This window comes from Streptomyces sp. NPDC101225 (assembly GCF_044767585.1).
Lineage (GTDB): Bacteria > Actinomycetota > Actinomycetes > Streptomycetales > Streptomycetaceae > Streptomyces.
In genome coordinates this window covers 350660-396809 of record NZ_JBIWOE010000005.1, presented here as the reverse complement: position 1 = coordinate 396809, position 46150 = coordinate 350660, and the positions used below count along the sequence as shown (strand labels likewise).

Here is a 46150-nt window from a genome sequence, read left to right as displayed (position 1 = left end):
GGACGGCGCCTGCTCACCCATACCCAGCCGCTCACCCGCTACGAACCGCGCGGCGACACCACCCACTGGCGCACGGCACAGAACCGGCTCACCCGCAGGTGAGCAGGGACTCCCCCACACCCCCGTGCCCGGACTACCCTGCACTCATCCGATGATCGACAACGAGGAGCCGCGATGCGTGTCGCCCTGTTCCTGACCTGCGTCAACGACACGCTCTATCCGGACACCGGGCGCGCCGTGGTGAAACTGCTGACCAGACTAGGTGTCGAGGTCGACTTCCCGATGGCCCAGACATGCTGCGGGCAGGCGCACTACAACACCGGCTACCGCCATGAGGCCGAGCCGCTTGCCCGGCATTTCTCCGACGTCTTCGGGGAGTACGAGGCGATCGTCACGCCGTCCGGGTCGTGCGGGGCGATGGTGCGGGAGCTGTATCCGCGGATGGGTGCGCGAGCCCGGGCCGAGGGGCGCGGGGACACGCTCGCGGCCACACTGGAGCGGGTGGTGCCGAAGACCTACGAGCTCACGGAGTTCCTGGTGGACGCCCTGGGGGTGACCGACGTCGGTGCCTGCTACCCGCACCGGGTGACCTATCACCCGACCTGCCACGGGCTGCGGAGCCTGGGCCTCGGCGACCGGCCCCGCCGCCTCCTGGAGGCCGTGAAGGGACTGGAGCTGGTCGAGTTGCCGGGCGCGGAGGAGTGCTGCGGCTTCGGCGGCACCTTCGCCGTGAAGAACGCCGACGTCTCGGCGGCGATGGGCGCGGACAAGGTGCGCAACGCCGAGTCGACCGGCGCGCAGGTGCTGTGCGCGGCCGACAACTCCTGTCTGATGCACATCGGCGGCACGATGACACGGCTGGACAGCGGTATGCGCCCGGTGCACATCGCGGAGATCCTGGCGAGCACGGAGGAGGAGCCGGCGCTATGAGCGGGACGTTCGTGGGAATGCCAACCTTTCCGGTGGCCGCGCACGAGGCGGTGCGCGACGAGACGCTGCGCGGCAATCTGCGGCATGCGACGCACACGATCCGCGCCAAGCGGGCCAGGGCCGTGGCGGAGGTGTCCGACTGGGCGGCCCTGCGGGAGGCCGGCAAGCGGATCAAGGACCATACGCTGCGCCATCTCGACCGGTATCTGGAGCAGTTGGAGGATTCGGTCACGGCGGCCGGCGGCACGGTGCACTGGGCCACCGACGCCGACGAGGCCAACCGCATCGTCACCGGGCTCGTCCGCGCGACGGGCGAGTCGGAGGTCGTCAAGGTCAAGTCGATGGCCACGCAGGAGATCGGCCTCAACGAGGCGCTGGAGGCCGCGGGCATCCACGCCTACGAGACCGATCTCGCCGAGCTGATCGTGCAGTTGGGCAGGGACCGGCCCTCGCACATCCTGGTGCCCGCCATCCACCGCAACCGGGGCGAGATCCGCGACATCTTCCGCACCGAGATGAGCGAGTGGGGGCGCCCGGCCCCCGAGGGCCTGACCGACACCCCGGCGGAGCTCGCTGAGGCCGCGCGCCTGCACCTGCGGGAGAAGTTCCTGCGCGCCAAGGTCGGCGTCTCCGGCGCCAACTTCATGGTCGCCGACACCGGCACCCTGGTGGTCGTGGAGTCCGAGGGCAACGGCCGCATGTGCCTGACCCTGCCCGAGACGCTGATCTCCGTGGTCGGCATCGAGAAGATCGTGCCCACCTGGCAGGACCTGGAAGTCTTCCTGCAGACCCTCCCGCGCTCGTCCACGGCCGAGCGCATGAACCCCTACACCTCGACCTGGACCGGCACCACGGACGAGGACGGTCCGCGGAACTTCCATCTGGTGCTGCTGGACAACGGCCGCACCGACACCCTCGCCGACGAGGTCGGCCGCCAGGCCCTGCGCTGCATCCGCTGCTCCGCCTGCCTGAACGTCTGCCCGGTCTACGAGCGGGCCGGCGGCCACGCCTACGGCTCGGTCTACCCGGGCCCGATCGGAGCCATCCTCAGCCCCCAGCTCCGCGGCACGCAGAGCGAGATCGACGCCTCGCTGCCGTACGCCTCCTCGCTGTGCGGGGCCTGCTACGAGGTCTGCCCGGTCGCCATCGACATCCCCGAGGTCCTCGTCCATCTGCGCGAGCGGGTCGTCGAGGGCGGGCCGGTGATCCGCGAGGGCAACAAGGTGATCCTGCGGCCGGCGAAGGGGCATGCCGCCGAACGGGCCGCGATGCGGGCGGCCCGCTGGGCCTTCAGCCACCCCGGCGCGCTGCGCACCGGCCAGCGCCTGGCCTCCCGCACCCGCCGCCTGCACCCCCGCACCCTGCCCGGCCCCGGCAGGGCATGGAGCGCCGACCGGGACCTGCCACAGGTTCCCAGGGAGCCCTTCCGTGACTGGTGGCAGCGCACGCACGGTGGAAGGGACGAGACCAAGTGAGCAGCAGGGAACGGATCCTGGGCCGGGTGCGGCGCGCGCTCGCCGACGTGCCGAAGGACGACCGGCCGTACGAGCAGGCGGTGGTGCGTGACTATCTGCGCGAACACGGCGACCGCGATGTCGCGCAGAGCGTCGATCTGCTCGCCGAGAACCTGGCCGACTACCGGGCCGTGGTGCACCGCTGCGAGGCGCCCGAACTGCCGTCGGTGATCGGCCGGTTGCTGGCCGAGCGCGGTGCGAGGACCGTCGTGGTGCCGCCGGGCCTGGACGAGGCATGGCTCGGCGCGACGGACGCCGAACGCATCCCGGACCGTGCCGGGAGCACGCCGTACGAGCTGGACCGCGTCGACAGTGTGGTCACCGGCTGCGCGGTGGCGATCGCCGAGACCGGCACGATCGTCCTGGACGGCGGCCCCGACCAGGGCCGCCGCCGCATCACCCTTGTCCCGGACCACCACATCTGCGTCGTCCGGGTCCCGGAGCAGGTCGTCTCCGCCGTGCCCCAGGCGCTCGAACGCCTCGACGCGGCCCGCCCGTTGACGTGGATCTCGGGCCCCTCGGCGACCAGCGACATCGAGCTGGACCGGGTCGAGGGGGTGCACGGTCCGCGCACCCTGGAGGTGGTGCTGGTGTCCTGGACGGGGAGCCAGTCCCCGAAGACGGCGCCCTGGCCCGCGTAGCCGTCGCCGGTGCGCCGGTGGATCCAGTCCATGTACGCCGTCATCGGGACAGTGAGCCGTCGCAGCCACAGCACTCATCGAAACCGTTCAAAGCCGGAATGGACCTCTCACCCACCGGTGGGACGCCGTCGGCGCGCCGGGCGGCGGGCGCGCGGCTAGCGTGAGGGCATGATCCGGTTCGAGCAGGTCACCAAGCGGTACCCGGACGGTACGACGGCCGTGGACGACCTGAGCTTCGAGGTGTCCGAGGGCGAGCTCGTCACGCTCGTCGGGCCCTCCGGCTGCGGCAAGACGACCACGATGATGATGGTCAACCGGCTCATCGAGCCGACCTCCGGGCGGATCCTCGTGGGCGGCGAGGACATCGCCGGCGCCGACCCCGTGCGGCTGCGGCGGCGGATCGGATACGTCATCCAGCAGGTCGGGCTCTTCCCGCACCGCACGATCCTCGACAACACGGCGACGGTGCCGGCCCTGATCGGCTGGAAGCGGGCGAAGGCCCGGGCCCGCGCCGCCGAACTGCTCGATCTGGTGGGCCTGGACCCCGAGCGGTACGGGCCGCGCTATCCCGACCAGCTCTCCGGCGGCCAGCGGCAGCGCGTCGGGGTGGCGCGGGCGCTGGCCGCCGATCCGCCGGTGCTGCTGATGGACGAGCCCTTCGGGGCCGTCGACCCCGTCGTCCGCGAGCAGTTGCAGGACGAGTTCCTGCGCATGCAGGCCGCCGTGCGCAAGACGGTGCTGCTGGTCACGCACGACATCGAGGAGGCGGTACGGCTGGGCGACCGGATCGCCGTCTACGGGCAGGGGCGCATCGAGCAGTTCGACACGCCCGGAGCGGTGCTCGGCACCCCGGCGACGCCGTACGTCGCCGAGTTCGTGGGCGCCGACCGCGGGCTGAAGCGGCTGTCGGTCACCGAGACCGAGGCGGACGACCTGGAACAGCCTCCCATCGCCCGGCTCGACGAGCCGGCCGCGGGCGCGGCGGAACGGCTGCGGGCGGAGGGCGCTCGCTGGGCGGTCGTCCTCGACACGCGGGGCGACCTGCACGGCTGGGTCGGCATCGACGACCTCGACACGTCCGGTGCGGTCGGCGACCGGGCCCGCCGGATGCAGGCGTGGGTGCCGGTGGGCGCGCCCCTGAAGCAGGCGTTCGGCGTGATGCTCCAGCACGACGCCGGGTGGGTCGCCGTGCTGGACGGTTCACGCTTCCTGGGGGTGCTGACGCCGGCGAGACTGCACGAGGCGCTGCGTCGGTCGGTGGACGCGGACGCGCGGGGCGTGGCACGCGGGCAGGTGGAGTTCGACTCGGTGGCGGACGCGTGACGTCTCGCGCGCGGCCGAGTGCTGTGGCCGGGGACGTCTGCCGGGACGCTCGCGGCGTCCGGTGCGGTGCATCGCACGGTGGAGCAGCTGGTCAGTTCGAGTTCTGCTCCGCCGTCGCTGCCTGGCGCCGCCGTGAACCGGCCTTGCCGCCCTGGCGGTTGAGCATCCCGAACGCCCAGCGTTCGTTGAAGCCCGCCAGGAAGCCGACCGCGCACCAGAAGCCCCAGAAGGCGGTGCCCTTCGCCGCCGCGTCCACGCCGGCCGTGCAGAGCTCACCGGTGGTGGACGGCATGCTGATCGCGGTGACCCAGCCGGTGCTGAGCAGGAAGTACACCGCGAGGGCGAGGATCCAGCCGACGAAGACGCGGTAGACACCCTCGTGCCGCAGGCTGCGCGAGACCTGGGCGGGCGCGATGGCCACCTTGCGCGAGCAGCCCTTGCGGCGCAGCGGCTCCTCGCTGCCGCGCACCCGGAGCAGGACGCTGAGCACCGCCCCGAACGCGCCGACCCCGCCGCACACGAACGCGCCGAGCAGGCTCCAGCGGTCGCTGCAGTTGAGCGTGGTGCCGGTCATGCCGAGCAGTTGGACGCCGGCCAGCAGAGGCACACCGAGCAGCAGCACGCTCAGGAACGCGCCCAGGGTGAGGCCGAAGTTGAGGCCGCGCACCACGGCCACCGCCTCGTCCTGGCACAGCCGCGCCCAGACGCCGTCGATCTCCTGCGCCAGGTAGTCGGCGAGGTCCGCGTCGCCCGGGCTGTCGTAGAGCCGTGGATCGCGCAGCACGGTCCGCAGCAGACAGTCCAGCGTGATCTGCAGGGACTCCCTGGTCCTGGCCTCGAAGGCGCGCTGTGCCGCCCCGTAGAGGTACTGCAGCTCCAGCTGCTGCTTCGGATAGACCTTGCGGAACTGCGCCAGATCCTGGGCCAGTTCAGGATCGATGCCGTCCGCCGGCGAGCGGGGACGCAGCTCCGTGGGCGCCCCTTCGACCGCTTCGCGCACTCTCTCCCACCGTGTCCGGTGTTCTCCCCCGTTGTCCGTCATGAAAGACGTGTACCGGTACCGCGCCTTCCCGGGAAGCCGTCCCACCGCACCAGTACGGTCACCACTGTCACGGAGCCGTGACGTCCTGTCAGCGGCGGGCCGTGCGGCAGACGTCACTCAGCAGTACGTCATGGGGCAGCCGCGGCGCAGCGCGTGCTCGGCGGCGCGCAGGTACACGGCGACGTAGAACGCGGTGTCCAGGTCCTCGCTCCACGGTCCGGGCCGGTCGGCCGCCAGTGCCTCCGCCTCCCCTTCGAGGAACCACAGGGTCAGGCCGAGGTTCCCGGGCTCCTCCGGCACCTCGGCGGGCAGCTCGATCGCGGCGGCCAGCCGCCGGGCGAGGGCGAGCACCTGCGGCGCACCGGCGATCACCGTCTCGTCCGTGTAGGCCGAGCCGATCGGCAGGCGTATCCCCTCGTCGAGCGAGACCGGCACCAGCACCGACCACTCGCCCAGCGTCTCCTGCTCCCCCGGCGTCAGATGCGCCCGGCACAGCGCGGCGAACCCGTCCATCGAAGGGACCAGCTTCTCCTCGAACCAGGTGGCCGGCTCCTCCTTCGCCGAGGACGCGTACGGCGGCAGCCCGCGGCGCCGCAGCTCGGCGTCGAGCCCCGCGGCGATCGCCCCCTTGCCGCCCTCCTCCTCGTCCTCGTCCGACCATTCCCGCGCACCCACACTCACCAGATAGACACCCATGCCCGCAAGGTACAAGCCGCCACCGACAACGCACGGCGCCTCCGTGGGAGGACCCGCGTCTACCGGAGAAGCCCCTTGTCCCGGAGGTAGCCGCGCGCCACGTCCTTCGCCAACCGCCGCCAGCTGTCGACCTGTTCGTTCATGGCGGCGAGGTCGGCGGTGGTCAGGACGGTGTTGAGCCTGCCGAGTGCGTCGGTGACGCCCTGGCCGCCCGCGCGGGAGCGGTTGACGACCGGGACGATGTGGTCGGCGTTCTGCAGGTGCCGGTCGTCGGCGAGGAGGACGAGACCGAAGCCGGAGAGGGTGGCGTCGGTCGTGGTGGTGAGGACCATCTGGTCCTGGCCGTTCTGCACGGCCCGCTTGGCCTGCGTGGTGCCGACGCCCTTGGGGTCGACGGCGGCGATGTCGATGCCGTAGGTCTTCTTCAGCCCGGGTGCGCAGTAGGGCCGCTGCACGCACTCGTCGCCCGCCGCGAGCCGCACCCTCAGCCCCGAGGCACCGAGGTCGCCGAGGGTCTTCAGACCGTGTTCCCGGGCGTAGGACCTGCTGACCGCGAAGGCGTTCTGGTCGACGGCCCTGCCGGCGTCGAGGACGGTGAGGCCGCGTGGCGCGGCGAGCTTGCGCAGGGCCGCCGTGGTGGCGTTCAGGTCCGGCGAGCCGACCGGTGCCGCGTCGGCACCGTTGGTCTTGGCGTTGAGCCAGTCGGCGAAGGTGGCCGCGTACTCGGGGACGACGTCGATCTGGCCCGACTCCAGCGCCGGTTCGTACAGTTCCCGGTTGGCGACGGTGAGCAGCGACGTCTTGTAGCCGGCCCGGTCCAGGAGCAGGGCGTACATCTGGGCGAGCAGATCGCTCTCGGTGAAGCCGGCCGAGCCGATGGTCAGGTGGTGGCTGTCGCCCGGTGGGGCGGTCACGTCCGACCGGGTCTCCAGGGAAGGGCCGGTGGTGCAGCCCGTGAGCAACAGCACCGTGGTCAGGGCCAGGGCGTGTTTCGGCAGGAGCGTCGTCCGCCCGCAGGGCGGGCCCGGCAGCACCTTCGCCACGCGCCCTGGCCGCCGTCTCATCGCGTGCCCCTGGCCCAGTGGGGCCCCAGCCGCTGAGCCGTCTCGAAGATCCCCTCCACCACCAGCGCGAAGGCGGCGACGAGGATCGCTCCGGCCACCACCTGCGGGGTGCTGGCCAGATTGAAGCCCGCCGTGATGATCCGGCCGAGCCCTCCTCCGCCCGCCAGCGCGGCGATGGTCGCGGTCGCCACGAGCTGTACGGCGGCGATCCGCACCCCGTTGAGGATCATCGGGGCCGCGAGCGGCAGTTCGACCTGGAACAGCGTCTGCCGGCCCGTCATCCCCATGCCGCGCGCGGCCCGGACGACGCTGCGGTCGACCTCGCGCATGCCGACGTAGGCGTTGGTGAGCAGGGGCGGTACGGCGAACAGGACCAGGGCGACCACGGTGGGGCCCTCGCCCCATCCGCCGACGGGGGTCAGCAGGAGCAGCACGAGGACGGCGAAGGTGGGGATCGCGCGGCCGACATTGGAGATGTTGACCGCGAGGGCCCCGCCCTTGCCGAGGTGACCGAGGACGAGCGCGACCGGAAGGGCGACCAGGCAGCTGACGACGAGGCAGACGACGGTCAGCACGAGGTGCTGCACGAGCCGGTGGCCGATGCCGTCGGCGCCCGGCCAGTGCGCGGGGTCGGTGAGCCAGTGCCAGGCGCCCGTCAGGGTCGTCATGAGCGGGCCGCCCTGGTCCACGGGGTGATCAGGCGCTGGACGGCGAGGAGCAGCAGGTCGGCCACGACGGCGATGGCCACGCACAGCACGGACGCGGTGAGCACCTGTGCCTTGAAGTAGGTGTTCATACCGGAGTAGATGAGGTTGCCCAGTCCGCCGAAGCCCACGATCGCGCCGACCGTCACCAGGGAGACCGCGGAGACGGTGGCGACGCGCAGACCGGCCATCGCGGCGGGCACGGCGAGCGGCAGTTCGACGGTCAGCAGCAGGCGGATGGGGCCGTAGCCCATGCCGCGTGCGGCCTGGCGGGTCTCCTCGGGCACCGCCCGCAGCCCGGCCAGGATGTTCCGTACGAGCAGGGTCAGCGAGTAGAGCACGAGCCCGGCGACGACCAGGCTCGCCGAGAGGCCGTAGAGCGGCAGGAGCAGGGAGAACATCGCCAGGGACGGAATCGTGTAGAGGATCGTCGTGACGGCGAGGACGGGGCCCGACGACCAGCGCCAGCGGCGTGCGAGCACGGCCAGCGGGACGGCCAGGACGAGGCCGAGGAGCACCGAGATCGCGGTGAGCTGGAGATGCTGCAGGACCGCGTCGAGCAGGATCTGGCGGCGGGTGGTCAGATACGCACCGCAGATCCACTCGTTGCGCGCGAGGCAGTCGTCCGGGGGCCCGGTCACGGCTCCATTGCACCGGTGCGCGGCGGGATCGGCCCGTTGTGATGACCCGTACGGGCGCTGCGGCCGCTCGGGGGCGCCGCCCTCTTCGTCAGGCCATGCCCGCCGCGTCCAGCAGTGTCGCCACCGTCGCCGTCGTCAGCCCGTCCAGCGTCTCGATACGGGCGCCGGCGCGGGCGCTCGCGCCGTCGAAGACGAGCATCAGCTGGCGGGCCAGGAGCTCGGGGTCCCGGGCGCCGCCCTCCTGCGCCCGGCCCCGGAACGCCTCCTGCAGCCGCTCCTTCGCCGTGCGGGCCACGACGCTCGCCGGGTGGGCGGGGTCCTTCAGCTCGACCAGCGCGGCCAGGAAGGGGCAGCCCCGGTAGTCGGGTTCGGCCGAGAGCTTCTCCGCCTGCTCGAAGACGTAGAGGATGCGTTCGCGTGGCGTGAGGGCGTCCTCGCCCTCGCCGGGCGCGAGCTGCGCCGCGTATCCGGGGGCGCGGCGTTCCAGACTCGCCGCGAGGACCTCGTCCTTGCTCGCGAAGAGCTGGTACATCGACCGCTTGGAGACACCGGCCGTCCTGCACAGCGCCTCGACGCCGATGGAGACACCGTCGTGGTAGAAGAGCTCGGCCGCCGCGTCCAGCAGCCGTTCCCTCGTGGACACCTTGTCTGTCGTGGTCATACGGCGAGGTTACCTCCGCCGCGCACACCGGGGAAACCGATCGGTCTCCTGCCGGCCGGGGAGCCGGGATCGCGTGACAGATCGAGTGAACAAGCGCTTAGATAGTGGCTTCCGACCCGAGCCGAGCTGGAGGCCCCGTTGCTGTTCACATCCGTCGACGACGTCTCCGCGCGCCTGGCCGCCACCGGATACCTCGCCTCGCCCGCGGTCGCCACGACCGTCTTCCTCGCCGACCGTCTGGGCAAGCCGCTGCTGGTCGAGGGTCCCGCCGGGGTCGGCAAGACCGAGCTCGCCAAGGCCGTGGCCGCCGTAGCCCAGGCGCGGCTGGTCCGGCTGCAGTGCTACGAGGGCGTCGACGAGTCCCGGGCGCTGTACGAGTGGAACCACGCCAAGCAGCTCCTGCGCATCAGCGCGGGCCGCGACGAGACGTGGGACGAGACCCGCACGGACATCTTCAGCGAGGAGTTCCTGCTCACCCGCCCCCTGCTCACCGCGATCCGCGGCGACGACGCCAAGGTGCTGCTGATCGACGAGACCGACAAGGCGGACGTCGAGGTGGAGGGCCTGCTCCTGGAGGTGCTGAGCGACTTCCAGGTCACCGTCCCGGAACTGGGCACGATCACCGCGACCCGCCGCCCCTTCGTCGTCCTCACCTCGAACGCCAGCCGTGAGCTGTCCGAGGCGCTGCGCCGCCGCTGCCTGTTCCTGCACATCGGCTTCCCGGACGAGGAGTTGGAGCGCCGCATCGTGGGGCTGAAGGTGCCCGGTCTGGACGAGGCGCTGGCCTCCTCCGTCGTCCGCGTGGTCGGAGCCCTGCGCGCCATGGACCTGCGCAAGGTGCCCTCGGTCGCCGAGACCATCGACTGGGCGCACACCCTGCTCGCGCTCGGCGCCGAGACCCTGGACGAGACCGTCGTGCGCGACAGCCTGGGCGTCCTGCTCAAGCACCAGGACGACGTGCTCAAGGCGGCGGCCAAGCTCGACCTGGACGCCGTGTGACCGCCCCCGGAGTGGCCGAGCGCCTGACCTCTCTGGTCGGGGCGCTGCGGGCGCACGGTATGCGGATCGGCACCGGCGAGACCGTGGACGCCGCGCAGGCGGTGGCCGCGCTGGGCCTGGCCGACCGCGAGGCGCTCCGCGAGGGACTGGCCGCGACACTGCTGCACGGCACGGTCCAGCGGCAGGTGTTCGACCCGGTCTTCGACCTCTACTTCCCCCGTGGCATCGGCGCTCCCGGGGGCGAGGCCGCGGACCGGGACGATCTGCGCGACCGGCTCGCGCGGGCGCTGGCGGCGGGCGACGAGGCACTGACAGCGCGGCTGGCGGCGGAGGCGGTGGACGGCTTCGGCGGATACGGCTCCTCCCCCGGTTCGGACGGCTGGTCCTCGCAGCAGACCCTCGACCGGCTCCGCCCGCAGACGCTGTTCGCCCGTGTCCGCGACACCCTCCGGGCGCAGGACGGGACGTCGGGGTTCACCGACCGGCTGCTGGAGGACGAGGTCCGGCGGCGGATCGAGGCGTTCCGGCGGCAGGTGGCCGTCGAGGCGCGGCGCCGGGTCGCCGAGCGCCGCGACCGCGACGAGCTCGCCCGGCGGGCGGTGGCGACCACCCCGGACCGGGTCGACTTCCTCTACGCCGGAAAGCTTCAACTGGCCGAGCTGCGGCGGACGGTGCAGCCGCTGGCCCGTAAGCTCGCCACCCGCCTCGCGGCCCGCCGGCGCCGCGCCGCCCGCGGCACCGTCGACCTGCGCCGCACCCTGCGCGGATCGCTGTCCACGGGCGGGGTGCCGATGAAGCCGGTGCTGCGCAGGCGTCGTCCCGTGCGGCCCGAACTGGTGCTGCTGTGCGATGTGTCGGGCTCGGTGTCCGGCTTCTCGGACTTCACGATGCTGCTGGTGCAGGCGCTGCACGACCAGTTCAGCAAGGTGCGGGTGTTCGCCTTCGTCAACCGGCTCGACGAGGTGACCCCGCTTCTGGAGCACGGCGCGGCCGACCCGCAGGGACTGGGCGCCCGCATCCGGGCGGAGGCCACGCTCACGGGCTGGCACGGCAGCAGCGACTACGGCGTCGCGCTGGGCGAGTTCGCCGAGCGCTACGGCGACGCGGTCGGCCCGCGCACCACGGTGTTCGTGCTCGGCGACGCGCGGACGAACATGAGCGACCCGAATCTGGCGGCGGTGCGGCACACCGCCGAACGGGCCCGCCGTGTCTACTGGTTGAACCCCGAGCCGCGTGCCCAGTGGGGCACAGGCGACTCCGCGGCACCCGAGTACGCCGAGCTGGTGGAGATGCATGAATGCCGTAACGCCCGCCAGCTCGGCGCGCTGATCACCCGTCTGCTGCCCGTGTGACGCGGCTGCCTCCCCGGCTCATGTCTTGGCGTAGTCCGTCGCCATGCCGCCGGCGAAGTCGTACACGACGCACGGTTCGTCCCCGACGACCCAGGCGTCGTGTCCGGGCGTGATCACGAAGACGTCGCCCGGTCCGACCTCGCGCTCGCCGCCCTCGTCCATGCGGATCTGCATGCGCCCCGATACGCAGTACCCGTTGTGATGGACCTGGCAGCTCGGTGTCCCGGCGATGGGTGACACGGACTCCGACCAGCGCCAGCCCGGCTCGAACGTGCCCACGGCGAAGTCGAGTCCGCTCAGGTGGACCGCTTCGAGGTGACCGCGCGGGAAGTCGCGCCGCTCGTCCGGCTTGTCGACAGCCTTGACCTCAATCATGACGGCTCCCTCCAGTGCGAGCCCCGTCCACCACACCATCGTCCGCCCGTCCAGCCCACGCCGCCATTCGGATGAAGCGGGCTTTCCCGCAGGAGCGGACAACAGGGTTGAACCGGCGCAGAATGGTGCGTGAGCCGCAGTCGCCGAAACACCAGAAAGGTGGCGATCATCGTGGCCGAACACCCTCACGCACTCCTCATCCGCAAGGGCTACGAAGCCTTCTCACGCGGTGACATGGACACCCTGCGCTCCATGATGGCGAGCGACGCCTCGCACCATGTGCCCGGCAGCCATCCGCTGTCCGGCGACTTCAAGGGGATCGACACGGTCCTCGGCTACTACGGACAGCTCATGGAGGAGACGGGCGGCACCTTCAGGGTCGAGCTGCGCTCCGTCCTGGTGGACGGCCGTGGACACGCGGTCGCCCTGCACCACGCCACCGCCCGGCGCGGCGACAAGAGCCTGGACGAGGACGGAGGGATCATCTTCCGGATCGTCGGGGACAAGATCACCGATCTCGACGAATGCGTCGCGGACATCGACGTGGACGACGCGTTCTGGTCATGACTGCCCCGCCCGGCCGCACAGCCGGGCGAACCGGTCCGCGTCCACATTGCCGCCGGAGACGATGACGCCGATCCGCGGCGGCAGCGTGTCCACCCGCCCGGCGAGCAGCGCGGACAGCGGGGTCGCCCCGCTCGGCTCGACGACGATCTTCAGGCGCTCGAACGCGAAGCGCATCGCGTCGCGGATCTCGTCGTCGGAGACGAGCGCGATCCCGTCGACGAGCCTGCGGTTGACGGAGAAGGTCAGCTCGCCGGGCGTCTCGGCCGCCTGCCCGTCGGCGATGGTGCGCGGCACGGGGATGGTGACGCGCCGCCCCGCCTCCAGGGACCGCCTGGTGTCGTCCCCGGCCTCCGGCTCGACGCCGAGCACCCGGATCCCCGGATGCAGCCCCTTGGCCGCCGTGGCGGAGCCCGCGATCAGGCCGCCACCGCCGACGGGTACGACCAGGGCATCCAACTCCCCCGTCTCCTCGAGGAGTTCGAGCGCCGCGGTGCCCTGCCCGGCCAGCACATGCGGGTGCTCGTACGGCGGGATGAGGGCGAGCCCGCGCTCGGCGGCGAGGGCTTCGCCGACCGCGACGCGGTCCTCGGTGTAGCGGTCGTAGGTGACGACCTCGGCGCCGTAGCCGAGGGTGGCCTCGCGCTTGGAGCGCGGGGTGTCCTCGGGCATGACGATGACGGCGGTGGTGCCGAGTTCGCGGGCGGCCAGGGCGACGGCCTGGGCGTGGTTGCCGGAGGAGTAGGCGGCGATGCCGCGCGCCAGCTGCTCCGGGGTGAGCCGGGAGGCCGCGTTGTAGGCGCCGCGGAACTTGAAGGCGCCCACCCGCTGGAAGTTCTCGCACTTCAGGTAGACCTCGGCACCGACGAGGGCGTCGAGGGTCCGCGAGTGCAGCACCGGGGTGCGGTGTGCGATGCCCTTGATCCTGGCGGCGGCGTCGCGGACGGAGTCGAGGGTGACCGGTGCGGCGGTGATCGTCACGCGTGTCCTCCGGTGGTGGTCGGGGCGGTGGCGGCGCGGGCCTGGGAGAGATAGCTGTAGGCGGAGGCGCGGGAGATGCCGAGCCGGGCGGCGACCTGCTCGACCGCGCGGCGCACGGCGAACACGCCGTGTTCGTCGAGGCTGCGGAAGAGTCCGAGGCGCTCGGTGCGGCCGAGTCCGGCCCAGCTGTGGACCTGCCCGAGCCGGTGGGCGTCGAGAATGGCGTCGACGACGGAGTCGATGTCGTTGCCGAAGGCGGTGACCGGCGGCTCGGCGGACGCGGACGAGGGGCCGGCCAGCGCGCCGAGCAGGGCCTGGGCCTCGTGCACCGCGCTGATGTCGACGTTGACGCACAGGGCGCCGAACACCGCCCCCGCAGAGTCGCGCAGCACCATCGTGGACGACTTGACCAGCTGTCCGGCCCCGGTGCGGGTGACGTAGTTCAGGTCGTCGTCGGCCGCGTCGCCACGGGCCAGGATGCGCATGCCGATCGCGCTCATCGCCCCGCCCACGGAGCGCCCCGTCACCGAACCGGCCACGGCCACGACCGACTTCTCCGGCTGCCGGTAGTCGTGCAGGACGACCTCGCACAGCGGCCCGAACGTCGCCACGATCCCGTCGACGACGGGGCGCAGCGCGGCGAGGATCGCATCGCGCTCGGTGTCCGGGGAGTGCTCGGCAGCCATACCCTGTAGACTACAGGTCCAATCACTGGACAGAAAGTCCAGCGACTGCCCGGACGGCCGGACCCGCGCCGGCCGGGGTGCCGGCGGTGGCCCCGAGGTCTAGAAGACGGAGTCGTGCGTGGCCGCGTACGTCAGTGCCTCCCTGGCCGCGTGCCGGTCCTGGACCGTCTCCCACCAGGGGTGGGTGTGCATCTCCTCCGCCAGCCGCCGGCAGCGCTCGCGCGCGTCCGCCAGCCGCTCCCGCTGATCGCCGGTCAGCTCGGCGCGGCCGGCCGCGATGTCCGTGCCGCGGGGCAGATGCGCGGCGACGTCCTCGCAGTGCTCCAGCGCGCGGGTGAAGGTCCTCCGGGCGGCCACGAGGTCCCCGGGGATGACGAACTCCCCCACCGTGAAGGGCCGGGAGAACGCCGACGGCCCCGGCTCGGTGTGCCACAGCGAGGCGTCGATCGACCGCTCGTCGTCGCGCGCCCGCGTCAGCTCGGCCCGGACGCCCGCTCCCACGCCCCGGGGCCCCGGCCCGGGAGTAGCGGCCACGTCCGGGCCGCCGGTGCCCGCCGCCGCCCCGCCCGGCACGGGCTCGGGTCGGCCTTCGAGGAACTCCTCCTTGTCCGTCGGAGTGACCCACATGTGCCAGCCACGACGGCCCGCGGGGCGGGGCAGGTAGAGCGAGACGAGTTCACCGGTGGCCGTACGGCGGACGACGTCGTCGTAGTAGAGGCCGCGCACCGGCTCCCACAGGGCGTGCCTGCCGCCGCAGCGGCCGGCGCCCTGCCGCGGGCAGGGGACCGGATTCCCCCAGTCGCAGCGGGACATGTGCAGGTGCTTGACGCCGCCGCGCACCGGCAGGGCCGCGCGGTCGGTGACGTCGCGCCAGCTCTGCACGTTCACCCGGGCCCAGGGGGCCCGGTCGATGGGGATCGCGTTCTCGTTGTTGACGAGCCACAGCGGGGTGAGTCCCTCGCGGCGGGCGCTGCGGGTGCGTTCGTCCACGGAGCCGCCGGCTATCGCGGCGAGCTGTATTTCATAAGCGAGCCGCTGTTCGCCGGCACCCTCCACGGTCACGTCCCTGTGCCGCTTTACGCTTTCCCCTTCCTCCGCCCGCGTCACACGGAAACCCTCTCCCGAGGCGACCTGGGCGGTGTAATCCCTGAGCGCCTTGTGGAGATCGCTCTCGGCCTTTGTCTCGGGGCGTTCCCCTTTTGCCACATGCATCGCGTGCGGCCTTCCGCTGACCTTGCGGATGGCCATGAAGCCGGGGCAGACGAACCCTTCGTCCTGATGGGCTTCGAGGCAGTAGAGAAGATCGGGCTGGTAATTGCCGTAGATCTCGTCGAGCAGCCGTGGGTATTCGGGGTGCCCGAGATCCGCCTCGGTCAGGTCGAGCGTGATGCCGAGGCCCCTGTGCCAGACGCTGTAGGTCATGGTGCGAGCGTAGGACGCACCACTGACAATCGGCTTTTCCTTGATCGTCAGGAGGCATTCCGGCGCATTCCCGTGAGGCGGACGACTCACGGAAAAGCGCCCCTTGATTCACGCGCGCGCCGGCACACCCTTGCGCGTCACCGCACCCTTCCCCGGGGCCTCAACGGCAGCGGCGGCAGTTCGGGGGCCGGCAGCGGAGCGCCGTCGTAGCCCTTGACCTCGCCGAACCGCGTGCCGTTCGTCCAGTCCTCGCGGGCCTGCTCGATCTCCTCCTGGGTGCGCCCGATCCAGTTCCAGAACATGATGAGCTCCTCCTCGAACGGCTCGCCGCCCAGGAGCATCAGCCCGGCGTCCGACGCGGCGCGCAGCGGGAGTTCGGTGCGGCCGCAGCCGAGGTAGAGCATCGAGCCCGGCAGCACCGGCACACCGTCCACGTGGGCCTCGCCGGACATGGCCAGCACCGCGTACTCGAAGTCCGGCTCCAGCGGGAGCCGTACGTCCGCGCCGCCCGCCAGGGCCAGGTCGGCGCCGACGATCGGGGTGTACGTGGTGCCGGGCGAGGCCGCGCCGTCCAGGTCGCCGAGGATCAGTGTGCCCGTGAGGCCCGGGGCGGTGACGACCGGCAAATCGGCGTGGTGCTCGAAGTGCGGGTCGGTGTGCCGGTGGCCGTCCGGGAGGGCGACCCAGAGCTGGGCGCCGTGCAGCAGGCGGGCGTGCGGGCGGGGGCTCTCCTCGGAGTGGCTGATCGCCCGGCCGGAGGTCATCAGGCCCAGCTCGCGCGGGCGGATGGTCTGCAAGCTGCCGGTCGAGTCGCGGTGCAGCACCTCGCCCTCGTGCAGCCAGCTCACGGTCTGCAGGCCCATGTGCGGGTGCGGCGGCACCTGCATGCCGGGCTCGTCGGCGATGTCGTCGGGGCCGTAGTGATCGACGAAGCACCAGGCGCCGACCATGCGGCGCCCCAGGTTGGGCAGCAGCCGGCGGACTTCGGTCGACTCGCCGAGCTTGACGCGGCGAGGACTGAGGAGTTCACGCACGGGCTCCGCCACCACGAAGCCGCGGCCGCCGCACAGAGCGGGAACCGCCTCGCGATCAAGATTGCTCATGGCGCCAACCTAGTCCTGTCGGAGGCGCCGCGTCAGTCCGTCACCCGGGCGGTACCCTCCGTGGCCGGAAAAATAGTAGCCATGGCTATAGTAGCCATGTACTGTAATGAGCATGAGCCGAGGTTCCGAGAAGGCGACACCGGGTTTCCTGGTGTGGCGCCTGTCGATGAAGTGGCGGGTCGCCGTCGACCGGGCGGTGGCACCGCTCGGCCTCACGCACGCGCAGTACTCCCTGGTGGCCTCGCTGTACGGCATGCAGCGCACCGGCGAGCGCCCCAGCCAGCGGCGCCTCGCCGACCACACCGGCCTCGAACCGCTCTACGTGTCGAAACTGGCCCGCGCGCTGGAGGCGGCCGGCCTGCTGGAGCGCGCCCGCGACCCGCGGGACCCGCGCGCCGTGCAGCTGGCCCTGACCGAGCGGGGCCACGAGGTCACCGGGCGCGCCATCGAGGTCGTCCAGGGTCTGCTCCAGCAACTGCTGGCACCGCTCGGGGGCCCGGACGGCCCGCGCGCACGGGAGTTCACCCGCGACCTGGCGACCCTGCTCGACGCACCGCTCGACCCTTCAGCCATGGACGGCGAGTCCGACAAGGAGCAGCCATGACCAGCAACACAGCCACCACCGCGGCCGCGACCGCACCCACCGCCGACGCCCGCGCGCTCGGCCTGGCCCACTACGCCGCCCGGGCCGTCCTGGAGCGCGTCCTGACCCGGCACGGCGCCACCTTCGCGCAGCAGGTCACCCTCCGGCTCGTCGCCGTCGCCGAGGCGCCGTTCGAGCGGGAGGCACTCGTCGACCAGGTCGCCGGCTCGCTGAAGGCCGACACGGCCGACGTGCGGGAGGTCGTCGGCCGGCTGCTCGCCAGGGGACTCCTCGCGGCCGAGGCGTCCCAGGTCCGGATCACGGAGGCCGGCCGGGAGTTCCACGCCGCGGTGGCCGGCGAGACCGCGGAGATCTCGGCCCGGGTCTGGGGCGGAATCCCGGCCGAGGACCTGGCGGCGACCGGCCGCGTCCTGGCCCTGGTGACCGAACGGGCCAACGCCGAACTCGCCGCGCCGTCCGCCTGATCCGCCCGGTTCCACGCCGGCCGACCGTCCACCCCGCATCTGGTGGAATGTTCAACCATCGGTCGTGGTTGTGTACGTCGAAGGAGGTCACGAGTGGACACGACGTACTACGACCACGGGACACCGGCGGAGCGCTGGGAGCGCGCGCAGATGTTCTTCGACGCCAAGGACTACGCCGCCGCGGCGCGCGTGCTGGGCGGGCTGGTCGAGGAGGTGCCGGAGCAGACCGGACCGCGGCTGCTGCTGGCGCGCTCCTACTACCACTCGGCCCAGCTGCGCCGCGCCGAGGGCGAGTTGCGTGTGATCGTCGAGCGTGAGCCGGTGGAGTACTACGCCCGGCTGATGCTCGGCCGCACCCTCCAGCGGCAGGGGCGGGACGAGGAGGCCGAGTCGCACCTGCGCATCGCCTCGGCGCTCGCGGGCGACTTCGCGGAGGTCTGACAGACGCCCGCACGCGGGGAGGAAGACGCCGTCCACGGCGACACGGCCGGGCCCGGTTCCGACAGCGGAACCGGGCCCGGCCGTGTTCCCGCCGCCCGCGGGCCGGCGGCTTCGAGCCGCCCGCTGCCGCGGCGGTCAAGCGCTGTCCACCGACCGGGGCACGGTTCCGGGGCGGGGACGTGGTGCGGTGCGGCTCGGCGGTCCGCGGCCGGTGCGGGAGACCATGGCATGCTGGCACGATGGCAACTCCCCCTGATCGGGCGCCCCTTGCGGAGCAGGTCGAGGCGCTTCTCGCCGTCGACGGCCCGCTGCCCATCGTCGCCGCGGGCGACCCGGTGCTCAGGCGGGGCACCGAGCGCTTCGACGGTCAGCTCGACGCCGCGCTGCTGGCCCGCTTCGTCGAGGCCCTGCGCGTGACCATGCACGCGGCGCCCGGGGTGGGGCTCGCCGCGCCGCAGGTCGGTGTGGCGCTGCGGATCGCGGTGATCGAGGACCCGGCGCCGGTGCCGGAGGAGGTACGGCTGGCGCGCGGCCGGGTGCCGCAGCCCTTCCGGGTGCTGGTCAACCCCTCGTACGAGGCCGTCGGCACGGACCGGGCCGCCTTCTTCGAGGGCTGTCTGAGCGTGCCGGGCTGGCAGGCGGTGGTGGCGCGCCCCGCCGAGGTGCGGCTGACCGGCCTGGACGAGCACGGACGGGCGCTGGACGAGGTGTTCACGGGCTGGCCCGCGCGGATCGTCCAGCACGAGACGGACCACCTCGACGGCACGCTGTACCTCGATCGCGCGGAACTGCGCTCCCTGTCCTCGAACGAGGCGATGGCGGAGCGGTGGACGCAGCCGGTGCCGGAGGAGGCGGCGCGGTCGCTCGGGTTCCCGTTGCCGTAGCCGCCCGCAATGCCCCCGCCACGGGTCGACCGGCGACGGGGGCACGCTGAACTCTCCCGGTGAATAGGTCAGTTGTCGCGGTACGACTCCAGCAGCCGCAGCCACACCTCACTGATCGTCGGGAACGACGGAACCGCGTGCCACAGCCGGCTGATCGGCACCTGGCCCGCGACGGCGATCGTGGCGGAGTGGATGAGCTCACCGACGCCGGGGCCGACGAAGGTGACGCCGCGCAGGATCTCCTCGTTGACGTCGACGACCATGCGGGCGCGGCCGCGGTAGCCGTCGGCGTACAGGCCCGCGCCGGCCGCGGAGCTGATGTCGACGTCGACGGCGCGCACCCGGTGGCCGGCCTGTTCCGCCTCCGCGAGGGAGAGGCCGACGGCCGCCGCCTCCGGGTCGGTGAAGACGACCTGGGGCACGGCATGGTGATCGGCGGTGGCCGCGTGCGCACCCCAGGGGTCCGACTCCAGGATCGGCACGCCGGAGGCGCGTGCGGCGATGGCGGCACCGGCGATGCGGGCCTGGTACTTGCCCTGGTGGGTCAGGAGCGCCCGGTGGTTGACGTCGCCGCACGCGTACAGCCAGTCCGTGCCGCTCACCCGCAGGCTGTCGTCGACCGGGATCCAGCCGCCCGGTTCCAGGCCGACGGTGTCCAGGCCGACGGTGTCCAGGCCGATGTCGCCGGTGCGCGGCTTGCGTCCGGTGGCGAAGAGGATCTCGTCGGCCTCGATGCGGTCGCCCTGGTCGGTGACGACCACGACGGTGCCGTTCTCGCGGGTGACGGACCGCACCGACGTGCCGGTGCGGACGTCCGCGCCGGCCTCGGCGAGCGCCTCGGCGACCAGTTCACCGGCGAACGGCTCCATGCGGTTGAGCAGGCCCTTGCCGCGGACGAGGAGGGTGACCTGCGAGCCGAGGGCCTGCCAGGCGGTGGCCATCTCGGTGGCGACCACTCCCCCGCCGACGACCACGAGACGGCCGGGCACCTCCTGCGCGCTGGTGGCGTCGCGGCTGGTCCACGGCTTGACGTCGGCCAGGCCCGGCAGGTCGGGCAGCACGGCGTCGGTGCCGGTGCAGACGGCGACGGCGTGTCGTGCGGTGAGCACCTTGCGGCTGCCGTCCGCGGCGGTGACGGTCACGGTGCGCGGCCCGTCCAGGCGGCCGTGGCCGCGGTACAGGTCGGCGCCGATGCCGTCCAGCCACCCGGCGGCGCCGTCGTCGTGCCAGTCGGATGTGTAGTAGTTGCGGTGGGCGAGGACCGCGGCCGCGTCGAGGGGGCCCTGTACCGACTGGCGCAGGCCCGGCACCCGCCGGGCGTCCGCGCGGGCGATGACCGGGCGCAGCAGCGCCTTGCTGGGGACGCAGGCCCAGTACGAGCATTCGCCGCCGACCAGTTCGCTCTCCACGACCGCGGTGGACAGACCCGCCGCACGGGTGCGGTCGGCCACGTTCTCCCCCACGGGCCCGGCCCCGAGCACCACGACGTCGTAAGCGATGGTTTCCGTTTCCGTCATGGGGTCAGTCTGGTGGGTGGTGTGCGCTCAGGCCACACGGGTAGGGGCGCGGAATACGTGACATGTCGGCCGCGTTGTGCCGACGGCTTCGCCACCGACAGCAGGAAGAGGGAATTGCGCGATGAGCAGCACCGTGGAGCTCACCAAGGAGAACTTCGACCAGACGGTCACGGACAACGAATTCGTCCTGATCGACTTCTGGGCGTCCTGGTGCGGGCCGTGCCGTCAGTTCGCACCTGTCTACGAGAAGGCGGCCGAGGAGAACCCCGATCTGGTGTTCGGCAAGATCGACACCGAGGCGCAGCCGGAGCTGGCCGCGGCCTTCGGTATCCAGTCGATCCCGACGCTGATGATCGTGCGCGACCAGGTCGCCGTGTTCGCGCAGCCGGGCGCCCTGCCCGAGTCCGCGCTGACGGACGTCATCGGGCAGGCCCGCAAGCTGGACATGGACGAGGTCCGCAAGGCGGTCGCGGACCAGCAGGCCCAGGCCGAGCAGAACGGCCAGTAGTTCCTGGAAGGGATCCAGTAGTTCCTAGAAGGGATACGGCGCCACGTCTCCGCGCACCGTCGTCCAGCGCACGTCGGTGAAGGCCTCCAGATTGGCCTCACCGCCGAAGCGCGCGCCGGTGCCGGACGCGGCGACGCCGCCGAAGGGGGCCACGGCCTCGTCGTTCACGGTCTGGTCGTTGATGTGGACGATGCCGGTCGGAATACGTTCGGCGAGGTCGAGTCCGCGGGCCGCGTCACGTGTCACGATGCCCAGCGAGAGGCCGTACTCGCTCTGCGCCGCCCAGGCCGCCGCCTCGTCGGCGGTGCTGAAGGCGCGTACGGGCGCGACCGGGCCGAAGACCTCCTCGGCGTAGGCGGGGCTCGCGTCGTCGACGCCCGCGATGACCGTCGGGCGGTAGAAGAGCTTCTCGTGGGTGCCGCCCGCGGCGACCTTGGCGCCGCGGGCGGTGCTGGCCTGCACCAGATCGTGGATCTTGGTGAGCTGGGCCTCGTCGATGACGGGGCCCAGGTGGACCTGTTCGCGGTGCGGGTCGCCGACCGCGAGGGAGTCGGCCTTGGCCGCGAGGCGGTCGACGTACTCCTCGTAGATCGACCGGTGGACCAGGTGGCGGCCGGTCGTCATGCAGATCTGGCCCTGGTGGAAGAAGGAGCCCCAGGCGGCCGTCGAGATGACCGCGTCGAGGTCGGCGTCCTCCAGCACGACCAGGGCGGAGTTGCCGCCGAGTTCCAGATGCACGCGCTTGAGCAGGCGCCCGCCCGCCTCGCCGACGGCGCGGCCCGCCGCGGTGGAGCCGGTGAAGGAGATGACGGGTACGCGCGGGTCGGCGACCAGCGCCTGGCCGACGTCCGGGCCGCCGGGCAGCACGTGCAGCAGGTTCTCGGGCAGGCCCGCCTCGGCGAAGACCGCCGCGAGCGAGAGGCCGCCGCAGACCGCGGTGCGCGGGTCCGGCTTCAGGACGACCGCGTTGCCGAGGGCGAGGGCCGGGGCGACCGAGCGGATGGAGAGGATCAACGGGGCGTTGAACGGTGCGATCACGCCCACCACCCCCACCGGGACACGGCGGGTGTACGACAGCCTCGGTGCCTCGGTCGGCAGGACCTGTCCGGCCGGGCGGGAGGCGAGGGCGGCGGCCTCGTAGCACTCCTGGGCGGCGACATGCAGCTCGAAGTCGGCCTTGCCCGGGATGGAGCCCGACTCGCGCACGATCCACTCGCGCAGTTCCCGGGCGTGTGCCGCGAACAGGTCGCCGGCCTTGCGCAGGACGCCGGCGCGGACGAAGTGCGGGACGCGCGCCCACTCCGCCTGGGCGGCCCGGCCGGCCTCGGCGGCGGCCGCGACGTCCTCGGCGGAGGCGAGCGTGACGGTGGCGAGCGTGTCCCCGGTGGCGGGCTCTGTGACGGCGTACTCGGGCCCCGACAGGGAGCGGGGCTGCCAGGTCTTCGGGTCGAGCAGCGGCATGACGGCTCTCCGTTTCGTCACCGGGACTCACATCGGGAGCGGAAGTCCCGTGTAGTTCGCGGCCAGTTCGGCGGCCGCGTGGCGGGATGCTGCGATCCGGCGCAGACGTGCGAGCTGCAGACGGGTCTCGAACACATCCCCATCTGGTTGAGCATGCAACATCTTAGTCATGTCGTAGGAGAATCGTGTGGCCTGCCACACGCGGGCGAGGCACAGGTCCGAGTAGGCGTCCAGGAGTTGCTCGGACTTCGTGCGGTGCAGTCCGGCGAAGGCGCGGGCGAGGACGCGGACGTCGGAGACGGCGAGGTTGAGGCCCTTGGCGCCGGTCGGCGGCACGATGTGGGCGGCGTCGCCGGCCAGCAGCAGCCGTCCGTGGCGCATCGGCTCATGAACGAAACTGCGCATCGGTGTCACGGACTTGGCGGTGATCGGGCCGCGGTGCAGGGTCCAGTCGGCGTCGATGGCGAAGCGGGCGGCGAGTTCGTCCCAGACGCGGTCGTCGCTCCAGTCGCCCGCGTCGGTGCCGTTGGGCACCTGAAGGTAGAGGCGGGAGACGTGCGGGGAGCGCATGCTGTGCAGGGCGAAGCCGCCCTGCCCGCGCGCGTAGATCAGCTCCTCGCAGGAGGGCGCCACGTCGGCGAGGATGCCGAGCCAGGAATAAGGGTAGTCGCGTTCGTACGTCCGGCCGAGGGTGTCCGGGAAGGTGTCGCGGGCGATGCCGTGGAAGCCGTCGCAGCCCACCACCCAGTCACAGGCGAGGGTCTGCTCGCGGCCCTCGTGACGGAAGCGCACCACGGGTGAGTCGCTGTCCGGCTTCTCGATCGCCAGCGCCTCGGCCTCGAACAACAGCGGTGGTCCTTCGGCCAGTTGGAGCGCGACGAGATCCTTCACGATCTCGGTCTGGGCGTAGACGGTGACCGTGCGGCCACCGGTCAGAGCGGGGAAGTCGATGTGGTGGCGTTCCCGGTCGAAGCGCAGCTCGATGCCCTGGTGGACCAGCCCCTCGGCGTTCAGCCGCTCGGCGGCGCCAGCCTCGTGCAGGGCGTCGACCGTGCCCTGTTCGAGCATTCCGGCGCGCTGGCGCTGCTCGACGTACTCCCGGGTCCGGGCCTCCAGCACGACGCAGTCCATGCCGGTGCGGTGCAGCAGCCGGGCGAGGAGCAGCCCGGCCGGGCCGCCGCCGATGATGCCGACCGTCGTGCGCATGCGCGCCCCCTTGGTTCAGCTGGAGTCGCGGTGGATCACCGTGGCTCCCAGCACTGTGTGCGTCTCGGGCGCGGCACCGGGGTTGCGCACCGCGCGGTCCACCAGTTCGGCGAGGTCACGGCCGGACGGCAGCTCGATGTGGACCGTGCTCAGCCGGGGCCGCAGCAGCCGGCCGAGCATGAGGTCGTCGGCACCGATGAGGGCCACGTCCTCGGGGATGCGCACGCCGGCGTCCTGGAGCGCGCGCATCAGCAGCATCGCGTACTCGTCGTTGTACGCGAACACGGCGTCGAGGTCGAGGTCGCGCCAGCGGGCGGCGAGGCGTGCGGCGGACTCCTCCTCGTAGGCCAGGGGGAGTTCGGTGACACCGGCCTCGGTGCCCCGCAGGGCCCGGCGCACGCCTTCGAGGCGGGGCCGGGCGAAGGACCCCAGGCCGTCCTCCTGGGGCGTGACGACGCCGATGCGGCGCCGGCCGCGGTCGTAGAGGTGTCCGGCGGCGCAGTGGCCCACGGCCTCGTGGTCCATGAGCAGGGCGTGGGCGCCGTCGACGGACCCGGGGCCGAGGGTGACGACGGCACGGGCGCCGGAGCGCTTGAGGACGGTCACACCCTGCGGGCTGAGGGCCCCCGCGCCGGGCACCAGCACGGCGACCGGACGCAGTTCGGCCCAGGCGCGGGCGGCCTCGTCGCCGTCCACGCCGACGGAGCCGTACTGCACGACGGTGTAGTCGAGGCGGCCGAGCGCCCATTGGAGCTCGCTGAGGAACTGGCTGTAGAGGGGACCGACCGGGAAGCGTGGGGCGGGCATCAGGACCATGCGGCTGTGGCCGGCGCGCAGGCTGCGGGCGGCGGCGTGCGGCACGTAGCCGAGTTCCTTGGCGGCCTCGTGGACCCGGCGGCGCGTGGGCTCGCTGATCCGTACGGCGCTGGTGTTGTTCAGGACGTAGGAGACGGTCGCGCGCGAGACGCCGGCCAGGCGGGCCACGTCGGCGCTCGTGGGCACGGAACGCGCCGTGGAGGAAGAGTGCGCGGGCGTTTTCGGTATCTGCACCATGACGTACGGCATCTTTGCAGAACCTGTGTCCGGGACCACACCCGGGCATCGGCGAACATGTTCGTCACGAACTTGTTCGCAACGAACATGTTCGTTACCGTGGAGGCATGACAGACCGACCCGCCACCCCGCGCAGCCGTCGCGAGCGCCCGGCCAAGCCCGCCCTGAGCCGGGAGGCGATCGTCGCCGCGGCGGTCGCGATCCTGCGCGCCGAGGGCCTGCAGAAGGTGACGATGCGGCGCCTGGCACAGCAGCTCGACACCGGCCCGGCCTCGCTGTACGTCTACGTGCGCAACACCGCGGAGCTGCACGCGGCCGTCCTGGACGAGCTGCTGGGGACCGTCGGGCCGGCCCCGGCCGAGGGCACGTGGCGAGAGCGCCTGGAAGGGGTGCTCACCGCGTACACCGCGATGCTCTTCGAGCACCCGAGCCTGGCCCGCTCCGCGCTGACGGCCCGGCCGAGCGGCCCGCACTACCTGGACCTGATCGAGACGCTGCTGGCCCTGCTCGACGAGGGCGGCGTCCCGCCCGCCCAGGCCGCGTGGGGCGTGGACCTGCTGCTCCAGCACACGACCGCGACCGCCGCCGAACACGCGGCCGGCGAGGCGTCCGAGGAGGACTGGGACGCCCTGCGCCGCGCGGTGCACGGCGCGTCCGAGCGCACCCGTCCGCACATCGCCGCACTCGCCGGCCCGCTGCTCGCGGGAGCGCCGCAGGACCGGCTGTCCTGGGGACTGCGGACGCTGATCGCCGGTATCGAGCAGGCCCCCCGCCCGCGTGAAACCCGCTGAACCCCACCGACCTCAAGGAGAACGCCATGACCACCCACCACGCCATCACCATCGTCGGCGCCGGCCTCGGCGGCCTCACCCTCGCCCGTGTGCTGCACGTGCACGGCATCGAGGCCGCCGTCTACGACCTGGACGCCTCCCCCGCCGCCCGCACCCAGGGCGGCATGCTCGACATCCATGACGACTCCGGCCAAGTCGCCCTGCACGCAGCGGGGTTGCACGAGCGGTTCCGGACGCTCGTCCATCCCGGCGGTGAAGCCACGCGTGTGCTGGACAAGGACGCCGTGGTCCGCCGGGAGGACACCGACGGCGACCGGGGCGAGCGCCCCGAGATCGACCGCGGCGACCTGCGCGATCTACTGCTGGACTCCCTGCCCGAGGGCACCGTCCGCTGGGACGCCAAGGTCACCGGCGCGCGTCCGCTGGACGGCGGCCGGCACGAGGTGACCCTCGCCGACGGCACCGTGCTCACCACGGACCTGCTGGTCGGCGCCGACGGCGCCTGGTCGCGGATCCGCCCGCTGCTCTCGGACGCCCAACCCGCCTACACCGGCGTCTCGTTCGTCGAGGCGGACCTCAAGGACGCGGACCTGCGCCACCCGGTGAGCGCCGAAGTGGTCGGCCGGGGCATGCTGTTCGCGCTCGGCGCCGGCCGGGGCTTCCTCGCGCACCGCGAGACAGACGGCAGCCTGCACGTCTACGCCGCCGTCGAGGCGCCCGAGGAGTGGCTGGACGGTATCGACTTCACCGACGCCGAGGCGGCCAAGGGACAGGTCGTGGCGCACTTCGCCGACTGGGACAAGAGCCTGCGGGCGCTGGTCGAGGACGCCGACGGCGCACTCGTGCCGCGGCGCATCCACGCCCTGCCGGTGGGCCACCGCTGGGCCCGGGTGCCGGGTGTGACGCTGCTCGGCGACGCCGCGCACCTGATGTCCCCGTTCGCGGGCGAGGGCGCCAACCTGGCGCTGCTCGACGGCGCCGAGCTGGGCCTCGCCCTGGCCGCGCACCCGGGCGACACCGAGGAGGCCCTCATCGCCTACGAGGAGAAGATGTTCCCCCGCAGCGAGATCTCCGCGGCCGCGTCGGCGGCGAGCGGAGCCATGCTGTTCCGCGCCGACGCGCCCCAGGGCCTGCTGGACATGTTCGCCGGGCACACCGGGGGCGACGGCAGCTGAGGTGAGCGGCCGCGGTCACACGGACGCAGCCGGGCCGACTTCGGGCCACCGCATCCGGACGGATGCGGTGGAGTGCCGCCGGGTTGCCGGGCACGGGCCGAGTGGGGTGCCGCCGGGCGGGACATGGGCCTGGTCAGGATGGGCCGAGCCGGCCTGGGCGGGCGTCTGAGCCTGGCGCGTCTGAGCCTCGCGCGTCCGGGGCGGGTGTCCGAGCCGGGCGTGTCTGGGCCTGCCGCGTCTGGGGCGGGCTCCGAGCCGGGCTCGTCTGAGGCGGGCTCGTCTGAGCCGGACTCGTCTGGACCCTTGCCGGAGGTCGGGCGGGGCCTCGCGGGGACTGGGAGTGCTGAGAGCGCCAAACGGTGGAAGAGCTGGGAGTGCCGGGGGGCCGGGGGGGGCTGGGAGTGCCGGAGGGGGGCTGGGAGTGCCGGGGGGCTGGGAGTGGCGAAGGGGGGCTGGGAGTGCCGGGGGGTTCAGGCGGGCGTCCCGGTGCCCGTCACCCGCGCCACCAGGTCGATCCAGCCGGCCTCCAGCCGCTCCAGGGACATGCCGCGCTGCCTGGTCAGGTGGTGGATCACCGCCGGGTCGAGATAGCCCAGGAGCGTCTGCGCCAGCAGCTCGCAGTCGGCGTCCGGCACGATCTGCCGCAGCAGCATCGTGACGTGCATGGCGAGGGCTCCGGCCGAGGGGTGGACGAACCGGCGGGACGGATCGGGCGTGGCGGCCAGCTGAAGGTCCAGCTGCTCGGCCGAGCGGTAGAGCAGGGCCACGCCGAACGCGCGCAACCTGTCCAGCGGCGGCGCCCCGGGCCCCAGCGGCGGCGGCCCGCCGAGGAAGTCGGCCTGCAGCTTGCGTGCCGAGTGGTCCAGCAGGGCCATCAGCAGTCCGGTCCGGTCGCCGAAGCGGCGGAAGACGGTCCCCTTGCCCACGTTGGCCGCCGCGGCCACCGCCTCCATCGTGACCCCGGCCGCACCGTGCTCGGCAATCAGCCGGCCGGCGGCCTCCAGCAGCCGGGCCCGGTTGCGCGCGGCGTCTGCGCGCAGGCACGGTTCGTCGTCGGCGGTGCTGAGTTGCAGCAACTCGGGCTCGCCGACCGAATCCTGGGGCCTGGGAAAGGGCGGCAGGGTGGCGGACATGAAGACAGCGTAAAGCATGGGGAACAAAACTGGACCGCGGTCCGCTTAAGGTGCTACACAATAAACGGACCTCGGTCCGGATCGTCCACAGCAGCGTTTCAAGCCCCCCATTTGGAGACCCCCATGTCTGTCCGCATCCTCGCGCTCGTCGGCAGCCTTCGCGCCGGTTCGCACAACCGCCAGCTCGCCGAGGCGGCCGTCAGGTTCGCGCCCGAGGGCGCCGACGTCGAGATCTTCGAGGGCCTGGCCGAGATCCCGTTCTACAACGAGGACATCGACGTCGAGGGCAGCGTTCCGGCCGCGGCGGCGAAGCTGCGCGAGGCCGCCCGGTCCGCCGACGGGTTCCTGTTCTTCTCCCCCGAGTACAACGGCACGATCCCGGCCGTCCTGAAGAACGCCATCGACTGGCTGTCCCGCCCCTTCGGCGCCGGTGCCTTCGGCGGCAAGCCGGTCGCCGTGGTCGGCACGGCCTTCGGCCAGTACGGCGGCGTGTGGGCGCAGGACGAGACCCGCAAGGCCGTGGGCATCGCCGGCGGCAAGGTGCTGGAGGACGTCAAGCTCTCCATCCCCGGCTCGGTGACCCGCTTCGCCGAGACCCACCCGGCCGACGACGCCGAGGTCGCCGCGCAGCTGACCGAGGTCGTCGCGCGCCTGCACGGCCACGCGGGCGAGGCCGTCGCCGCCTGATCCACGACCGCACGGGGGCGAAAAGGGCCGGGGCCGCCACAGCCCGGCCCTTTTCCCACCCCGGGCCACCCGCCCGCGTCCGCACACCGGGCGGCCCCTCCAGACGCGCCCGCCAAGCGGCCCGTCCCGCCCTCGCACGCGCGGCCGCCTGCCCACCCCCACACACCGGGCGGTTCCCCCATGGCCCGCCAGAGCCCCACTCCCGCGTCGCGCGCCGGCCCCACTCCCACGTCGCGCGCCGGCCCCACTCCCACGTCGCGCGCCGGCCTCCCTTCCACGGTCGGGCGCCAGGGCCGCCTCCCGTCGTGCACGCCGAGCGGCCCCATCCACCCGCGCGTGACGAGCGCCCTGTCCGCCCTCCCCCGCCAAGCGGCCTTCGGCGCCGTGGAACGGGCCGCCCTTCCGGCCGTGCCCGTCAAGCCGCTCCTCAGCCGCCCGCGCCCGGCACCTTGCAGCCGCTCACACCGAACAGAACTTCAGCCGCTCGCGCCAGGAACCGCCCCGTCGCCGCTCACGCCACCGCCGTCGGTGCCAGCTCGTGCAGCTGCGCGAGCGCGGCGGCGACCGCGGGCCGCTCCCGGCCGCCCCGGCGGGTGCAGGTGAGCAGCTTGCGGTGCGGGTTGCCCGTGCAACGGACCCGGCTGATCGGCAGGTGCGGGGTCAGCTGGGACAGGCGCGGGATCAGCGCGACGCCGAGCCGGTTGGCGACCAGGTGGGCGGTGACGTTCCAGTCCAGGGCGTGATGGACGATGCCGGGGCTGAAGCCGGCGTCGCCACACGCCGACATCACATGCGTACGGCAGGGGTCCTCGATCGGCACGATCCAGTCCTCGTGCGCCGCGTCGGACAGGGCGACCCGCTCGCGCCCGGCCAGCGCGTGCCCCTCGGGGACGACGAGGTCGAACGGGTCGTCCAGGAGCGGCTGCTGGTCGAAGCGGGTGTCGCTCAGCGGTGGGTTGTCCGGGCCGGCCTCGACGACGGCCAGGTCGGTCTCCCCCTCGAAGAGCAGGTCGAAGCTCTCGGACACGACGACCTCCCGGACGCGGACGGACAGCCGGGGGTACCGCTCCTGCAGCCGTAGCGCCATCGGGGCCAGCAATGCCGACACGGCCGTGGCGTGCCCGCTCACCCGGAGCGGGCCCGCGGGAGCGTGTTCGGCGCGCAGGTCAAGTTCGGCCTGGTCCCAGCGGGCCTGGATGGCGTCCGCGTGCGCGAGCAGGCTCTCGGCGGCCGGGGTGAGCCGCACCCCGCGACCCTGCGGTTCGAGGAGGTCGACGCCCAGGTCGCGGGCGAGCTGGCGGATCTGCTGGGAGGCCGCCGAGGTGGTGAAGTGCAGCGCGCGGGCGGCCGCGGTGACCGTGCCGTAGTGGGCGACGGCCCGCAGGACGTGCAGTCGGCGCAGGTCAATCATGAAGCCCAGGCTTCAAGGTGGGGTCGACAAAGTCAACCTGGACGTGTACGGACACCGGGTCGCACCCTGACTGTGTCGCGACGGCCCATCAGTCGAAACGCCCGAGGAGTTGCCATGATCAGCACGTCCTGCGACCAGTGCCCGCACTGCGGCTGGCCCGACCGCGCCGAGCCCTTCCAGGTGGTCTCGGGACACAGCACCGCGGCCGGCCGCACCCTGTGGACGCGCTGCGGCTGCGGCTCGCTGCAGGTCCGGGTGGAGGACGGCCGCGGCATGCGCGTCGTCTCCCGCAGCAGTCCCCCGGAGCCTCAGTCAAGCTGGGCCAGCCGCTGAACCGCGGGCGCCGCGAAGTCCTCGATCCACGCCGCGGGCTCACCGAGACGGGGCGCCAGGATCACGGTGTCGAGACCGAGTCCGGTGTACCCGTCGATGTCCCGCAGGAAGGTGTCGAGGTCTCCGACGGTCACCGACTCGCCCGTGTAGGCGATGGTCTTGCGGATCCGGTCGTAGTCGCGCCCCACGGTGTCGCAGTGCCGGCGCAGCACGTCCAGCTTGTGCCTGGCCTCGTCGGCGGAGGAGGGGATCAGGTTGCAGGCGTCCGCGTACTGGGCGACCAGGCGCAGCGTCTTCTTCTCCCCTCCCCCGCCGATCATGATCTCGGGGTGGGGGTCGCTGACCGGCGCCGGGACGCACAGGGTCTCGGCCAGCCGGTAGTGCTTGCCGTCGAACGGGCCGTCGGCCTCCGGGTCCCACATCTGCCGGCAGATCCGCAGGGTCTCCTCCAGGCGCTCGAAGCGCTCCGCGAGCGGCGGGTAGGGGACGCCGAGCCCCTCGTGCTCGCGGTCGTACCAGGCCGCGCCGATGCCGAGGGTGGCGCGGCCGCCGGACAACACGTCGAGCGAGGTGACGATCTTGGCGAGGAGTCCCGGGTGCCGGTAGGTCACGCCGGTGACCAGCGCGCCCAGCTGGACGGTGGAGGTGTGACCCGCGAGGTAGCCGAGGGTCGTGTAGGCCTCCAGCATCGGCGCCTCGGCGCCGCCGTTGAACTCCATCTGGAAGTAGTGGTCCATGACCGACAGCCAGCCGACGCCCGCCGCCTCGGCCGCGGCCCCCGCCGCGGCGAGTTCGGCGCCGAGTGCGGGCCCCCCTCCGCCGTGGTCGAACCGGTTGATGTGTACACCCACTCGCATGCCCGTCTCCGTCCACCCGGACCGTCGCCGTCTCCGGCACCGTCCCTGGCGACGCTAGATCTTCGAGCGCTCTCCAAGTCAAGGCCGCACCCGGCCCGCGCACGACCGCGTGCCGACGCGACCTCGCGCCGCCCCCACCCCCGGAACCGTCCGCCGCGCCCGGAACCGTCCACCATGCCCCCGGGATGCCCCCGGGCGCGGCCCCTCACCGCAGCGCGAACGACGCCCGGTGCTGCCACTCCGTACCGCTGTGGACCACGAGATCGACCGTGGGGACGCGCGCCGCGAAAGGAAGGCAGGGGCGGAGGCCGACCTCGATCTCGTCCAGCACCGCCTCGTCCTGCCCCTGGGCGACGGTCAGATGGGGGTGCGGGTCGTACTTGCCGCCGTACGGCGGGGCCTCCGGCCACCGCTCGACGACCGCCTGGGTGAGCCGGCGGAAGGGGGCGTCCGGCACCGGCGCGAGGTAGAGCACCCCGGGAAACCGCCCGCACTCCTCGAACCGCACGTCGAAGGACCGGTGACGGCCGACGATCTCGTCGAGGGCAGCGCAGGTCGCGGCGCCGACGAGGGAGGCGGGCAGGAAGGGAAAGACCACGGTGACGTGGGCCGGCACACCGGCCTGGGCCGCGGGGTCGAAACGCTTGCGCCAGCTCCGCACCGAGGGCTCGGCCTCCGGCACGGGGACCACGAGTGCCGTCTGTCCCGCGGCGAAGCGCCCGGATTCGTCGTCTGCCATGTCTCGGGTCTATCAGCCGGACCCCGTCGGCCGCGACACGACACAGATTGCACACGCGCAATACGTGTGGACGCCGACATTTTCGTCGTTGCCCTATCCTGGAGGTGACCCGCTTCGGGACGGAGGACTCAGCCCCATGACCGCGACCGACCCGGCACTCACCGCCCTCGCCCAGGGCTGGTGCGCCCTGTCACTGCTGCACGGCAGGATCGAGGCGCACATCGAGCGCGCCCTGCAGGCCGGGCACGGCCTGAGCGTGCGCGAGTACTCACTGCTGGACGTACTGAGCCGGCAGCACGACGGCGAGGGAGGGCACCTGCAGATGAAGCAGGTCGCCGACGCGGTCGTACTCAGCCAGAGCGCCACGACGCGCCTGGTCACCCGCCTCGAGGACCGCGGGCTGCTGAGCCGCTACCTGTGCCCCACCGACCGCCGCGGCATCTACACCAACGTCTCCGAGTCCGGCCTCGCACTGCTCGAGGATGCCCGCCCGACCAACGAGTCGGCCCTGCGGGAGGCTCTGGACGAGGCCGCGCGGAACCCTGAGCTCGCCCCGCTGGTGCGGGCGGTCGAGACACTACGCGCGCCTGCCTGACGCGGCGCCGCCCGCCGCGCCGCCCGGCACCGAGACCTCAGGCCCCCGCGAACACATCACCGCGGGGGCTTTCATCCGGGGTCATACTTGCAGACGCGCTATACCCGCTTCAGACATTCATCGCACTTGCATTTATCCCGCGTCTGCAATTATTGTCGACGCTCGTAAGCGTTTCACGCAATCGCCTGGAAGGTACCTCCCATGCCTCTCGCCCTCCTGGCCCTGGCCATAGGGGCCTTCGGGATCGGCACCACGGAATTCGTGATCATGGGCGTGCTGCCCGAGGTCGCGGGCGACTTCGGCGTCTCCATCCCCACCGCCGGCTGGCTCGTCTCGGGCTACGCCCTGGGTGTCGTCCTCGGCGCACCCCTGCTGACGGTCCTGGGCACCAAGGTCTCCCGCAAGAAGATGCTCATGTTCCTCATGGGCCTGTTCGTCGTGGGCAACGCGCTGTCCGCCGTCGCCCCCGTCTTCGGCATCATGCTCATCGGGCGCATCGTCGCCTCCCTCGCGCACGGCGCGTTCTTCGGCATCGGGTCCGTCGTCGCCGCCGGTCTGGTCGCCCCGGAGAAGAAGGCCTCCGCGATCTCTCTGATGTTCACGGGCCTGACCGTCGCCAACATCGTGGGCGTCCCGCTGGGCACCTACATCGGCCAGGCCGCCGGCTGGCGGGTCACCTTCGCCGGCGTCGCCTCGCTCGGCATCGTGGGTCTGCTCGGTGTGGCGAAGCTCGTGCCCGAGACGGGCCGGCCCGAAGCCGCCGACATCCGCGCCGAGTTCGCCGCCTTCCGCAACGTCCAGGTCTGGCTCGCGATGGCGATGACCGTCCTCGGCTACGGCGGCGTCTTCGCGGCGATCACGTACATCACGCCGATGATGACCGAGGTCGCGGGCTACTCGGCCGGCGCGGTGACCTGGCTGCTGGTGCTGTTCGGGACGGGGATGTTCCTCGGCAACCTGGTCGGCGGCCGGTTCGCCGACCGAGCCCTGATGCCGATGCTGTTCACCGCCCTCGGGGCGCTGTCCCTGGCGCTGCTGCTGTTCACGGCGACCGCCCACGACAAGGTGTTCGCCGCCCTCACCCTGACGCTGATCGGGGCGCTGGGCTTCGCGACCGTTCCCCCGCTGCAGAAGTGGGTGCTGGACCAGGCCGCGGCCGCGCCGACCCTGGCCTCCGCCGCCAACATCGGCGCCTTCAACCTCGGCAACGCGCTGGCCGCCTGGCTGGGCGGCGTCGTCATCGCGGCCGGGCTGGGCTACACGTCACCGAACTGGATCGGCGCTCTCCTGTCCGGCACCGCGCTTCTCCTGTCCCTCCTGGCGGCCTCCCTCGACCGCCGCAACCGGCCGGGCGGACGGGTCGTGGCGGAATCGACCCGCACCGAGCACGTCCCGGCCACGGCCCGGCACTGACGCCAAGCCCCGGACCGACGCCACCGCACGGCACCGGCACACCGCACCGATCCACCCAGCCGCGCGCCATCGCCCCAGCAACCTCAGCAATCCCAGCAACACATCGCCTCGTCACCCCATCACCCCATCACCCCACCCCATCGACCCGTCGCCCCCCGACCCATCGCCCCACCGCACCACCAACCCACAAGGAACCACCACCCATGACCCCCGCCGTCCCCACCGTCACCCTCAACAACGGCGTCGAGATCCCCCAGCTCGGCTTCGGCGTCTTCCAGGTCCCCGACGACGCGACCGCCGCCGCGGTCGGTGCCGCCCTGGAGGCCGGGTACCGCAGCATCGACACGGCCGCCGTCTACGGCAACGAGGCCGGCGTCGGCGCCGCCCTCGCCTCCTCCGGTCTTCCGCGCGAGGAACTGTTCGTCACCACCAAGCTGTGGAACGCCGACCAGGGCCACGACGCGACCCTCCGCGCCTTCGACGCGAGCCTGGCCGAGCTGGGACTGGACCACGTCGATCTGTACCTCATCCACTGGCCCACCCCGGCCCGCGACCTGTACCGGGAGTCCTGGCGGGCGATCGAGAGGCTGGCCGCCGACGGGCGGATCCGCGCCGCCGGTGTCTCCAACTTCCGGCCCGCCCATCTGCGCCGGCTGCTGGAGGACTCCACGCTGGTGCCGGCTGTCAACCAGGTCGAGCTGCACCCCGGCCTCCAGCAGCGTGAACTGCGCTCCCTGCACGCCGAGTCGGGCATCGCCACCGAGGCCTGGAGTCCGCTGGCCCAGGGCGCGGTGCTGGCCGAGCCCGCGCTCACGGAGATCGCCGAGCGGCACGGCAGGTCGCCCGCGCAGGTGGTGCTGCGCTGGCACCTTCAGCTCGGCAACGTCGTGATCCCGAAGTCCGTCACGCCCGCCCGCATCCGCGAGAACATGGACGTCTTCGACTTCGTCCTCGGCGACGAGGAGATGTCCGCGATCGCCGCCCTCGACCGCGGCCTGCGCACGGGACCGGACCCGGACACCCTCAACTGACCGCACACGGTTTCCCGCCCGCCCCCGTCCGACCGCGGACGGAGTCCCGTTCGGTGCTCACCGCGCCCACTTCGGTGTCCACGTGTCCCGGTCCCGGGCCGGCGAGCCGAGGTGGGCGCGCAGTGCGCCCAGCGCCGGGTGCGGGTTGTCGCCGCGCCAGATCAGCGAGTGCGGATAGACCGGGGTAGGGGCGCGCACGGGGATGCGGCGCAGGTCGTGGTCGGCGGGCCAGAGCACACGCGTCTGCTCGCCGACGAAGGTCGCCAGCAGCGGGGAGTCGGCGATGGTGTCCAGAAGCGGCTCGGTGCCGAAGTCGGGGCCGGTCACCTCGACGACGATCCCGAACGCGGCGGCGAGGTCGTCGTAGAAGGCGGCCCACTCGGTGCCGGCGACATTGCCCGGCATCCAGATCCGGTGTCCGGCCAGCTGTTCCGGGGTCACCGTGCGGGCGCCGGCCAGCGCGTGTCCCGGCCCGGTGAGCAGCTGGACGGGCTCGTCGTGGACCCGGGCGGCCTCGATGCCCTCGGGGAGCCTGCGTGCGGGCACGGTCAGGGCGCGGAAGGACGCGTCGATCGTCCCGGAGCGCACGGCCCCGATGGCGGCGTCGGCGTCGAAGAGGGTCACCACGTCGAGGCCGACCTCGGGATGCGCCTGGTGGAAGCCCCGTACGAGATCGGCCGGTGCGAGGCGGCGGCCGATGACGTCGACGCGCAGCGCGCGCCGCCCCGGCCGCACGGAGGCCGCGGCCCGCTCCTCGGCGCGCAGCAGGTCACGCGCGTGCGGCAGGAAGACCTGCCCGTCGACGGTGAGCAGGGCTCCGCGCGCCGTGCGGGTGAACAGGCGCACCCCGAGTTGCTTCTCCAGCGCGGCGACCCGCTTGGAGACGGCCTGCTGGGTCACGGCGAGCGTCAGGGCCGCCTCCCGGAACCGCCCGGCGTCGGCGACGGTCACGAAGGTGCGTACGGCGTCGAGATCCACGGACACATTCTTGCGTGGGACGCGGGGGTCCCTGCCCCGCACACCAGAGCCTCCGCCTACAACGCCCGGTTGTCGGTCGTCGTGCGGATGGGTTGTTTGCTCCCCTGCCGCACGACCGGCTTTGATGTCGCGGGTCGGTTTTCCGGGACGGCGGAGCGGTGGGTATGCGGGGCGGACGGTCGCTGGGGCGGGAGTTCGGATGGCTGTGGGCTGCGTACGCCGTGAGCACGGCCGGCACCTGGCTCGCCTTCGACGCGTTCCCCTTGATCGCGGTGCTCGTGCTGCACGCCGGGACGACCGAGGTGGCGGCCCTGGCCGCCGCGGGTCTCGCCGTGGGGGCGGCCGTGGCGATGCCGCTGGGGCCCTGGGTGGAGTTCCGCCGCAAGCGGCCGGTGATGATGGGCATGGACCTGGTCCGGTTCGCGGCGCTGATGACGATCCCGTCGGCGTATGTCCTGGGCCGGCTCGGCTTCGTACAACTTCTGGTTGTGTCGATCGTGGTCGCCGCCGCCGACATCGGGTTCACCGCGGCGAGTGGCTCCTGTCTCAAGTCGCTGGTGCCGGCGCGGGACCTGCTCGTCGCGAACGCGCGCTTCGAGACGACCACCTGGACCGCCACCGTGCTCGGGCCGCCGCTGGGCGGCGCCTCGATCGGCCTGTTCGGCCCGGTGATCACGGTGGCCGCCAACGCGGTCAGCTTTCTGCTGTCGGCCCTCGGCATCCGCGCGATCGGCGGCACGGAGAAACCTCCCGTGCGCAAGGAGCCGGCGTCGGCCGGCGGTCTGCTCGACGGGTGGCGGTACATCCTGGCCCATCGGGGGCTGCGCCTGCTGTTCTGCAACACGGTGACCTTCAACGCCCTGCTCGTCGCCGTCTCGCCGCTGCTCGCCGTCCTGATGCTCGGCACCCTCGGGTTCACGCCCTGGCAGTACGGCCTCGCCTTCGCCGTCCCCTCGATCGGCGGTCTGGTCGGCTCACGGCTGGCACGTCCGCTCGCCTCGCGGTGCGGACAGCACCGGGTCCTGCGCGTCAGCGGAATCCTGCGCGCGTGCTGGCCGATCGGGCTGGCCTTCGTCCGGCCCGGCACCCCCGGTCTGGTGCTCGTCATGGTGCTGGAGTTCGGCGTGATCACCTGCTGCGGCGTGTTCGGTCCGGTGTACGCCACCTACCGGCTGGAGCGGACGAGAGGGGACCGGGTGGCCCGTACGCTCTCGGCCTGGTCGGTCACCAGCAAGTGGACGACCGCGGCGCTGACCGCGGTGTGGGGCGTGCTGGCCGACCTGGTGGGCGTCCGCGGCGCGATCGCGCTCGCGGGTCTGCTCATCCTGGCCACGCCGCTGGCCCTCCCCCGCCACGACCGGACGCCGCGGGGGATTCCGGAAACCGCGCCTTCCTCCGCGACGTGACCCGGAGCCGCGCGGCGCGACAGGCGCCCTCGGCCTCCGGGAGGACGAGGAGTCGCCGCCCGGCGGCCTGGGCAGGGTGTTGAAGGACCCACTGCGACGAGGAGGACGGGAGCCGCGATCCGGCTTCCGCCGGCGAAACGGAGATCCTTCGTGACGACGAACCACGCGGACCGACGGACCACGCACCCCGCGCCCGGACCGACCGCGGACCGGTCACCCGACCGGCTGGAGCGCCTCGACGACGAGATCATCGCGCTCCTCGCCCGCCGCCGCGCCATGGCCCTCGAACTGCCCGCGCCGGCCGGTGCCCGTGCGATCGATCCGGACTTCGCCGAGACCGTCCGCGGCACGACCGGCCGCTACCGCCGGCAGCTCGGCGGCGCGGGCGAACTCGTCGCACGCGCGGTCATGGTCCTGTGCGATCCCCGTCGCGAGCCCTCGGCCGCCCCGGCACGGGAGTCCTGACCACCTGGCTCAGACGAAGCCCACGTCCGCCCCGGCGTGGGCTTCCGCGCGGTGGCTCGCGATCCGCAGCCGGGCGTTGCCGGCCGCCTCCGGACCGCCGCGGGCGAGGAGCCGCTCGCCGCAGAAGGCGGGCGTGTTCAGGCGGTAGGACACGGTGCGCACCCGCCGTCCGGGCCGCGGCGGGCGTACCAGCTCCAGCATGGCGAGCACCAGCAGCGGGCCGTGCACCACCAGGCCCGGGTAGCCCTCCACGCCGGTCGTGTACGGGGCGTCGTAGTGGATGCGGTGGGCGTTCGCGGTCAGGGCGCTGAAGCGGAAGAGCAGCGCCGGGTCCGTGTGCCACTCCCGCTGCCAGGGGGACGCGTCGTCGCCCGGGCGGCCGGCGGTGTCCAGGGCGAGTCCGGCCGGGACGGGGGCCGGCCCGCCGCTGCGATACACCAGGTCCTGTTCCTCGGTCACGCACAGCCGGCCGTCCTGCCGGTACTCGCTGCGTACGGTGACGAAGAGCAGGTCACCGCTGCGTCCCCGCTTCGGCGCCACCCGGCTCACCCGGCTGTGCTGCTCCGCCGGGCGTCCGGTCGTGAGGGGCGCGGCGACCTCCAGCCGTCCGCCCGCGACCATCCTGCGCCGGTGCGGCAGCGGCGGCAGGAAGTGGCTGTCCCGGGGGTGCCCGTCGACGCCGAGGTCCGACTGCCGGGGCCAGGACAGGAAGTGCAGCCAGTGCCACAGCGGCGGCAGCGGCTCGCCGTCGGCCGCGGCGGGGGCGGGCAGGTCCAGTACCGCCGAGAGGGCGGCGGACGGTCCGGGGTCCAGGGCGTCGGCCGTCCGCAGGTCGCCGGGGCGCCAGGTGCGGGCGACCTCTTCGAGGGCGGCGAAGCCGGCGGGTGCGGGATCGGAAGGGGGCAACGGAACTCCCGGGGCGTGCCGGACCAGGGCCACATCGACGCGTACAAATCTCCGGCATTGTGCGGACGTTCGGCGGGGACGGTCAAGGAGGTGTACGCCAAGGCCCTGGTGGGAGCGGGACGCGGGCCATTGACACGATCTTGCATTTGGCCGTACAAATCTCGGCACAGGACCTTCCGCCGTACGGACGACGAGCAGGCGACGAACCCCCCGGGGGACCCGTTGACAGCAGCCCGTGCCCTCGCCCAGTGGGCTCACGACCATCGCGCCACGCCGGACGACCTGGCGCTCGCCGAGCGGGCGCTGGCCGACACCGTCGCCGTCGCGCTGGCCGCCCGTGCGCATCCGCTGCGCGCCATCGCCGCCACGTTGCCGGACGCGGCGCGGTGGGCGGCCATGGCGCACGTGCTCGACTTCGACGACCTGCACACGGACACCACCGCGCACATCTCCGTGGTCACCGTCCCGGCGGTGCTCGCGGCCGGCGGCGGCGCCCGCGCGTATCTGGCCGGCGCGGGCGTCATGGCCCGGCTCGGGGCGATGCTCGGCTGGGATCACTACGCGGCGGGCTGGCACACCACGTGCACCGCTGGTGCCCCGGCCGCCGCCGTCGCGGCCGGGACGGCCCTCGGGCTCGACGCGGACGGGCTCGCCACCGCGATGGCGCTCGCGGTCCCGGCCGCCGGAGGCGGGCAGGAGGCCTTCGGGACGCACGGCAAGTCGCTCCAGGTCGGCTTCGCGGCCGCCGCGGGCGTGCGGGCCGCCCGGCTGGCGCGGGCGGGCGCCCGTGCCGATCCGCGGGTGCTGGACGGCTGGCTGGAGCGGGTCGGCGGCAGGCCCACCGCCGACATCCCGGCCGCCCCGGCCGTCCCCGGGGGCCTGGCCGTCAAGCTCTTCCCGTGCTGCTACGCCATGCAGCGGCCGATCGCCGCCCTGCGCGAGGTGCGCGAACGGGTGCGCGGCGAGGTCGTCGCCGTCCACGTGAGCACCCCCGCGGGGACCGTCCGTCCACTGATCCACGACCGCCCGGCGACCGGTCTGGAGGGCAAGTTCTCGCTGCCGTACGCGGTGGCCGCCGCGCTGCTCGACGACTACCCGGGCTTCGGCAGTTTCACGGACGAGGCCGTACGGCGGCCCGGCGCAAGCGCGTTGGCCGAGCGCGTCCACGTCGAACGGCTGCCCGGCGCGACGAGCACCCTGCTCGACGGCCGGGTGACCCTGCGCATCGACCTCGCCGGCGGCGACGAGGTGCGCGCCGAGCTCACGCTGCCGCCCGGCGCTCCTCAACGCCCCTTGTCCGAGGCCGACTTGCGCGCCAAGGCCGCCACCTGCGGCCCGGACGTACCGGCGTTGCTGGACGGGCTGACCTGGTCCGGCGCCGCACAGATCCTTCGCACCCACTTCCCGCACGAGGGCCAGGAGGCATGACGGTGCACGAACTCCCCCTGTCCGGCATCACGGTGGTCAGCCTGGAGCAGGCCGTGGCCGCCCCGTACACCACACGTCAGCTGGCCGACCTCGGTGCCCGTGTGATCAAGCTGGAGCGGCCCGGCGAGGGTGACTTCGCGCGCCGCTACGACACGACGGTGCACGGCCAGTCGAGCTACTTCGTCTGGCTCAACCGCTCCAAGGAGTCCCTCACCCTGGACGTCAAGGACCCGCGCGGCAAGGAGGTGCTGCACCGACTCCTCGCCGGTGCCGATGTGTTCGTGCAGAATCTCGCGCCCGGGGCCGCCGGTCGCCTGGGCCTCGGCGTGGACGCGCTCGCCGAGCGCCACCCGCGGCTCATCCCGTGCACGATCTCCGGCTACGGCACGACCGGCCCGTGGGCGGACCGCAAGTCCTACGACCTGCTGGTGCAGTGCCAGACCGGCCTGGTCTCCCTGACCGGCACCGCGCAGGAGACCGCCCGGGTCGGGATCTCGGTGGCCGACATCGCGGCCGGGATGTACGCCTACACGGGCATCCTCACCGCCCTGTACACGCGGGCCACCACCGGCCGGATCCACCCCGTCGAGGTGTCCCTGTTCGAGGCGCTGGCCGAGTGGATGGGCCAGCCCGCCAACTACACGCGCTACGGCGGCACTCAGCCCGCCAGGATCGGCACCCAGCACGCGACCATCGCTCCGTACGGAGCCTTCACGACGGCCGACGGCAAGCAGGTGCTGTTCTCCATCCAGAACGAGCGCGAGTGGGCCCGCCTGTGCGCGGACTTCCTGCTGCGACCGGCGCTGGCGGACGATCCGCGCTTCGCCACGGGCTCGGACCGGGTCGCGCACCGCGACGCGCTCAACGCGATCGTCGCCGAGCGCTTCGCCCGCTCCGACGCCGAGGAGATCCTCAAGGACCTGGAGGGGGCCGGGATCGCCTGCGCCGGGGTCAACGACGTCGCCGCGTTCCTGGACCATCCGGTGCTGGCCGCCCGCGAGCGCTGGCACGAGGTCGCCGTGCCCGGCGCCACCGTGCAGGCGCTGCGCCCGCCGGCCGACCTGGCGGGCGTGCCGGCGCGCATGGATCCCGTACCGGACGTGGGCGAGCACACGGACGCGATCCTCACCGGTCTCGGCCTGTCGCCCGAGGCGATCGCGTCGCTGCGGGCCGACGCCGTCGTCTGACCCCACCGAAGACCATGCGTCCCGACTGATCTGGAGATCCGCCCGATGAGCGTCCTGGACATCCTCTCCGCCGACGAACGCCTCGTCGTGCGCACGGTACGCGAGTTCGTCGACAAGGACGTCAGGCCCGTCGTCCAGGAGCTGGAGCACGGCGACACCTACCCGGAACACCTCATCGAGCGGATGAAGGAACTCGGCGTCTACGGCCTGGCGATCCCCGAGGAGTACGGCGGCAACCCGGTCTCCACGCCCTGCTTCGTCCTCGTCACCGAGGAACTCGCGCGCGGCTGGATGAGCCTCGCGGGCGCGATGGGCGGCCACACCGTCGTGGCCAGGCTCCTGCTGCTGTACGGCACGCAGGAGCAGAAGCGGCGCCATCTGCCGAAGCTGGCCGCCGGGGAGGTCCGCGCGACGATGGCGCTCACCGAGCCCGGCGGCGGCTCCGACCTCCAGGCGATGACGACCGTGGCGCGCCGCGAGGGCGGGGAGTACGTGGTCGACGGCGCCAAGACCTGGATCACCAACGCCCGCCGCGCGGGCCTGATCGCGCTGCTGTGCAAGACCGACCCGGCCGCCGAGCCGCGCCACCGGGGCATCTCCGTCCTGCTGGTGGAGCACGGCCCCGGTCTGGTGGTCTCCCGCGATCTGCCCAAGCTCGGCTACAAGGGCGTCGAGAGCTGCGCGTTGTCCTTCGAGAGTCACCGCGTACCGGCCGAGGCGCTGCTGGGCGGCGAGGAGGGGCACGGCTTCGGCCAGATGATGAAGGGGCTGGAGACGGGCCGGCTCCAGGTCGCCGCCCGGGCCCTCGGCGTGGGGCGGGCGGCCCTGGAGGACTCGCTGCGCTACGCCCGGGAGCGCGAGTCGTTCGGCAGGCCGATCTGGCGCCACCAGTCCGTCGGCAACTACCTGGCCGACATGGCGACCAAGCTCACGGCCGCCCGCCAGCTCACGCTGTACGCGGCCCGGGAGGCCGACGCCGGGCGCCGGGTCGACATGGAGGCGGGCATGGCGAAGCTGTTCGCCTCGGAGACGGCGATGGAGATCGCCCTCAACGCCGTGCGGATCCACGGCGGTTACGGCTACTCGACGGAGTTCGACGTGGAGCGCTACTTCCGCGACGCACCCCTGATGATCGTCGGTGAGGGCACCAACGAGATCCAGCGGAACGTGATCGCCGCGCAGTTGATGGCGAGGGGCGGTCTCGATGGCTGAGCAGGACGGCCGTGATGGTTGAACAGGACGGTGCCGGTGGGTGAGCAGCCGCAGCGGGAGAGCACGTATGTCCGGCTCGCGCGGGAGCTGCGGGCGGGGATCCTGCGCCACGACTATCCCGACGGCGTCCGGCTGCCCACGGAGGCGGAGCTGGCGACCCGGTACGGGGTGAGCCGGCAGACCGTGCGGCGGGCCTTCCAGGACCTGGTGGCCGAGGGGCTGGTGTACCGGGTGCCGGGGCGCGGCACGTTCGCCACGCCCCGCGAGGAGCAGTACCTGCGGCAGTTCGGCTCGGTGGACGACCTGATGGGGCTGTCCATCGACACGCGGATGGACGTCGTGACGCCCCTGCACCGGAGGATCGACGTCGACGCGGCGGGACGGCTCGGCCTGCACACGGACCGGGTGCACACACTCGCCTTCCTGCGGCTGCACGACGATGTGGCGTTCTGTCACACATCGGTGTGGCTTCCGCCGGCCGTCGGGCAACTGCTGGAGTCCGTGGAGGAGTTGACGCTGCCCGGGACACCCCACGACCTCACGGTCATCGGCCTGCTCGACCAGCGGCTGCCCGAGCCGATCGCGGAGGCCGAGCAGAGCATCACGGTGGCCGCGGCGACCGCGGACCTCGCCCGGCATCTCGGGTGCGAGCCGGGCCGGCCGCTCCTGCGCATCGACCGCGTCTACCAGACGGTCGCCGGCCGGCTCGTCGAGCTGGCCATCAGCCACTTCCTGCCCGAGCACTACTCCTACCGGGTCCGGCTGCGGCGCAGCGGCGGGTGACGCTCCCACGGCGAGTGACGCACGTGCGGCACGCGGTGTCCATGCGGAGGCCGAACAATACGGAGGCATACCTCCGATCGGATGCTAGCCTCCGTATTGGACCGATCCTCTTCGCCCCGACGGGAGCACCCTCCGATGACGGCACCCCAGTCGCCCGCAGACCCGACGACCACGCGGCCGGGAGGCACCGCCCGGCTCGCGGGACGCACGGTCGCCCGCATCGGCTTCGGCGTGATGCAGCTGCACCACGCGACGGCCGGACGCGACGCGGCCCTCCGCCTGCTGCGCGAGGCGGTGGACCTCGGCGTCGACCACCTGGACACCGCACACTTCTACGGCCCCTGCAACGAACTCGTCCGCGCGGCGCTGGCCCCCTACCCCGACGGCCTGGTGCTGGTCAGCAAGGTGGGGGCCGACGACTCCGGCGGCCGGCTGGTCGCCGCCCAGCGTCCCGAGCAGCTCCGCGCCCAGGTCGAGGAGAATCTCTCCGTACTCGGCGTGGAACGGCTGGACGTGGTGAACCTGCGGCGGGCCGACGCGCCGCCCGGGCTGATCGCCGAGGGGGACCAGAAGGTCGACCTCGACAGCCAGCTCGCCGAGCTGTCCGCGCTGCGCGACGCCGGCAAGATCGGCGGCATCGGGCTCAGCAACGTCTCCGCCGACCAGCTCCGGCAGGCCCTGCCGGCCGGTGTCGCGTGTGTGCAGAACGACTTCAGCGTGCTGGAGCGGACGGCCGAGCCGGTGCTCGCGCTCTGCCGCGAGCAGGGCATCGCGTGGGTGCCGTTCTTCCCGCTCGGTTCGCGCTTCTCCGGCCGCCCGAAGGCAACCGGCCATCCCGAAGTCGTGTCCCTGGCCGAGGAGTTGGGCTGCACTCCGGCGCAGGTCGCGCTGGCCTGGCTGCTGGCGGTCTACGACCGCACCCTGCTGATCGCGGGGACCACCGACCCGGCCCATCTGCGGGAGAACCTCGCGGCGGGAAGCGTCCGGCTGTCTCCGGAGGCCGTCGCCCGCCTGGACCGGATCTGACCACCCGGGAGGCCCGGGCGCGGCACGGCGGACCCGTGACACGGCGGCTCAGTGACGCGGCGCCCGGGTGACGCGGCGGCTCACCAGGGCAGCGGGCCGTTGACGTCGAAGAAGCCGCCGGTCGGGCCGTCGGCACCGATCTGCGCCATGCGCACGATGATCTCGGCGCCCTCCTCGACCGTCTGGATGCCCGTGTTGCCGTTCAGGTCCGTCTTGGTGAAGCCGGGCTCGACGGCGTTGATCCGCAGGCCGGGGAAGGCCTTCGCGTACTGCACGGTGAGCATGTTGACCGCGGTCTTGGACGTCGGGTAGGCGATGCCCGGGTAGAAGTGCGCGGGGTGCTCGGGGTCGGAGAGGTTGGCCAGGGAGGCCAGGCCGCTGCTGACGTTGACCACGACCGGCGCGGCCGAGCGCTGCAGCAGGGGCAGGAAGGCGTGCAGCACGCGGACGACGCCGAAGACGTTCGTCTCGAAGGTGGTGCGCATCTGGTCGGCGGTCACGGTCTCGGCGGTGGGTACGGCGTTGCCCTCGACCCTGGTCTCGATACCGGCGTTGTTGATCAGCACGTCGAGCCCGCCGTCGGCCTCGATCGTCTTGGCCGCCGCCTCGACCGTGGCGTCGTCGGTGACGTCGAGCAGGACGAACCGCGCGCCCAGCCGCTCGGCGGCCCGGCGTCCGCGCTCCGCGTCGCGGGCGCCCACGTAGACGGTGTGGCCCGCGGCGACGAGCCGCCGGGCGGTCTCGTGGCCGATGCCCTTGTTCGCTCCGGTGATCAGTGTTGTCGTCATGCGTCCAGCCTGCGGGGCGGCGGCGCGGTCAGCCAGGAGACCCTTCTTCCTGGGACTGCGGGTACCAGGCACGGGCGCGGCCCGCGGTGTTCACTGGGGGACATGACGGCCACGGAACTCGGCAAGGCGCTGCGGCGCTGGCGCGACCGCGTCCCACCCCAGGCGGCGGGACTGCCCGCGGGCGGCCACCGGCGCGCGGCCGGACTGCGGCGCGAGGAGCTGGCCCTGCTGGCCGGGATCTCGGTCGACTACATCACGCGGCTGGAACAGGGCCGCGCGGCGAACCCCTCCGGTCAGGTCGTCGAGGCGCTGGCCCGGGCGCTGCGGCTGTCGGGGGACGAGCGGGCGTACCTGTACGGGCTGGCGGAGCTGGTACCGCCGGGTCCGGAGGTGGTGCCGCAGTACATCACGCCCAGTGTGCAGCGGCTGCTGGACCGGCTGGTGGGCACACCCGTCGCGGTCTCCGACGCAGCCATGACACTGCTGCTGGCCAACCCGATGTACGCGGCGCTGATGGGCGACTTCTCCGGCCTGCGCGGCTTCGAACGCAACGGCGTGTGGCGCAACTTCCTGGACCGGCCGACCCGGGTGCGGCACTCCCCGCAGGAGCGGCGCGCCTTCCTGGCCGGCATGGTCGCCGAACTGCGGGCGACCGCCGTGCGCTATCCCTCCGACCGGCAACTGCGGCGCATGATAACGGAGTTGAGGGCACAGAGCGAGCGGTTCGCGCAGCTGTGGGACGCGGGTGTCGTGGGCCGGCTGGAGGCCTCCCGCAAGACGATCGAGCACCCGCAGGTGGGGCTGGTGACGCTGGACTGCGACCTGCTGCGGGTGGAGGAGAACGACCTGCACATCCTCGTCTACTCGGCCGAACCGGGCACCGAGGCGGCCGAGAAGCTGGAGCTGATCTCGGTCCTCGGCACCCAGAGCCTGGTCGAGCGGAACTAGGGGGATTTCGAAAGTCCCGGCT

Annotated in this window: 49 protein-coding genes; 27 read left to right on the top strand and 22 right to left on the bottom strand. The window is 72.8% G+C overall.

The features are described from left to right. Positions 1-174: 174 nt before the first annotated feature. From ACIRPX_RS10565 to ACIRPX_RS10550, 4 genes are all read left to right on the top strand, one after another. Positions 175-930 carry a (Fe-S)-binding protein gene (locus ACIRPX_RS10565; protein ID WP_404191188.1) on the top strand — a complete coding sequence of 252 codons (756 nt, stop codon included), beginning with the start codon at positions 175-177 and terminating at the stop codon, positions 928-930. Continuing rightward, complete coding sequence (locus ACIRPX_RS10560; protein WP_404191185.1) at positions 927-2405, top strand: LutB/LldF family L-lactate oxidation iron-sulfur protein; 1479 nt, start codon at positions 927-929, stop codon at positions 2403-2405. Before ACIRPX_RS10565 ends, ACIRPX_RS10560 begins: the two co-directional genes overlap by 4 nt. Continuing rightward, positions 2402-3085 (top strand): lactate utilization protein C, encoded by a 684-nt coding sequence (locus ACIRPX_RS10555; RefSeq protein ID WP_404191182.1) that lies wholly within the window; start codon positions 2402-2404, stop codon positions 3083-3085. The genes ACIRPX_RS10560 and ACIRPX_RS10555 overlap by 4 nt, the downstream gene beginning before the upstream one ends. A gap of 168 nt (positions 3086-3253) precedes the next feature. Then, entirely contained in the window at positions 3254-4408 is a 1155-nt protein-coding gene (locus ACIRPX_RS10550; RefSeq protein WP_404191180.1) for a betaine/proline/choline family ABC transporter ATP-binding protein, read from the top strand. 91 nt (positions 4409-4499) lie between these two features. On the opposite strand, the gene ACIRPX_RS10545 is transcribed toward ACIRPX_RS10550, so the two are convergent. From ACIRPX_RS10545 to ACIRPX_RS10520, 6 genes are all read right to left on the bottom strand, one after another. Further along, positions 4500-5408 (bottom strand): hypothetical protein, encoded by a 909-nt coding sequence (locus ACIRPX_RS10545; protein WP_404191177.1) that lies wholly within the window; start codon positions 5406-5408, stop codon positions 4500-4502. Positions 5409-5567: 159 nt separating this feature from the next. Further along, a complete protein-coding gene (locus ACIRPX_RS10540) occupies positions 5568-6146 on the bottom strand; it encodes a hypothetical protein (RefSeq protein ID WP_404191174.1) in 579 nt (192 codons plus the stop codon). A 59-nt stretch (positions 6147-6205) separates the two neighbouring features. Next, positions 6206-7210, bottom strand: coding sequence for an ABC transporter substrate-binding protein (locus ACIRPX_RS10535; RefSeq protein WP_404191172.1), 1005 nt, complete (start codon positions 7208-7210; stop codon positions 6206-6208). Beyond that, on the bottom strand, positions 7207-7878 hold the full coding sequence (locus tag ACIRPX_RS10530) for an ABC transporter permease (RefSeq protein WP_404191169.1): 672 nt from the start codon (positions 7876-7878) through the stop codon (positions 7207-7209). Before ACIRPX_RS10530 ends, ACIRPX_RS10535 begins: the two co-directional genes overlap by 4 nt. Then, on the bottom strand, positions 7875-8555 hold the full coding sequence (locus ACIRPX_RS10525) for an ABC transporter permease (RefSeq protein ID WP_404191166.1): 681 nt from the start codon (positions 8553-8555) through the stop codon (positions 7875-7877). Before ACIRPX_RS10525 ends, ACIRPX_RS10530 begins: the two co-directional genes overlap by 4 nt. An 88-nt stretch (positions 8556-8643) precedes the next feature. Next, positions 8644-9216 carry a TetR/AcrR family transcriptional regulator gene (locus ACIRPX_RS10520; RefSeq protein WP_404191164.1) on the bottom strand — a complete coding sequence of 191 codons (573 nt, stop codon included), beginning with the start codon at positions 9214-9216 and terminating at the stop codon, positions 8644-8646. A gap of 141 nt (positions 9217-9357) precedes the next feature. Here ACIRPX_RS10520 and ACIRPX_RS10515 point away from each other — a divergent pair, with 141 nt between their 5' ends. Both ACIRPX_RS10515 and ACIRPX_RS10510 read left to right on the top strand, forming a co-directional pair. Further along, positions 9358-10215 carry an AAA family ATPase gene (locus ACIRPX_RS10515; protein WP_404191245.1) on the top strand — a complete coding sequence of 286 codons (858 nt, stop codon included), beginning with the start codon at positions 9358-9360 and terminating at the stop codon, positions 10213-10215. Positions 10216-10274: 59 nt separating this feature from the next. Beyond that, positions 10275-11567 (top strand): VWA domain-containing protein, encoded by a 1293-nt coding sequence (locus ACIRPX_RS10510; protein ID WP_404191242.1) that lies wholly within the window; start codon positions 10275-10277, stop codon positions 11565-11567. Positions 11568-11585: 18 nt separating this feature from the next. On the opposite strand, the gene ACIRPX_RS10505 is transcribed toward ACIRPX_RS10510, so the two are convergent. Further along, entirely contained in the window at positions 11586-11942 is a 357-nt protein-coding gene (locus ACIRPX_RS10505) for a cupin domain-containing protein (protein ID WP_404191161.1), read from the bottom strand. Between the two features lie 171 nt (positions 11943-12113). On the opposite strand from ACIRPX_RS10505, the gene ACIRPX_RS10500 reads away from it, so the two are divergent. Then, complete coding sequence (locus tag ACIRPX_RS10500; protein ID WP_404191158.1) at positions 12114-12509, top strand: nuclear transport factor 2 family protein; 396 nt, start codon at positions 12114-12116, stop codon at positions 12507-12509. Here ACIRPX_RS10500 and ACIRPX_RS10495 read toward each other — a convergent pair. The 4 genes from ACIRPX_RS10495 to ACIRPX_RS10480 all read right to left on the bottom strand — a co-directional run bounded on the left by ACIRPX_RS10495 (position 12504) and on the right by ACIRPX_RS10480 (position 16698). Beyond that, positions 12504-13487 (bottom strand): threo-3-hydroxy-L-aspartate ammonia-lyase, encoded by a 984-nt coding sequence (locus tag ACIRPX_RS10495; protein ID WP_404191154.1) that lies wholly within the window; start codon positions 13485-13487, stop codon positions 12504-12506. The two genes, ACIRPX_RS10500 and ACIRPX_RS10495, sit on opposite strands and share 6 nt — an antisense overlap. Further along, positions 13484-14173 carry a transcriptional regulator gene (locus tag ACIRPX_RS10490; RefSeq protein ID WP_404191152.1) on the bottom strand — a complete coding sequence of 230 codons (690 nt, stop codon included), beginning with the start codon at positions 14171-14173 and terminating at the stop codon, positions 13484-13486. The genes ACIRPX_RS10495 and ACIRPX_RS10490 overlap by 4 nt, the downstream gene beginning before the upstream one ends. A 99-nt stretch (positions 14174-14272) precedes the next feature. Next, positions 14273-15595: a hypothetical protein gene (locus tag ACIRPX_RS10485; protein WP_404191150.1), complete on the bottom strand. Its 1323-nt coding sequence runs from the start codon at positions 15593-15595 to the stop codon at positions 14273-14275. A 137-nt stretch (positions 15596-15732) separates the two neighbouring features. After that, positions 15733-16698 (bottom strand): pirin family protein, encoded by a 966-nt coding sequence (locus ACIRPX_RS10480; RefSeq protein ID WP_404191147.1) that lies wholly within the window; start codon positions 16696-16698, stop codon positions 15733-15735. Positions 16699-16810: 112 nt separating this feature from the next. Between ACIRPX_RS10480 and ACIRPX_RS10475 the strand changes: the two genes are divergently transcribed. The 4 genes from ACIRPX_RS10475 to ACIRPX_RS10460 all read left to right on the top strand — a co-directional run bounded on the left by ACIRPX_RS10475 (position 16811) and on the right by ACIRPX_RS10460 (position 19091). Continuing rightward, positions 16811-17302, top strand: a complete 492-nt coding sequence (locus ACIRPX_RS10475) for a MarR family winged helix-turn-helix transcriptional regulator (RefSeq protein ID WP_404191144.1) — start codon at positions 16811-16813, stop codon at positions 17300-17302. Next, positions 17299-17766 carry a MarR family transcriptional regulator gene (locus ACIRPX_RS10470; protein WP_404191141.1) on the top strand — a complete coding sequence of 156 codons (468 nt, stop codon included), beginning with the start codon at positions 17299-17301 and terminating at the stop codon, positions 17764-17766. Before ACIRPX_RS10475 ends, ACIRPX_RS10470 begins: the two co-directional genes overlap by 4 nt. A 93-nt stretch (positions 17767-17859) precedes the next feature. Continuing rightward, positions 17860-18207, top strand: coding sequence for a tetratricopeptide repeat protein (locus ACIRPX_RS10465; protein ID WP_404191139.1), 348 nt, complete (start codon positions 17860-17862; stop codon positions 18205-18207). A 239-nt stretch (positions 18208-18446) separates the two neighbouring features. Beyond that, positions 18447-19091, top strand: coding sequence for a peptide deformylase (locus tag ACIRPX_RS10460; protein WP_404191136.1), 645 nt, complete (start codon positions 18447-18449; stop codon positions 19089-19091). A 68-nt stretch (positions 19092-19159) separates the two neighbouring features. On the opposite strand, the gene ACIRPX_RS10455 is transcribed toward ACIRPX_RS10460, so the two are convergent. Beyond that, on the bottom strand, positions 19160-20608 hold the full coding sequence (locus ACIRPX_RS10455; protein ID WP_404191134.1) for a dihydrolipoyl dehydrogenase family protein: 1449 nt from the start codon (positions 20606-20608) through the stop codon (positions 19160-19162). A gap of 121 nt (positions 20609-20729) precedes the next feature. Between ACIRPX_RS10455 and trxA the strand changes: the two genes are divergently transcribed. Further along, positions 20730-21116 carry a thioredoxin gene (trxA, locus tag ACIRPX_RS10450; protein ID WP_404191131.1) on the top strand — a complete coding sequence of 129 codons (387 nt, stop codon included), beginning with the start codon at positions 20730-20732 and terminating at the stop codon, positions 21114-21116. Positions 21117-21140: 24 nt separating this feature from the next. Here the strand turns inward: trxA and ACIRPX_RS10445 are convergent, their stop codons facing one another. The 3 genes from ACIRPX_RS10445 to ACIRPX_RS10435 are packed head-to-tail and all read right to left on the bottom strand — an operon-like array spanning position 21141 to position 24848. Further along, positions 21141-22577, bottom strand: coding sequence for an aldehyde dehydrogenase family protein (locus tag ACIRPX_RS10445; protein WP_404191128.1), 1437 nt, complete (start codon positions 22575-22577; stop codon positions 21141-21143). 27 nt (positions 22578-22604) lie between these two features. Then, the gene (locus ACIRPX_RS10440; protein ID WP_404191125.1) at positions 22605-23783 is read right to left on the bottom strand and encodes a 4-hydroxybenzoate 3-monooxygenase; all 1179 of its coding nucleotides are present in this window, start codon (positions 23781-23783) and stop codon (positions 22605-22607) included. A gap of 15 nt (positions 23784-23798) precedes the next feature. Then, the gene (locus ACIRPX_RS10435) at positions 23799-24848 is read right to left on the bottom strand and encodes a LacI family DNA-binding transcriptional regulator (protein ID WP_404191122.1); all 1050 of its coding nucleotides are present in this window, start codon (positions 24846-24848) and stop codon (positions 23799-23801) included. Between the two features lie 95 nt (positions 24849-24943). Here ACIRPX_RS10435 and ACIRPX_RS10430 point away from each other — a divergent pair, with 95 nt between their 5' ends. Further along, the gene (locus ACIRPX_RS10430; protein WP_404191119.1) at positions 24944-25627 is read left to right on the top strand and encodes a TetR/AcrR family transcriptional regulator C-terminal domain-containing protein; all 684 of its coding nucleotides are present in this window, start codon (positions 24944-24946) and stop codon (positions 25625-25627) included. 26 nt (positions 25628-25653) lie between these two features. Next, entirely contained in the window at positions 25654-26802 is a 1149-nt protein-coding gene (locus ACIRPX_RS10425) for an FAD-dependent oxidoreductase (RefSeq protein ID WP_404191116.1), read from the top strand. A gap of 470 nt (positions 26803-27272) precedes the next feature. Here ACIRPX_RS10425 and ACIRPX_RS10420 read toward each other — a convergent pair whose 3' ends face one another. Continuing rightward, positions 27273-27953, bottom strand: coding sequence for a TetR/AcrR family transcriptional regulator (locus ACIRPX_RS10420; RefSeq protein WP_404191114.1), 681 nt, complete (start codon positions 27951-27953; stop codon positions 27273-27275). A gap of 105 nt (positions 27954-28058) precedes the next feature. On the opposite strand from ACIRPX_RS10420, the gene ACIRPX_RS10415 reads away from it, so the two are divergent. Next, a complete protein-coding gene (locus ACIRPX_RS10415; RefSeq protein WP_404191111.1) occupies positions 28059-28622 on the top strand; it encodes an NAD(P)H-dependent oxidoreductase in 564 nt (187 codons plus the stop codon). A gap of 511 nt (positions 28623-29133) precedes the next feature. Here the strand turns inward: ACIRPX_RS10415 and ACIRPX_RS10410 are convergent. Continuing rightward, positions 29134-30033, bottom strand: a complete 900-nt coding sequence (locus ACIRPX_RS10410) for a LysR family transcriptional regulator (RefSeq protein WP_404191108.1) — start codon at positions 30031-30033, stop codon at positions 29134-29136. A gap of 114 nt (positions 30034-30147) precedes the next feature. Here ACIRPX_RS10410 and ACIRPX_RS10405 point away from each other — a divergent pair, with 114 nt between their 5' ends. Further along, positions 30148-30366, top strand: coding sequence for a hypothetical protein (locus ACIRPX_RS10405; protein WP_404191105.1), 219 nt, complete (start codon positions 30148-30150; stop codon positions 30364-30366). On the opposite strand, the gene ACIRPX_RS10400 is transcribed toward ACIRPX_RS10405, so the two are convergent. Beyond that, entirely contained in the window at positions 30342-31223 is an 882-nt protein-coding gene (locus tag ACIRPX_RS10400; RefSeq protein WP_404191102.1) for an LLM class F420-dependent oxidoreductase, read from the bottom strand. The two genes, ACIRPX_RS10405 and ACIRPX_RS10400, sit on opposite strands and share 25 nt — an antisense overlap. A gap of 205 nt (positions 31224-31428) precedes the next feature. Further along, on the bottom strand, positions 31429-31962 hold the full coding sequence (locus ACIRPX_RS10395; protein ID WP_404191099.1) for a 2'-5' RNA ligase family protein: 534 nt from the start codon (positions 31960-31962) through the stop codon (positions 31429-31431). A 136-nt stretch (positions 31963-32098) separates the two neighbouring features. On the opposite strand from ACIRPX_RS10395, the gene ACIRPX_RS10390 reads away from it, so the two are divergent. The 3 genes from ACIRPX_RS10390 to ACIRPX_RS10380 all read left to right on the top strand — a co-directional run bounded on the left by ACIRPX_RS10390 (position 32099) and on the right by ACIRPX_RS10380 (position 35001). Continuing rightward, on the top strand, positions 32099-32557 hold the full coding sequence (locus ACIRPX_RS10390; protein WP_404191098.1) for a MarR family winged helix-turn-helix transcriptional regulator: 459 nt from the start codon (positions 32099-32101) through the stop codon (positions 32555-32557). A 201-nt stretch (positions 32558-32758) separates the two neighbouring features. Next, on the top strand, positions 32759-33970 hold the full coding sequence (locus tag ACIRPX_RS10385; protein ID WP_404191096.1) for an MFS transporter: 1212 nt from the start codon (positions 32759-32761) through the stop codon (positions 33968-33970). Between the two features lie 203 nt (positions 33971-34173). After that, on the top strand, positions 34174-35001 hold the full coding sequence (locus ACIRPX_RS10380; protein WP_404191094.1) for an aldo/keto reductase: 828 nt from the start codon (positions 34174-34176) through the stop codon (positions 34999-35001). Between the two features lie 57 nt (positions 35002-35058). On the opposite strand, the gene ACIRPX_RS10375 is transcribed toward ACIRPX_RS10380, so the two are convergent. Continuing rightward, a complete protein-coding gene (locus ACIRPX_RS10375) occupies positions 35059-35979 on the bottom strand; it encodes a LysR family transcriptional regulator (protein WP_404191091.1) in 921 nt (306 codons plus the stop codon). Between the two features lie 164 nt (positions 35980-36143). Between ACIRPX_RS10375 and ACIRPX_RS10370 the strand changes: the two genes are divergently transcribed. Both ACIRPX_RS10370 and ACIRPX_RS10365 read left to right on the top strand, forming a co-directional pair. After that, positions 36144-37385, top strand: coding sequence for an MFS transporter (locus ACIRPX_RS10370; protein WP_404191089.1), 1242 nt, complete (start codon positions 36144-36146; stop codon positions 37383-37385). 150 nt (positions 37386-37535) lie between these two features. Next, entirely contained in the window at positions 37536-37850 is a 315-nt protein-coding gene (locus ACIRPX_RS10365) for a hypothetical protein (RefSeq protein WP_404191086.1), read from the top strand. A gap of 9 nt (positions 37851-37859) precedes the next feature. On the opposite strand, the gene ACIRPX_RS10360 is transcribed toward ACIRPX_RS10365, so the two are convergent. Then, a complete protein-coding gene (locus ACIRPX_RS10360) occupies positions 37860-38756 on the bottom strand; it encodes a hypothetical protein (RefSeq protein WP_404191084.1) in 897 nt (298 codons plus the stop codon). 222 nt (positions 38757-38978) lie between these two features. Here ACIRPX_RS10360 and ACIRPX_RS10355 point away from each other — a divergent pair, with 222 nt between their 5' ends. From ACIRPX_RS10355 to ACIRPX_RS10335, 5 genes are all read left to right on the top strand, one after another. Continuing rightward, entirely contained in the window at positions 38979-40184 is a 1206-nt protein-coding gene (locus ACIRPX_RS10355) for an MmgE/PrpD family protein (protein WP_404191081.1), read from the top strand. After that, positions 40181-41371, top strand: a complete 1191-nt coding sequence (locus tag ACIRPX_RS10350) for a CaiB/BaiF CoA transferase family protein (protein ID WP_404191078.1) — start codon at positions 40181-40183, stop codon at positions 41369-41371. The genes ACIRPX_RS10355 and ACIRPX_RS10350 overlap by 4 nt, the downstream gene beginning before the upstream one ends. A gap of 45 nt (positions 41372-41416) precedes the next feature. Further along, the gene (locus ACIRPX_RS10345; RefSeq protein ID WP_404191075.1) at positions 41417-42583 is read left to right on the top strand and encodes an acyl-CoA dehydrogenase family protein; all 1167 of its coding nucleotides are present in this window, start codon (positions 41417-41419) and stop codon (positions 42581-42583) included. Between the two features lie 36 nt (positions 42584-42619). Next, positions 42620-43366 (top strand): GntR family transcriptional regulator, encoded by a 747-nt coding sequence (locus ACIRPX_RS10340; protein ID WP_404191072.1) that lies wholly within the window; start codon positions 42620-42622, stop codon positions 43364-43366. A gap of 135 nt (positions 43367-43501) precedes the next feature. Continuing rightward, positions 43502-44392: an aldo/keto reductase gene (locus tag ACIRPX_RS10335; protein WP_404191070.1), complete on the top strand. Its 891-nt coding sequence runs from the start codon at positions 43502-43504 to the stop codon at positions 44390-44392. An 80-nt stretch (positions 44393-44472) separates the two neighbouring features. On the opposite strand, the gene ACIRPX_RS10330 is transcribed toward ACIRPX_RS10335, so the two are convergent. Beyond that, entirely contained in the window at positions 44473-45180 is a 708-nt protein-coding gene (locus ACIRPX_RS10330; protein WP_404191067.1) for an SDR family oxidoreductase, read from the bottom strand. 102 nt (positions 45181-45282) lie between these two features. Here ACIRPX_RS10330 and ACIRPX_RS10325 point away from each other — a divergent pair, with 102 nt between their 5' ends. Further along, positions 45283-46128, top strand: coding sequence for a helix-turn-helix transcriptional regulator (locus ACIRPX_RS10325; protein ID WP_404191064.1), 846 nt, complete (start codon positions 45283-45285; stop codon positions 46126-46128). Positions 46129-46150 lie beyond the last annotated feature (22 nt).

Excerpts from the sequence above, each read along its gene's own strand:
- ACIRPX_RS10400 (WP_404191102.1), bottom strand. The coding sequence starts at position 31,223 with ATGCGAGTGGGTGTACACATCAACCGGTTCGACCACGGCGGAGGGGGG.
- ACIRPX_RS10345 (WP_404191075.1), top strand. The coding sequence starts at position 41,417 with ATGAGCGTCCTGGACATCCTCTCCGCCGACGAACGCCTCGTCGTGCGC.
- ACIRPX_RS10350 (WP_404191078.1), top strand. The coding sequence starts at position 40,181 with ATGACGGTGCACGAACTCCCCCTGTCCGGCATCACGGTGGTCAGCCTG.
- ACIRPX_RS10410 (WP_404191108.1), bottom strand. The coding sequence starts at position 30,033 with ATGATTGACCTGCGCCGACTGCACGTCCTGCGGGCCGTCGCCCACTAC.
- ACIRPX_RS10455 (WP_404191134.1), bottom strand. The coding sequence starts at position 20,608 with ATGACGGAAACGGAAACCATCGCTTACGACGTCGTGGTGCTCGGGGCC.
- ACIRPX_RS10430 (WP_404191119.1), top strand. The coding sequence starts at position 24,944 with ATGACAGACCGACCCGCCACCCCGCGCAGCCGTCGCGAGCGCCCGGCC.
- ACIRPX_RS10560 (WP_404191185.1), top strand. The coding sequence starts at position 927 with ATGAGCGGGACGTTCGTGGGAATGCCAACCTTTCCGGTGGCCGCGCAC.
- ACIRPX_RS10420 (WP_404191114.1), bottom strand. The coding sequence starts at position 27,953 with ATGCTTTACGCTGTCTTCATGTCCGCCACCCTGCCGCCCTTTCCCAGG.
- ACIRPX_RS10370 (WP_404191089.1), top strand. The coding sequence starts at position 36,144 with ATGCGGGGCGGACGGTCGCTGGGGCGGGAGTTCGGATGGCTGTGGGCT.
- ACIRPX_RS10425 (WP_404191116.1), top strand. The coding sequence starts at position 25,654 with ATGACCACCCACCACGCCATCACCATCGTCGGCGCCGGCCTCGGCGGC.
- ACIRPX_RS10435 (WP_404191122.1), bottom strand. The coding sequence starts at position 24,848 with ATGCCGTACGTCATGGTGCAGATACCGAAAACGCCCGCGCACTCTTCC.
- ACIRPX_RS10415 (WP_404191111.1), top strand. The coding sequence starts at position 28,059 with ATGTCTGTCCGCATCCTCGCGCTCGTCGGCAGCCTTCGCGCCGGTTCG.
- ACIRPX_RS10330 (WP_404191067.1), bottom strand. The coding sequence starts at position 45,180 with ATGACGACAACACTGATCACCGGAGCGAACAAGGGCATCGGCCACGAG.
- ACIRPX_RS10475 (WP_404191144.1), top strand. The coding sequence starts at position 16,811 with ATGAGCCGAGGTTCCGAGAAGGCGACACCGGGTTTCCTGGTGTGGCGC.
- ACIRPX_RS10535 (WP_404191172.1), bottom strand. The coding sequence starts at position 7,210 with ATGAGACGGCGGCCAGGGCGCGTGGCGAAGGTGCTGCCGGGCCCGCCC.
- ACIRPX_RS10445 (WP_404191128.1), bottom strand. The coding sequence starts at position 22,577 with ATGCCGCTGCTCGACCCGAAGACCTGGCAGCCCCGCTCCCTGTCGGGG.
- ACIRPX_RS10520 (WP_404191164.1), bottom strand. The coding sequence starts at position 9,216 with ATGACCACGACAGACAAGGTGTCCACGAGGGAACGGCTGCTGGACGCG.
- ACIRPX_RS10390 (WP_404191098.1), top strand. The coding sequence starts at position 32,099 with ATGACCGCGACCGACCCGGCACTCACCGCCCTCGCCCAGGGCTGGTGC.
- ACIRPX_RS10395 (WP_404191099.1), bottom strand. The coding sequence starts at position 31,962 with ATGGCAGACGACGAATCCGGGCGCTTCGCCGCGGGACAGACGGCACTC.
- ACIRPX_RS10510 (WP_404191242.1), top strand. The coding sequence starts at position 10,275 with ATGCGGATCGGCACCGGCGAGACCGTGGACGCCGCGCAGGCGGTGGCC.
- ACIRPX_RS10325 (WP_404191064.1), top strand. The coding sequence starts at position 45,283 with ATGACGGCCACGGAACTCGGCAAGGCGCTGCGGCGCTGGCGCGACCGC.
- ACIRPX_RS10470 (WP_404191141.1), top strand. The coding sequence starts at position 17,299 with ATGACCAGCAACACAGCCACCACCGCGGCCGCGACCGCACCCACCGCC.
- ACIRPX_RS10335 (WP_404191070.1), top strand. The coding sequence starts at position 43,502 with ATGACGGCACCCCAGTCGCCCGCAGACCCGACGACCACGCGGCCGGGA.
- ACIRPX_RS10565 (WP_404191188.1), top strand. The coding sequence starts at position 175 with ATGCGTGTCGCCCTGTTCCTGACCTGCGTCAACGACACGCTCTATCCG.
- ACIRPX_RS10550 (WP_404191180.1), top strand. The coding sequence starts at position 3,254 with ATGATCCGGTTCGAGCAGGTCACCAAGCGGTACCCGGACGGTACGACG.
- ACIRPX_RS10480 (WP_404191147.1), bottom strand. The coding sequence starts at position 16,698 with ATGAGCAATCTTGATCGCGAGGCGGTTCCCGCTCTGTGCGGCGGCCGC.
- ACIRPX_RS10440 (WP_404191125.1), bottom strand. The coding sequence starts at position 23,783 with ATGCGCACGACGGTCGGCATCATCGGCGGCGGCCCGGCCGGGCTGCTC.
- trxA (WP_404191131.1), top strand. The coding sequence starts at position 20,730 with ATGAGCAGCACCGTGGAGCTCACCAAGGAGAACTTCGACCAGACGGTC.
- ACIRPX_RS10405 (WP_404191105.1), top strand. The coding sequence starts at position 30,148 with ATGATCAGCACGTCCTGCGACCAGTGCCCGCACTGCGGCTGGCCCGAC.
- ACIRPX_RS10380 (WP_404191094.1), top strand. The coding sequence starts at position 34,174 with ATGACCCCCGCCGTCCCCACCGTCACCCTCAACAACGGCGTCGAGATC.
- ACIRPX_RS10490 (WP_404191152.1), bottom strand. The coding sequence starts at position 14,173 with ATGGCTGCCGAGCACTCCCCGGACACCGAGCGCGATGCGATCCTCGCC.
- ACIRPX_RS10540 (WP_404191174.1), bottom strand. The coding sequence starts at position 6,146 with ATGGGTGTCTATCTGGTGAGTGTGGGTGCGCGGGAATGGTCGGACGAG.
- ACIRPX_RS10505 (WP_404191161.1), bottom strand. The coding sequence starts at position 11,942 with ATGATTGAGGTCAAGGCTGTCGACAAGCCGGACGAGCGGCGCGACTTC.
- ACIRPX_RS10485 (WP_404191150.1), bottom strand. The coding sequence starts at position 15,595 with ATGACCTACAGCGTCTGGCACAGGGGCCTCGGCATCACGCTCGACCTG.
- ACIRPX_RS10530 (WP_404191169.1), bottom strand. The coding sequence starts at position 7,878 with ATGACGACCCTGACGGGCGCCTGGCACTGGCTCACCGACCCCGCGCAC.
- ACIRPX_RS10460 (WP_404191136.1), top strand. The coding sequence starts at position 18,447 with ATGGCAACTCCCCCTGATCGGGCGCCCCTTGCGGAGCAGGTCGAGGCG.
- ACIRPX_RS10385 (WP_404191096.1), top strand. The coding sequence starts at position 32,759 with ATGCCTCTCGCCCTCCTGGCCCTGGCCATAGGGGCCTTCGGGATCGGC.